This window comes from Sinomicrobium sp. (assembly GCA_029266035.1).
Classification (GTDB): Bacteria; Bacteroidota; Bacteroidia; order Flavobacteriales; family Flavobacteriaceae; genus Sinomicrobium.
Map to the genome: position 1 here is coordinate 1 of JAJUFH010000020.1, position 57,671 is coordinate 57,671.

The window sequence follows — 57,671 nt, forward strand, 5'->3', positions numbered from 1 at the left end:
CACAACGACCACATGGTTCACTAAAAAATATGAAACCAGAAGAATTTGAAACTTTTCTTTTGGGGCGCGCCCCAAAAGAAAGACCAACAGTAATCATTAATTATTAACCTGAAAAAAGGCAAGCTTATTCAGGCAAGGTCACACTACCAACTACGAACTAAGATCCACGAACTAACCAACTAAAACCAAAACCCGAGGTTGAAGAACCAGAGGCCTTTACCTCGCTCTGGCGACCAGGAGTATTTCAACTCTATGGGGCCTAAAAAAGTTTCGAGTCCATATCCCACGGCATAACCTGTATAGGCAGGTTTTTCAAACCAGTGTCCTCTAGAAAATATATCTTCCCCTACATTGGCCATATTGACGGTAAAATTCAAGTGGTTTTTCTTGATAAACTCAAGATCTAGGGTTGCTGCGGCCTTGATATAGCTATTCCCTCCGAAACTCATAAAATGATAACCGAGAAAGGGAGTGAAATTATTAATCAGACTATTTCCGTAACCCCCTAGAATAAAACTCAATCCGTCGGCGTAAGTCTCCCCAAAAACAGTTCCGGCACCCACTGTGGTATTTAAACTTAAATAACGCCCGATTAGCGGAGTTGCCCAACCGGCATTTGCCTTTCCAATAGAAAACTCACTGAAGTTGCCCTGGTAATCAGAAGAAGCAAAATAAAAGTGAAAATCGCCGTCAAAATACAGTCCTTTTTTAGGGAAATAGCGATTGTCGTAGGTATCCAACTTAGCAAAGCCATAAAGACTGAAATAATCGCTATTGTCGAAAGTAGTTTTTCTTCCGTTACTGGCATCTGAAACCGTCTTTGACTCCATCTTCAGGTGTTTGTACTCCAGTCCAGCCCCTACCGAAAACTCTTCTCTAAACACCGTTTGCAGATAGACCTGATTGGTCATATCGGAGAAATTAGCTCCGATCTGATTGATTCCTGCCCATTGTTCACTTTCCCCTTCAGGTAGGTTTTCTAGAGCCACATCGGCATCAAACCGATGATAGGTAGAACGTATCCCTACACTCCAGTACAAGCCTTTGTCGATAAAATAATCGAGATTATACCTAAAATTATCCCCCAGAACCACATCGAGAGACAACACATCATCGTCAAAAAGGAACTGTTTTTTGGTCAAGTTTACCAAGGCTCCACTTTTATAAAGCGCATCGTAGTGCAATCCGAAACGGAGCAACATTTTATTTTTACTCTCCTTCAAGGTCATATACATAGTGCGTTTCTCATCGTCTCCCTCTTTGAGAAACCTATATCGTATACTTTCAAAGTTTTTAGTAGCTGATAGATTGGCCAAGCCTTGGTCAAATTTCTCAAAAGACACCTTTCCGGAGGTGGTGAATCTCAGTTTCCCCTTGATATATGCTCTGGAATACCGGTCGTTCCCTTGAAGTACCAATCCGGCTATATCAATACTGTCTCTAACCGGAACGTGAAAGGGGGTATACTGTTTTTTCTGCATCCGAGCCAAAGCTTCCAGTTCTGCCATTTGCTCACGCCCTGCCTTCTCTCCATTGGCAATAATCACCTGCCCCTTGTCAAACGACACCACCGAAAATCCTTCGATATCGGGTTTGATATACACATCGGTTTCTTCTTTTTTAAACTTCATATCGTTTACCGTACGATAGTTATTAATCTGAAAAAGAATATCCATTGCAGAGTTCAACTGATCGCGATCTGCCAGAGGATCCTGGACATCCACACCTATTATTTTATCAGCCCCGAGTGCTTTCAATTCTTCGATAGGATAGTTGTTTACCACTCCTCCGTCTATGAGTACTTTCCCTTCTATATCGACCGGATTAAAGAGAGAGGGAAAAGCCCCGCTAGCTAAGATCGCCTCTGGGAGATACCCTTTATCGAGCTTTACAGCCTCGCCTGTTTCTACATTGGTGGCAATACAGAAAAACGGAATGGGAAGCTTGTCGAAATCCTCCACATCATTGACGTGATACAGCAGTTTTACTAAGAGGTTGTATATGTTTTGTCCTTTGGATAGGGCTCTAGGGAAAGACACCTTAAACTTATCAAAGGGGAGAGTCAGTGCATAGCGTTCATAATTTTTCTTCTCATAAAAGGTTCTTGCCGATCTCGGAAGGTTATCTTGAATCAGTTCGCTAAAATCGACCACTCTAAAAATAGAATCGAGCTGTTCTGCACTGTATCCCGAGGCATAGAGCGCACCTACAATCCCCCCCATACTGGTACCTCCTATATAATCGATTCGCACACCGGCTTCTTCGATGGCTTTCAGCACTCCTATATGTGCTAGCCCCTTGGCTCCTCCACCGCTGAGTACAAGACCTACCTTGATATCCTCCTCCGAATCCTGTTGAGCATAGGTCTGCATCACAAGTGTACAGCAACACCACAAAAACAGGTATATGTGTTTTTTCATCACAGCAGATATTAGGTAAACAGATGTGTTGAAATTACCAAATAACATTCGTTCGGGCAAGGAGTCTACAGAAAACTTTCACTTTATTTTTCATAAGGCCCATCAGCTACATTCGAGTGAAAATAACGGTAAACCTTTTGAGCTTTAGACAAGCCCACCACCTCGGCAATAGCCTCTACTCCAGCATCTTTTACTCTTCGCACCGATCGGAATACTTTTAGCAGCTCTTCTGCGGTCTTTTGCCCTATTCCCTCAATATTGGTCAGTTCGCTATCTATAGCAGCCTTGCTGCGTTTGTTTCGGTGAAAGGTGATTCCGAAGCGATGCGCTTCGTTCCTGAGATGCTGAATAATCTTAAGAGTTTCCGACTTTTTGTCGAGGTAGAGGGGGACGGAATCCCCGGGATAATAGATCTCTTCCAATCTCTTGGCAATCCCTACAATAGCGACCTTGCCCCTCAATCCGAGTACTTCTATACTCTTTAGCGCAGAAGATAACTGCCCCTTACCACCATCGATTACAATGAGTTGTGGCAGGGGTTCTCCTTCTGTTATCAACCTTTTATATCTTCGGAAAACCACTTCTTCCATAGAAGCAAAGTCGTCCGGACCTTCTACGGTCTTGATATTGAAGTGGCGATAGTCTTTCTTACTCGGTTTGCCATCTTTAAACACCACGCAGGCTGCCACGGGATTGGTTCCCTGTATATTCGAGTTGTCAAAACATTCTATATGTCTAGGTTCTACACTCAACCGCAGATCTTTTTTCATCTGCTCCATAATGCGTTTTACATGGCGGTCGGGATCGGTAATCTTCACCTGTTTGAAGCGTTCCTGTCTGTAGAATTTCGCATTGCGTTCCGAGAGTTCCAAAAGGCGCTTTTTATCTCCTAGTTTCGGGATAGTCACTTTTATCCCTTCCGGGACTTCTACCTCAAAGGGCAGGTATATCTCACGGGAAAGCGAATGAAACCGCTGTCGGAGTTCGGTGATAGCCAGTTCGAGTAATTGCGCATCCGATTCGTCCAGCTTTTTTTTCATCTCTACGGTATGAGCGCGGATAATAGATCCGTAAGACAGTTGTAAAAAATTGACGTAGGCATAACTGTCGTCCGACACCACAGTAAACACATCCACATTGCTAATTTTCGGATTAACTATGGTAGACCTCGCCTGATAATTTTCGAGTACCTCTATCCGTTCTTTCATCTTCTGAGCATCTTCAAACCGCATTTCTTCCGCATAAGCCTTCATCTGCTTTCTGAATTCCTGCAGCGAATCTTTGAAGTTTCCCTTGATAATCTCGCGAATAGCCTTCACCTGAGCGTTGTATTCCTCTTCCGACTGGTAGCCCTCACAGGGTCCCTTGCAGTTTCCTAGGTGATACTCCAGGCACACTTTGTATTTGCCAGCATCGACCTTGGATTTGGATAGGTCGTAATTACAGGTACGCAACGGGTATAGTCCTTTTATGAGGTCGAGCAGAGTGCGGATCGTCTTCATATTGGTATAGGGGCCGAAGTATTCCGAACCGTCGCGCACCACTCTACGTGTAGAGAATATACGTGGAAAACGCTCTTTTTTAATACAAATCCAAGGATAGGACTTGTCGTCCTTAAGCAATACATTATACCTAGGTTGGTATTTTTTGATGAGATTGTTTTCCAGCAATAAGGCGTCGGTCTCTGTAGGCACCACAATATGCTTTATATCGGCAATTTTTTTTACCAGCACCCTGGTCTTTCCGTAATCGTGGTGTTTATGAAAATAGGAAGACACCCTTTTCTTGAGATTTTTGGCCTTCCCCACATACAATATTTTCCCGTCTTTATCGTAAAACTGATACACCCCGGGATTGTCGGGAAGTGTTTGGAGCAATATGTCTATCGCGGTATCGGCCATAGGGCGAAATTACAGATTTTTTGGTTTACCACCCATCTTTTCCCGCTCTCTACCCGGAAACTAGCTGTGGTTTTGTGTGACCGTTAAAAAGTATGGCACGGTTTTTACAGTATATTTGTGTACACTCTGTGTTGTTGTTTTTCGTTATAAAAACTACAACACACATAAATACTTTGATTATGAAAAGTTTGAAATTTATTCTCCTGATGTTATTACTCGCCGCATTTGTCACCTCCTGCGGAGTGATACACAGAGGAAACGGCCACAGGATTCACACCAATGGCAAAGGAGAGATTCCCCCTGGACAGATGAAAAAAATGACCGGTGACAAAAGTGCAAAACACTATGCTCCGGGACAGCGTAAAAAACGCGGATATTAATATTAGATGAACAAAAGAGACCTGCGTAAAAAATACAGACAGCTTCGGGAACAACTGACTCCTGAAGCTGTAGACAACCTCAGTATCGATATTGCCAACAGAGCGCTATCGCTGGATATCTGGAATCGTACTTATTATCATATTTTTCTCCCCATTGAAAAACAGCGAGAAACAGACACCTCTTTTCTATTGAGCATACTTCAGGGAAAAGACAAGGAAATAGTGTTGTCAAGAAGTGACTTCAAGACTGGTCTTATGACGCATCATCTACTCACCGACAATACAGTGATTCGCGTCAACCAATGGGGTATCCCCGAACCTGAAAACGGACTGAGAGTACCTCCTTCAGAAATCGATGTGGTATTTGTTCCTCTATTGGCTTTTGACGAATCTGGAAACCGAGTGGGTTATGGCAAGGGGTTTTACGATCGCTTTCTCGCAGAATGCCGAACAGACACGCTTAAGATAGGGCTGTCTTTTTACGAAGCAGAACCGGCTATAGGCGATACAGACCCCAACGATATCGCTTTGGATTACTGTATTACCCCCGAAAAAGTCTATTCTTTTTCCTGAGCTTCCTCTGGTTTTGGGAAGGCCTTCTTGTGGAACACCAACAGTATTCCCACACCTACACTAATGGCGGAATCGGCCAGGTTGAACACCGGCTCGAAGAAACGAAAACTATTACCTCCCACACCGGGAATCCATTCCGGCCATGTGGTGTCTATCATCGGAAAATACAGCATATCGACTACTTTCCCGTGGAAAAGGCTTCCATAAGGCTCGTCGGCAAACACCGTAGCAACCTGGTGATAACTATGGTCGAAAATCACACCGTAAAAAACAGAGTCTATAATATTGCCAAAAGCTCCGGCAAAGATAAGTGCGATAGAAATAATCAGTATTTTGGAGCCGTTTTTCATCACGGCGTCTCGAAGCCAGTAGCCTATTCCACATATAGCCAACAACCTAAAAATGGTAAGTGCCATTTTTCCTGTTTCGTCTGAAATAAAGGGGATAATATCACTCAGTTTTGTACCCCAAGCCGCACCCTCATTTTCTATAAAGAGAATTTTAAACCAGCTAAAAACGGTTACAGACTCGCCCAATGTAAAGTGAGTCTTGATATAAATCTTGCTGATCTGATCTACAAGAACGACTAGAAATATAATAAATACGGCTTTTTTCAGTGACATATTTTCGCTTTCAAAATACAGTCGCCTGAGCGACCTGATGTCTTTTGGCTTTCCGCTTATTTCGGAAAGTTCCAAAAATACAAATATTATCTGTTTTCCAACACCTTAAAAGAAAACCTGTCACCACCGAAAACAGCGACAGGTTTTATATAGTTTCGTTCAGAAATAGAAACCATTCTCTAATGCGAAAACCATCAACTCTTCTGCATATTTTTGGCCTCAATACTCAATGTAGCGTGAGGAACCAGCTTAAGGCGTTCTTTATTGATGAGCTTTCCGGTAACGCGGCATATCCCATAAGTCTTGTTTTCAATACGCACCAAAGCATTCTTCAGGTCCCGAATAAACTTTTCCTGTCTGATAGCCAATTGAGTATTAGCTTCCTTACTCATAGTCTCCGATCCCTCTTCAAAAGCCTTGAATGTGGGAGAGGTATCGTCTGTACCGTTATTCCCGTCATTCATATACGCACTTCTTATAAGATCTAAGTCGTTCTGAGCCTTTTCAATCTTGGCCTCTATCAATTCTCTAAACTCTTCCAGTTCCTTGTCTGAATATCTTACTTTAACATCTGAATTCATAGCATTAATGTTTTTTAATGTACAATTTGGTATTCACATCGTCGAAAGAAACTTCGGTTCCACTTTCCAGATGATCTTCAAAATCGAGTTTTGCTGCCAGGGTTTCTGTCTTGATGTAATCTATATTACTCGTCACAGCTTGTTCTACAAAACCATCTCTTTGAAGTTGAACATCTATCTTGTCGGTCACGTCAAAGCCGGAATCTTTTCGGAAGTTCTGGATTCTGTTTACCAATTCTCTCGCCACACCTTCATTGCGCAATTCCTCAGTTATTGTAACGTCCAGTGCCACCGTTAGTCCGTTCGATGTCGCTACTAGCCATCCTTCTATATCTTGTGAAGATATCTCTACTTCATCGCTAACTAAAGTAACGCTTTTTCCGTTAATTTCCACTTCTATACTGCCGTTTTGCTCTATTTTTTTGATGTCTTCTTGAGAAAACTGCTGTACAGCATTGGAAACCAATTTCATATCCTTACCAAATCGAGGTCCCAGCTTTTTGAAGTTGGGTTTTATCTGTTTTACCAACACTCCGGAAGCATCGTCTAACAACTCTACCTCTTTTACGTTCACTTCTGATTTTATCAGGTCGGCCACCGCGACTATTTCTTCTTTAGACTGCACGTCCAATACCGGAATCATAATCTTCTGCAGGGGCTGTCTCACCCGTATATTTTCTCTTTTGCGAAGGGATAGCACCAACGACGATACAAGCTGTGCTTTCTCCATTTTACGCTCCAGAGATTTATTTATAACAGCCGAGTCAAATTCCGGAAAATCTGCCAGGTGCACACTTTCTGCATTTCCCTTACCTGTTACACTCACCAAATCGCGGTACAAACTATCCATATAGAACGGGGCAATGGGAGCACCCAGTCTGGCAATTACTTCCAGACAAGTGTATAACGTCTGATATGCCGAAATCTTGTCTTGTCCGTATTCTCCTTTCCAAAAACGCCTTCTGCTCAGTCTTACAAACCAGTTGCTCAGGTATTCTTGAGTAAAATCGGAAATAGCTCTGGCTGCTCTCGTGGGCTCGTAATCGGCGTAGAAATCGTCCACTTTCTTTATCAACGTATGGAGTTCAGATAGTATCCAACGGTCTATCTCCGGTCGTTCTTCCAGCGGTGTCTCTGGTTCAGCATAGGTAAAGCCGTCTATATTGGCATACAGGCTAAAAAAAGAATAGGTGTTGTAAAGCGTGCCGAAAAATTTTCTCCTCACCTCGGTAATTCCCTCACTGTCAAACTTCAGATTATCCCAAGGATTGGCATTGCTTATCATATACCAACGCGTAGCGTCGGGTCCGTGCTCCTTCAGAGTAGTAAAAGGATCTACGGCATTCCCAAGTCTTTTAGACATCTTTTGCCCGTTCTTGTCGAGCACCAGTCCGTTTGACACCACATTGCGATAGGCCACCGAATCGAATACCATAGTGCCGATGGCGTGGAGGGTGTAAAACCACCCCCTGGTTTGGTCGACTCCCTCGGCGATATAATCGGCAGGAAATGCGGCTCCGCTGTCTATCATATCGCGGTTTTCAAAGGGGTAATGCCATTGTGCATAAGGCATAGACCCACTGTCGAACCACACATCTATCAGGTCTGATTCGCGCTGCATAGGTTTGCCTGACGGAGAGACTAGCACAATGCGATCTACCACATTTTTGTGCAGATCTACCTTGTCGTAGTTCTCTTCACTCATATCTCCGGGAACAAAATCGGCAAAAATATCCTGTTCCATGACACCTGCCGCTACAGCTTTTGCCATTTCTGCCTTGAGCTCTTCTACAGAGCCTATGATTTTTTCTTCACGACCGTCTTCCGTACGCCATATAGGCAGTGGTATCCCCCAAAATCTGGAACGGGAAAGGTTCCAGTCGTTGGCATTCTGCAGCCAGTTTCCGAAACGCCCTTCACCGGTAGCTTTAGGCTTCCAATTGATGGTAGTATTCAAATCGAACATGCGGTCTTTAATCTCCGTTACCTTTATAAACCAAGAATCGAGCGGATAGTACAATACTGGCTTATCCGTTCTCCAACAATGCGGATAGCTGTGCACGTATTTCTCTACCTTAAAGGCCTTGTTCTCTTCTTTGAGTTTTATAGCAATCTCGACATCAACCGATCTCTTCGGTGCCTCGCTGTCGTTGTAGTATTCGTTTTTAACGTACTTCCCTCCTATTTCCGGTAGCTCTTCTCTAAAACGCCCTTGTAAATCTACCAGAGGAACAGGGGTATCGTTTTCATCGAGAACCAGCATGGGGGGGATCTCAGGAGAGGCTTCCCGAGCTACCTTGGCATCGTCGGCACCGAAGGTGGGCGCCGTATGCACTATACCGGTACCGTCTTCGGTAGTTACAAAATCTCCCTGAATCACTCTAAAAGCATTCTCGGGATGCTGATAAGGCTGGGCATACTGCAGCAGTTGTTCGTATTTAATTCCCACCAAATCAGAACCCTTGCTCTCAACGAGTATGCTATAAGGTATTTTTTTCTGTTCTGAGCTGTAGTTCTCAAAGTCTTCATCACTTTCCGCAGCGTAGTATTTACCGGAAAAGACACTGTTTACCAGGTTTTTGGCCAACACTACATTTACGGGTTCAAAAGTGTATTGATTAAAGGTTTTTACCAGCACATAATCTATTGCAGCTCCTACGGTAAGTGCCGTATTGGAAGGCAAAGTCCAAGGTGTAGTGGTCCATGCCAGCAGGTGGACATTACCATAGCCTTTCAGAAAATCGGGCAGGCTTTCCTCTCGCGCTTTGAATTGCGCTACCACTGTTGTATCGGTTACGTCTCTGTAACTGCCCGGCTGATTTATTTCGTGCGAACTAAGACCAGTTCCGGCCTTGGGAGAATAGGGCTGAATGGTATACCCTTTGTAGATGAGGCCTTTGTCGTAGATCTGTTTTAACAACCACCATACACTTTCCATGTACTTGGACTTATAGGTGATATACGGATGTTCCATATCTACCCAATACCCCATTTTTTTGGTGAGATCATTCCATATATCGGTATAGCGCATCACGGCCTCCTTACAGGCTTTGTTGTAGTCTTCTACCGATATTTTTTTACCGATATCTTCCTTGGTGATTCCGAGTTCTTTTTCCACTCCAAGCTCTACCGGAAGACCATGGGTATCCCATCCCGCTTTGCGTTTTACCTGGTAGCCTTTTTGGGTTTTATAACGACAAAAAATATCCTTGATTGCACGCGCCATAACGTGGTGTATACCAGGCAATCCGTTGGCAGAAGGCGGCCCTTCGTAGAACACAAAAGGTTTTTGTCCCTCACGTGAACTTATACTTTTTTCAAAAATATGATTTGCTTCCCAATATTCCAGGGTTTCTTCTGCCAAGCGGGGCAGTTCAAGTCCTTTGTACTCGGTAAATTTCATAGGTCAATCTCCTTGTCGCTTTTTAAGATTGCGAAATTAATCATTTTCAACGAATTGTAAAGGGCTACATATGGTAAATATTGGGGGTTTTCCCGTTTGTAGAAGCAAAAAACACTCTTATCTCCCAAACACTTCATAGAGCACTTCCAACGATTTAGGCTTGCGAAAGCCGGTAAGGTGTAATTCAAAATAGGTCACAATGGTATCCAACTGCTCTCTTCGCTGCTGCTTGCTCATCTTGATCTGGTCGAGTTCATCAAAATCTGCGTCTACCAGCTTGCGAAAACAGTCGAGCGTTTCTCCGTAAACTGAGGGACCGTATCCCGTATGAGAAGAAAAGCCTCCTTCCAACAAGTCAAAATAAGGTAAATGAGCCGCAGTAGTGTCGGGATAAAACCCGAGAAAGCGAGTGAGCCCCAGCAAAAAAAGCAAGTGAAAATTGGGGTTTCCTGTTGTACTGTCTAGCCACTGCAAACCTTCTTCGATATAGCGATACATTGGAGCGTTCTTTTCTTCCTCCTGAACACTCTGACTCAGCACCTCAGCTAAAAACAACACCATAGTATTTTTGATCACATCGGTATGCACAGTGGCATAAGGGGAATAAATACGTGCCTCACGAATGTATTCCAACGAGCCTTTACCTCTGTGAGCTGCTGTAATCTCCAGCTGTGTAAGCGGTAAAAAATGAGCTTTTTTAAGCTTGCCTTTGCGCGAAGACAATACTCCCCTAAGCAGGTACGATTGTAGCCCGTAATGTTCTGTAAAACACCTTGCTATCAAGCTGCTATCACCGTATTTTACAGTCGATAATACTAGGGCCTTGGTAGTGACAAGCATAAAGACGATTTTAAGGAGAATTTCGATACAAACCTAAGGATTTTAACCCATTCTAAGAGCCTACACCTTAAAATCGGGCATCTGTTGCTGCCACAGTTTGTAGTAATGCCCCTTGCTGTCGTACAACTGTCGGTGATTACCTTCCTCAATAACCTCACCCTTGTCTAGCACGACGATTTTATCGGCATTGACCACTGTACTCAAGCGATGTGCGATGACAACTATAGTCTTTTCTCGCTCTCGAAGTCCGGCTATCGTCTTTTGCACAAAACTTTCAGAGGTACTGTCTAGAGAAGAGGTAGCCTCGTCCAACACCAGTATTTCCGGCTCTTTGTACAAGGCTCTTGCGATAGCTATACGCTGTTTTTGTCCGCCCGAAAGTGCCGCTCCATTTTCTCCGAGATAGGTGGCAAAACCATTGGGCAGGTTTTCGATAAATGACAGTATCCCAATGCTTTTACAGATCTCCATAATCTTTTCCATATCCGGCTGAAATTCTCCTACGGCTATATTTTCGACCACATTACCTCCGAAAAGATCTATTTTTTGAGGCACTACCCCTACAATGTCTCTAAGGCTGGTATTTTCGATGTATTTCAAATCGTACTCGCCTATTGTAATCTTGCCTTTTTGTATGGGATATATGTTTTGCAACAGCGAAATAAGCGTAGATTTTCCCGAACCGCTCTCCCCTATTACTGCGGTAATTTTTCCTTTGGGAATATCGAGTGAAAAATCCTTGAATACCTCCACTCTTGTTCCATACCTAAAAAACACATTTTTAAAAACTATATCGCCCGTTTTTTCTGCGTTGAGTTTTATTTTATCATCCTGTTCTTCTCTTTCCAAATCCATAATCTCAAACAGACGATCGGCTGCAATCCAGGCATTCTGTATCTGCTTGTTGGCGTCTACAAGTTGAGCCACCGGTCCTGTAAAATACCCGATAATTGCATAAAAAGAAAGTAATTCTCCAGGAGTGATTTCTCTGTCTATAACAAAATACGATCCACTCCACAGCAAAATAATAGTGAAGAGTTGGGATACAAAGGAGGAAGAAGTAGTCGAAAAAACTGTATTGAGAGCCGATTTATAACCTACGTTTAGAAGGTTTATAAAGCGAGCTTCTGTTTTGATATTGGCAAAGGACTCCAATCCAAACCGCTTGATGGTACCTACAGCGTTGAGCGATTCCACCAGCTGGCTTTCCAAGTCTGCAGCACGCTCCATCACTTTTCTTTCCGCCTTTTTATTCAGTCTGTTGGTCATCCAATATATACCGATATACAAGGGAATAATAGCCAACATGATTAGAGCCAATTTCCAATAATAAAAAAACATCAACCCGAAAGAGAAAAGGAGGATAAGCACATTTACCGTGAGGCTAAGAGCAACCCCGTTGATAAAGGTTCGTATTTTTACAGCATCGTTTATTCTAGAGATGATTTCTCCTACTCTCATAGTATCGAAAAACTGCTGTGGCAATTTCAGTAAATGCTTGTAGTATCCGAGAATAAGGCGGGCGTCGATCTGCTGCCCGGTCTTGATGAGAAAAGTGTCTTTAAACACGCCTACCAATATTTGCAACAGCAATAGTATAAGCATAACCACACTGAGCAAATTGAGCAAGCGGGTATTTCCTCCGGTAAGCACGTAATCGGTAATCTTACCGAGGTAAATAGATGTCGAAAAACCGAGTAAAGTAACTACAAGTGCTCCAAAAAATGCCTGGAGCAATACGAATCTGTGGGGACGAAGCAGAAACCAAAACCTCCTCATCGAAGAGACTTTTTCATTGCCTTCGGAAAAACTGTCGTCGGGCATAAGCAACACCAATACCCCGGTCCATTCTTCCTTAAACTCCTCGTGGGTTTTCTTGTACATTTTTCCATCGCCCGGATCCATGATTAGGATGTGTTTTTTGGTCACCTCATAGATCACAACATAGTGATGAAGCACTTTTCTGACCACCACATGGGCAATAGCTGGTTTCGGTATTTTAAACAAGCTATCGATATCACCTCGCACTCCTTTGGCCTCAAAACCCAGTTTTTGAGCGGCTTCTACCAATCCGAGTACATTGGTTCCCTTCTTGTCGGTACTGGCGTATTGACGAATGCGAGCAATGGGAAGTTGAAGATTGTAATGCGCCGACACCGATGCCAAGCAGGCCGCTCCACAATCTGTAATATCGTGTTGTTTTATTATCGTATTTTTCTTTGCCATTTGTATTCCCTCAATTTAGGGCGCAAAGTAATGGTCTACACTGCAAAAAACTTGCAGTAAACGATACTATCACTCTGGTGTAGTTATTCCTTTACAAGGAGGTTTTTACAAAAATCCCCTCACTACAACAATAGAACAGTTCTTTTTATGACGATAAAGATTTAAAAGTCATTTGTTTATATGATTTAAGGTATTAAAAAAGCTGTTTCCCCGATAGAGAAACAGCTTTTATACACTTGATGGTTATGTTTCTTATTCTGCAGAAGCAGATATGGAAATACTATTCAACAAGTCGGAAACCAGTGAAACGGCTACAGTAACGGTACCGAGTACAAGCCCGAGTGCTCCCGCAAGAAAATCGCTAACACCTCCGATTCCGATTCCGATAGACAATCCGCCATTGGTGGTCTCCATTTCTGAAGCTTTCATTTCTTTAACTCCGTAGTTTTCCAGATTTTTCATAGTATAATTCATTAATTGGTTAATAAAAAACAGCTTGTTCACTTTTGCCTACAACACTGACAATGAGCAATAGCCAAAAAATCAGGATTGCGGCCGCTGCGACCGACATTCCTGCTTCCGTATTGCGCAATTTGTGGTAGTGCTTGGAATTGTACAAAAAAGGGCGTTGTTTCCAACACCCTTTTTTGTGCTATTTACAGGTCTCCGAGGAGTCCACCAAGTAGTCCGCCAACAAGGCCTACAACTACTCCAACGATTCCGGTTACGGTACCTACAATACCTGTTACCAAATCGAGTACCCCGTCCAGACCTCCGAGAAGTCCGCCATTGGTTTCGTTCATTTCTTTTGCATTCAATTCCTGAACACCATAGTTTTTCAGATTTTTCATGATAAATAAAATTAGGTTAAACAATATTCATTTTTGGTCAATCTGATCGCCGGAATTTTGTAATCTTCCGGGATAGGGGGTGGAAAGGTGTTTGGAAAGGTCTGCATCAACACGATATCCGTATTAAGCGAGCACTAATTTAGCAGTATTCACTGCACAAACCTTGCAGTTTGGTGTGTTTTTTGACAAAAAAAACCGGCCTCTTTATACAACAGGCCGGTTTTTGTACCAATATCGGCTTATAATCCTCCGAGAAGGCTTCCGAGAAGTCCGGTAACAACGTTTACTACGCTACCTACAACACCTACAACGGTGTTTACTACTCCGGTTACCAAGTCGAGAACTCCGTCCAAACCTCCGAGAAGTCCGCCGTTAGTTTCGTTCATTTCTTGTGCGTTCAATTCCTGAACTCCGTAGTTTTCTAGATTTTTCATGATTGTGATTTAATTAAGTTATACAAAAGTTTAGATTTTTAGAAAACAGTTATGCAAGCGGCTTAAACAGCGAACTCACAACGCTCAAAACACAGAAAACTTCTATTGTGTTTTGTTTTGCTAAGGTAACCGCGCTCACTGCACAAACCTTGCAGTCTCTAACTTTTGTCACTGTTAATCCGATTTTCACGCTTGAAATCCAAAATGGAAAACCACATTACCACCAGCTGAGGGGAATGTGGTAGTTCAGCAGTTTTTAAACAAGTTCAAACAAATTGAATTTTGGAGGGTCGCAAGGCAGAAAATAGCTTCCTCCAAAAATTTCGGTAAGCTCATTATCTCTGAGTACTCTTACCGAAACGGTGACCTTGAGATCAAAATCGTCTTCGTAAAAATAGGTTTTGTGAACTCGGCTATAGGAAACGGGAGCCTCTATATCCTTCAGTTGTTCTATCAACTGGTACACTTTTCGCTCACTGACTTGCATTAAGCGCGCAAGTTGTGTCGGCGATCCTGTAGCTTCTCTCGCTATCAATTGATGCAATTGTTGCAAGCGCTCGAGATTTTTTAAATTCTTCATTATCCAAAGGGGTTAAGACGTTAAAATACAAACGGGGTGTCGTTCAGTTGTTTGTCAAAGCCCTGGATGGATTTAGCCAATCATCCACTTTATCGTATAGCAGATCGAAAAGCGATCTTTCCGTAAGTTTAAAATTTGCGGTCAGGGTCATTCCTTTACCCAGATTTCCCCTGAAACCGTTTTTTAGTTGAAGGTATTGTTCATTAATGCTGCATCTGACCTTAAAGGCCGCTGTTTCTTCATCTATATTTTCTATATCGTTCCCTATACTTACAATCTGTCCGGTAGCAAAGCCCCACTGATTGTAATTGAAGGCATCTATCTGATAGGTGACAGTTTGCGATTCTCTCACCAATCCTATGTCGGAGGGTGCTATATAACACTCTATCAGCAAACCTGTATCCGGTGAAATCTCTCCGATATTTACCCCGGAGTTTATGTAGCCTCCTTCTTCTACTCCCGCCACGCGCAACAGCGTGCCCGACACAGGAGCGGTGAGCACATAATTCTTGTCGTTGGAAGCGTACTGATTGTAATCAGAACCCAACTCTTTAAGGGTATTTACAAGAGAGGTGTGCTCCGATTGCCACTGGTAACGCTGCTGTGTTTTATAGCCTTGAAGATCACTCTTCGCCATATCGTATTCCAGTTTCTTGGTCTCAAACTCGGCATTGGAAATCACCTTTCGGTCGTGTAACCTCTTGTGCCGTTCAAAATCCCTTCGGGTAGTTTCGAGTCGCGTTTCCAGCTCATTTATCTTTTGCCTGTACTCCATATAACTGGCCTTGTACTTTGCAGAGCTAAGTCTGGATACCGCGATATTCCCTCCTCCAGACAGCAGTGAAAGATCGTGTACAAAATTGCGATTGTCTCTGATTTGCTGACGGTACAACGACATTTTATCATCTATCTGCTCACTGTTGAGAACGAGCAAGGTGTCGCCCTTTTCCACTCGCTGGTTGTTCGCCATATTTTTGAAAGTGACCTTTCCCGAATTGATGAGAGTAAGCTGAGTTCGCTCTATTTCCGGTTTGATAATTCCTCTCGAAGTAGTGTACACATCCACATATATAAATGGAAGTGACAACAGAAATCCCAAAATACTCAACAGTATCAAGCCATAAATCAATTTGCTGCGGTTTTGCAGTCTAAAATGATGGGCTTCTACAGTGCTGTCGATTATTTCCTTTGGAAAGATCTGCATAAAATTAACTCTCTTTTGAGTGCATAAAAATAGATAATTTATAGATAAAACAACCTTTTTTTGCGATAAAATACACCAAAAACATCTCTTTTTGCGAATAATCACTTAAAACAATCACAAAAAAATCACTGTGTGGAGATATTTTATTGTATTTGTAACACAAGGCTTAAAAAGACAGTGGGCAATATATAGAAATTAAAAGAGGCTACCCAAAACAAGAGCAGCCTCTTTTGTATTGCATCGATCTCGCCTATACCACGCCTTGAGCGAGCATGGCATCGGCTATTTTTACAAAGCCGGCAATATTTGCTCCTTTGACGTAATCGATATATTGGTCGTCTATCTTGCCGTATTTTATACATGCATCGTGGATATTCAGCATAATATCTTTCAGTCTCTCATCCACTTCTTCACGAGACCAGCTCATTCTGAGCGAATTTTGAGACATCTCCAATCCGGATACGGCAACTCCTCCAGCATTTGAAGCCTTGCCGGGTGCGTATAATATACGTGCCTGATGAAAGCTGTCCATCGCCTCTGGAGTAGAGGGCATATTAGCGCCCTCTGCCACGCAGATACAACCGTTTTTTATCAGGGTTTCGGCATCCTTTCCGTTGAGCTCATTTTGTGTGGCACAGGGCAATGCTATGTCGCACTGTTCGCCCCATGGAGTTTTTTCCGCCACATAGCGAGCGTTGGGAAATTTGTCGACATACTCGCGTATCCTTCCTCTTTTTAGGTTTTTAAGTTCTAAAACAAAATCCAGTTTTTCCTTATCAATCCCATCGGCGTCAAAGATATAACCCGAAGAATCGGATAAGGTAAGTACTTTTGCTCCTAACTCCAACGCCTTTTCAGCTGCGTATTGTGCGACATTCCCGGAGCCCGATATCACAACCTTTTTTCCTTTAAATCCCTCTCCTCGGGTTTCAAGCATACTCTGTGCAAAGTAGACGGTGCCATAACCTGTGGCTTCCGGACGAATCAATGACCCTCCATAGGAGAGTCCTTTTCCGGTAAGCACCCCCGTAAATTCGTTTCTGAGTTTTTTGTATTGCCCAAACAGATAGCCTATCTCGCGAGCACCCACGCCTATATCTCCGGCAGGTACATCGGTATCTGCACCGATATGGCGGTACAACTCCGCCATAAAGGCGTGGCAAAACCGCATCACCTCATTGTCAGACTTCCCTTTCGGATCGAAATCAGATCCTCCCTTACCCCCTCCCATAGGAAGTGTGGTAAGGCTGTTTTTAAACACCTGTTCGAAAGCTAAAAACTTGAGAATACTGAGATTTACTGAAGGGTGAAATCTCAACCCGCCTTTGTACGGACCTATGGCAGAGTTCATCTCGACGCGATATCCGCGATTCACCTGTATCTCTCCGCGATCGTCCATCCAAGGCACGCGAAACATAATTACGCGTTCAGGCTCTGCCATTCTCAACAAAATATTCTTACCGTAATAAAGCTCCTGCTCCTTGATAAAAGGTATCAGCGCCTCGGCTACTTCTCTGACGGCTTGCATAAACTCTGGTTCGTGAGCATTTCGCTGCTCCACCAAACTCATAAAATCTTCAATTGTTTTCTTCATAAATGTGTGGTATAAAATAGTGTGAAATGGAATTTTCTTGAATATTGTAAACAAATATACGATTAATGTGTAATTTTATCTTCTCTGGAAGAAGCAGATACAGAATACCGATGCACTCTATCTGCGATCTAAGCATCCTACTTCAGCTATTGCATTTTTATAAAAATAACAGTTCTATTTCCCCGTTCACAATTAAAGAAGTATCTTTATCTTGCGGTTTTTCCGGTTGGAGTTATATAGGGAATGCGATGTGTAGACTCCTCCCTTTTGCTGCATTTTACCGGATTAGTTACATCAAAAAAACAAAAGGTCATGAAACCCAAAAATCTATCTGTATCGTTCAAGTTATTCCTCTTGCTCACTCTTTTACTAATCGCGGGATGTGACAATACGGAAACCCTTTCTTATAGCACACATAATATTACTACCGACACCGGAGATTGCGAACAAGATCGATGTGCTAAGGTCAAAATCAGCTTCCCGGTGGCCGCGTCTTCGACAGATGCCGCTCAAAAAATCAATACCGTCATAGAAGACAAAATAATAAGTACCTTTATCATAGACCCCGACAGCAAAAAGGAAAAGAGCATAGAAGACGCCGTAGACAATTTTAAAAGCGAATACTTGAAAGACCGCGAGATGCAACCCGATTTTGCCTTTGGTTATGAAGCAGAAATCAGGGGAGAAGTGCTTTACAAGGGGAAAAAACTACACAGTCTCGCCTTCTCTTCCTTTATGTATACCGGAGGTGCTCACGGCTACAGCAGCCTTACATACATCAATATAGACCCCGTGAGCGGTAAGACCTACTCCAACGACGAGCTGTTTACCGATAAGAATGGCTTTCTGAAAATTGCAGAGCAAAAGTTCAGAGAGCTGGAAAAAATCCCAGAAGACAGCAATATCAACAGTACGGGATTTTGGTTTGAAAACGACACCTACCACCTTCCAGAAAATATCGGTTTTACCAAAAACAATATCATACTTCACTACAACGCATACGACATCAGCTCTTATGCCGAAGGGGGCAAAACTGTCGAAATCCCAATCGGTGATATAGTGCAGTATTTGTCCGTCTTACCCTCGGCTTAAACGATATCCCACTCCTGAAAACCAGCTCAACACTATGAACAAGATATATCACCTCAACACCTGCGATACCTGCAGACGCATTATAAAGCAACTCCAACTCCCCTCTTCATTTGTACTACAGGACATAAAGTCTGAACCGATTACGGTAAAACAACTCGAGGAGATGAAATCGCTTTCCGGTTCTTACGAAAGTCTGTTTAGCAGAAGAGCCAAACTGTATAAAGAAAGGGGCCTCGCGACAGAAAATCTAAGCGAAGATGATTACAAAAGTCTTATCCTAGAACATTATACCTTTCTCAAAAGACCGGTGATTATCGCCGGTGACAAAATCTTTGTAGGAAACAGCAAAAAAACAGTAGAAGCCGCAGTGCAAGCGGTTTCTGAACTGTAACCCCTTCCCTACTTCACCGTGGGGGTTTGCGGTCTCAAACGCAATCTGATCTCTCTGAAAAGGTAGAAGCCTGTTACCAGAGTAGAAAGTACATCGGCAATCGGGAATGACATCCACAGTCCTTGTTCCCCGTAATATTTGGGCAATATGAGGATGAGAGGAATAAAGAAAAAGCCCTGCCGGGTAAGGGTGAGTAACAAAGCCGGAACAGCTTTGCCCACTGCCTGAAAATACGCAGCTCCTATGAGTTGTAACGCTATGATGGGCGTAGCTGCAAAAACCCATCTCATGGCCTTAGGGGCACGTTCTAGTATTTCAGCATCGGTGGTAAACACCTTTACGATAACATCGGGAAAACTCATGATAAAAGCAAAGACGATTAAAGCCAGTAAGGCGGCGTATTTCACTGCTATAAAAATACTCTCTATCACTCTGCGATACATCCTTGCCCCGTAATTAAAGCCAGCAATGGGCAAAAAACCTTGAGTAACCCCGAGTACAGGAAATAGAGCAAACATCAACATTCTACCGATAATGGCGTATACCGTAACCGAAATTTCCCCACCGAGGCGGAAGAGAATATTGTTTACAAATAGATAGGTTACACTAACCGCTGCCTGACGAGCCAGTGTGACAAAACCAAGCGCCGCGATCTCTCTGACAATACCGGCTTTAAGCACGAGGTGTTCAAGCCCAATTTTCAATTCAGATTTTCCTCGAAAATACCACAGCATATAGGCAAAACACAAAAAGTACGATGCTGTTGTCGCCCATGCCGCACCCTGCATACCATAACCCATCAGGTTGATAAACACATAGTCGAGAACAAGGTTGCCCACCGAAGGAATCATCATGGCTACCATGGCAAATTTTGGCTTGCCTTCGGCTCTGATAACATTGTTTCCCATCATACACAAGGCATGAAAGGGAACTCCGTACATCACAATGGTGTAGTACGTCTTTGCCAGATCGAATATGTCTCCCTTACCTCCAAAACTCGGCACCAGCACATCTACAAAGCTCAAACCCATCACAGCGAGAGTAAGCGTGATCATCAAGGTCAACACAAACTGATTTCCGAATGTTTGAAATGCCTTCCCTGGGTTTCCGGCTCCCAAGGCCCGTGAGATTACAGATGCCCCTCCTATACCTATACCCATTCCGAGAGCGGCGATAAAAAACGAAACCGGCAATACTACATTTATAGCAGCTATGGCAATAGGCCCTATCCAGTTACCAACAAAAATAGTGTCGATCAATACGTTGAGCGACATTACCAATATACCTATCGAAGCCGGTAATGCTTGTTTTACCAACAGTTTCCCCACGGGATCTTTCCCGAGGGTTTCTGACGAAATCCCAGCCATACTGTTAATTTTTTACAACTGGGGCATCTGCCCATTCGTCCATCCACCTCGCCAGTACCTTTACCCAATCTTCTCTGTCGTTGATACAGGGAATAACGTGAAACTCCTCGCCTCCTTTTTCTAGAAAATCTTCGCGAGCCTCCATTCCAATCTCTTCGAGGGTTTCCAGACAGTCGGATACAAATGCTGGTGTTACTACAGCCAGCTTCTTGACTCCCTTGGTCGCAAAACCGGCTACCGTATTATCGGTAAAGGGCTGTAACCAAGGATCCTTTCCCAGTCGGGATTGAAAAGAAGTAGAGTAGGTTCCTTCCTTGAGCCCGAGGTATTCCACTACCTGTCGCGTAGTTTCATAACACTGATGTCGGTAACAAAACTGATGCGCCTTAGAGGGTGTTTTACAGCACTGCCCGTCTATTTTACAATGCGATTTGGTAATGTCTGATTTTCGGATGTGCCGTTCCGGAACTCCGTGATAGGAAAACAACAGATGCTCCCACTCCTTTCCCTTCAAACTATCTTCTATCGATGTAGAAAGCACTCTGATATAGTCGGGATGATTGTAAAACGGAGGCACAGTGGTAAAGTTCATATCGGGAAAGTGTTGTTTTCGAAGCTTTTCGGCCAGCACTAGTATAGTTTCGGTAGTTGCCATCGCAAACTGAGGGTAAAGCGGGATAAGCAACACTTCCTTAACCCCTTTTTCATACAATTCTCTCAGACCTTGTTCGAGAGAGGGCTTGCCATACCTCATCGCCAGCGCTACGGGAACAGATACTATTTCCTGTGTTTTATCCTGTAATCTACGGGAGAGTACGATAAGCGGAGACCCCTCGTCCCACCAAATCTTCTTATACGCCTCTGCCGAGCTCTTGGGACGAGTTCTGAGTATCATCCCCTTTACAATAAAAGCCCGCAATAACCAGGGGACATCTATCACCCTTTTATCCATCAGAAACTCGTCGAGATATTTCTTTACGTCTGCTTCATCCGTACTGTCTGGCGAACCCAGATTGACCAATAACACACCCTTCATTATCTTACTCTTATTTTTTAAACAAAATTAGGCATTCTTTAAAGTTTGACCGGAAGTAATCTCCTTTTTTTACCGAGACAAAACAAGAGTGAATATTCCGGGTTTTTATCAGACTGAACCGCAATTTACGCTAGACTCCTATCGGAACAAACAGTATTTAATACCTTCGAGCAAGTGCTGCACAAAAGCTTCTTCTTCGTACGATTCTTCCGTATGTCCTCCTCCGGTGTAAAACGAGCGCCCACCGGCAAACTCCTGATACCAGGCTATGGGGTGAGAAGGTCCGTTAGTCCCTCCCTCGTAGGTAGACTCATCCAGGTTTAGCAACACCTTGATATTCGGACTGATTTGCTTAAAATTGTACCACTCATCAGTACGCATCCAGGTATCTCCTAGGTGGGAGCAGGTAGTGTGAGTTGGCATTTTTACCTGTATAGTGGCCTCTTGTACCCCAGAATGCCCCTCGAAATAAGCCCCTACCAACATACCGTACCAAGGCCAGTCAAACTCGGTATTCGCTGCGGCGTGAACACCTACAAAACCGCCCCCTTTCTCCATGAAGATCTCAAAGGCTTTCTGCTGCTCTTCATCTAGTATATCTCCAGTAGTATTGAGAAAAACCACAGCGTCGAAATGGGAGAGCGAATCTCTCGAAAAAACTACGGTGTCTTCCGTATGTGTCACATCAAAACGGTTTTCCCTTCCAAGCCTTTCTATCAAGCTCACCCCTGCTTCTATAGACTTGTGTCGGTAAGCGTCTGTTTTGGTAAAGACGAGTACACTTTGCTGCTCCTGTGTGTATCCTGCCGACACAATGAGGGCAAACAGCAATAAAACCAGGCTTGATTTCATCCTGTATATTGTGATTTAAAGGTTAGTTGTTTCCGGCACCAAAAGTCGGATTCCCAAATGTAGTAATAAGAGCTTGTTTAAACTAATTTCGACAGAAAAAACACTCAGGCGTTTAGAGACATCAGGTATTTTTTGGGGGTGGTCCCGTATTTCTTTTTAAAAGCCGAAATAAAGTGACTCGCTGCACTATACCCTATCTTAAATCCTACTTCGTTGACATTGTACTCCCCGCCTTCGAGCATCTTTCGGGCGTATTCCATTTTGTAATCGAACAAAAAACTGTACACAGAATCTCCGTAGATTTGTTTAAAACCCGTTTTCAGTTTTTTTAGGTTAAGACCTACCTCATTGGCCAGATTGTCGAGCGTAGGAGGTTCAGACATATTGGCGATTACTATGTCTTTGGCTCTCTTTATTTTTGCCACATTCTCCTCGTCTATGAGAAACGGACACTGATCGACATCGGCATTGTCTGGCCTGTTAAAATACAGTCCTAAAAGCTCGTAGACCTTGCCTTTTAGATACAGGCGCTTCACAGAATCGTGAAGGTTGTGGTGTACCATTTGATTGAGTATCACCATAACGGCTGGAGAAACATCGACATTGTCGTAGTATTTCTTGTCTCTGTTCTCTTCACTCAAAAAATGGATGTAACCCGCTTCATGTGAAAAGAGAGAATGAAATTTCCGTATGGATATCAATACAGAAAGCAGTTGTGCTTTAGGACCTATTTCAACGTCTATAGGTAAATCGCGTTGCGGATTGTACAGCAATAGTGACTGCTCTTCCCCCACCTGAAGGTGATAGCGACCCCCGTTAAAATTAAATTTCGAATCTCCCCTCAAACCAAAGTGGAACTGTATATAACTGCAGTCGATCTCTCTAGTCAAATGCTGATTGACACTTCCCTCATTTTGCATTCTCAACAGAGAAAATCCCTCTTCAAACTGCACTTCTTCCACAGCACTTACAGCGATATTTTTTCCTTCCATTACCATGCCCTTATCTGATGTTTTTATTTAGAATAATTCTAAATATTGTTTTTTGAAACCGTTGATATCACTACAAAAATACGGTTTTATACTCATTTGAACACTCAAAGCACCTAAAATATCCTAAAGCGTTATAAAAAGTCCTTACAGCGTTGTTTTTTTATACAAGGGTATTATACTTTTGTCACAATTTTAGATTTAGCCTAAATGGAAGATTACAACCTCAATCGAGGAAAATATTTTTATGCCGTAGGACTGAGCTACAGAAAAGCAGATGAAGAGATAAGGGGAAAGTTCAGCCTGAACGAAGTACAAAAAACAGCGCTATTGCGACAGGCCAAAGCAGAGGGAATTGATGAGATACTGGTTATTTCCACCTGTAATCGCACTGAAATATACGGATTTGCCCAACATCCTTTTCAGCTTATAAAACTGCTTTGCGATCACTCAAACGGCAATATAGACGAGTTTAAAGACGTCGCTTATGTTTACAAGAACAACGACGCCATAGGGCATATTTTTCGCGTAGGAACAGGGCTCGACAGTCAGATACTGGGAGATTTTGAAATCATCGCACAAATCAAAAAGGGCTTTGCACTATCCCGAAAACACCATACGGCAAATGCCTTTTTAGAGCGTCTGTGCAACTCTGTGATACAGGCTAGCAAACGAATCAAAAACGAAACCGAACTTTCCACAGGAGCTACTTCAGTTTCTTTTGCCTCTGTGCAATACATCCTGAACCACGTAGAGCGTATCTCCCAAAAGAACATATTGCTGTTCGGCACCGGTAAAATAGGGAGAAACACCTGCGAAAACCTGATAAAACACACCGGAAACGACCATATCACTCTTATCAATCGCACCAAGGGAAAGGCAGAGAAAATAGCTGGAAAATTCGATCTGACCGTAAAGGATTTTACCGATCTTCGCGAAGAGATTCTCAAATGTGATATTCTGATTGTAGCTACAGGTGCCCCGGACCCGACGGTTACCAAAGATCTCATTCCAAAAGACAAGGAAATTCTTATTCTCGACCTTTCCGTCCCCCGCAATACAGACAGCGAAATAGCCAAGCTACCCGGACTTACGCTCATTTCACTTGACCATCTTTCACAGATGACCGACGAAACCCTAGAGAGGCGAAAAACTTTCATCCCTCAAGCTGAATCCATTATCGAAGAGGTACAAGACGAATTTACCAAATGGTTGGGAACGCGTAAATTTGCCCCCACCATCAAGGCTCTGAAGAAAAAACTGAACACCCTTAAAGATGCTGAGGTAGATTTTCAACGCAAAAAGATCGAAGATTTTAACGATGAGCAGGCAGAAATTATAGGCAGTAGAATCATACAGAAAATCACTACTCATTTTGCCAGCCACCTCAAAGAAAACCACGAATCTGCCGACGAAAGCCTAGAACTAATAAAAAAGGTTTTTCAACTGGATGATATCACCCCTCTTGTCAAGGAACAGAAACCCGTCAAAACGGCGCCCTGATACAAGCGTGAAAGTATTTGGGAAGTAGACAGAAAACTTCCAAAAAGGCTTTTATCTGGAATACTCGGATATCGCCAAACATTTTCTAAACTACAACGAGACAGGCGTAAAAGCTATGAGCAAAACCGAAAGCATGAAGAAAACCCTTAAAATAGGAACTCGAGACAGCAAACTCGCCTTGTGGCAGGCCAACCGCGTAAAAGACGAGCTAGAATTACTGGAATACCAGGTTGAGATTGTTCCCGTAAAATCGCATGGAGACCTCGTTTTGGACAAACCTCTGTACGAAATGGGAATTACAGGGATTTTCACCAAGGCTTTGGATATCGCCATGATACAAGGCGATATCGATATTGCAGTACACAGTATGAAAGATGTGCCTACTGCCCTACCTCGTGGTATTGTTCAGGCAGCCGTACTAAAAAGAGCCGATTCTTCAGATCTACTCGTACACAAAGGCGATCTGGATTTTTTGGAAGGAGAAGGCTGTATTGCCACTGGTAGCCTTCGACGCAAGGCTCAATGGCTAAACCGCTACCCAAAACACACCGTAGAAAACCTGAGAGGTAATATAAACACCCGTATGAGAAAACTCCAGGACAGCACTTGGAACGGCGCTGTATTTGCCGCGGCCGGACTGGAACGCATCTCGCCCTTTGAAGGCACAAATATCGATCCGAAAAACTGCATCTCTCTCGATTGGATGGTTCCCGCCCCCGCCCAAGGAGCCATGCTCGCTGTCGCTATGGAACAAGACGACTACAGCAGACAGGCTTTGGATAAACTGAACGACAAGGATACCGAAATATGCACCTATGTTGAACGACAGTTTCTCCGCGTTCTCGAAGGAGGCTGCTCGGCACCTATAGGAGCAAAGGCAAATATAGAAAATGACGAAATCGCATTTAGCGGCATACTGCTCTCTCCCGACGGACAGAAAAAGCACAGTGTACAACAACGTGCTCCCCTAGAACAATACACCACTCTCGGAAAACAATACGCTGAGGAAATACTGAACCATGGAGGAAGAGAAACCTTGGAACACATCAAATTGTTTCAACAAAGACAGTCGGGAACAGCATCTTTCTGACACAAAACAGTACCGAGAATGTCGAAATAACACCTATCGTATTAAAAAAGCATTTGTTTTTTAGTATCTTACATTTTATTAAGACCTTTGCACTTCGTGAAGTTGGTGTTTTAACCCGGTCCTATTCCGGAAAAGTAGAATGTTTTTTGGATGAAAAATGCCTAAGAAAAATTTAAAGAGCTATAGAAATCCTCTCTCTAGGATTTATGGTTTTACCGATGTTATACTGATAGTATTCTTGGTTATCGATTTCGGATATAAGGCAGATTACCATCTTTTCAATAACAAATCGTTTACCTTGCTCGGGATAACCACGGCGCTGATTGTACTCAATTTTATCCGGCTTCGAATTTCCAGAAATTCTCCGTTAAACAATATGTACAAGGCCAATTTGGTCGTACTTATCTCTACTGTTGTTCTTACTTCTACTATATTTCTGATTGGCGACTACGACAGTATCCACAAGGCAAAAAACATCTCCTACATATTAGATAGCGGTCTTATCGTGTACTTCTTGCTCAGGCTAACCCACCTAATCAGAAAGTTGTACACCGTGTATCACAACCCTATCATACTCTTTATAGGCAGCTTTGCAGTAATAGCCCTCATAGGTTCTTTTCTTTTGATGCTCCCCAATGCCACTACTGGAGGTATAAGGTATTTAGATGCCCTCTTTACCGCTACCAGCGCTGTATGTGTAACGGGTTTGGTCGTTATGAACACAGCTACAGAATTCACCTCTCTCGGGCAAACTATAATACTGATTATCATACAACTAGGAGGTATTGGAATGCTGACCTTCACCTCGTTTTTTGCCTTTTTCTTCAAAGGAGGCACTTCTTTTCAGGAAGGGCTGAACATCAAGGATGTTATGGGAACCGAACATCTGAACGACGTGCTAAAGGTTGCCGTACAGGTCGTGATTTTCACCATCGTCCTCGAACTAGTCGGTGCCGTTCTTATTTTTTACTCTATCAGTGATGTAGACCATATAGACCACAAAGTATTCTTTTCGCTCTTCCACTCCGTAGCAGCCTTTTGCAATGCCGGATTCTCTACGCTTCCCGACGGATTAGGCACTATAGGAATTAACAACGCCTACTCCTTTCAGTGGATTATTATGTTCCTCATCATATTTGGGGGACTCGGATACAACATCATATTCAACGCCTTTAAATATCTCAAAAAACTGGTAATCAATCTGATTACCTTTGGCGAATTTCGCGAACCTGTACGAGTACTCACACTCAATACCAAAATTGTTTTGACCACCACTTTTATACTGCTGTTTGGAGGTACGGCAATAATATATCTGATGGAAAGTGGAAATATCCTCCAGGAACATCCTGGTTTTTGGGGCAAACTCACCACGGCGAGTTTTATGTCGGTAACCTCTAGGTCGGGCGGGTATAACACCTTCGATATGGCCAACCTCACGCTTCCTGGAATACTGTTTATCACTCTACTGATGTGGATAGGAGCCTCTCCTGCATCTACCGGTGGGGGAATAAAAACCAGTACTTTTGCTTTAGCCGTACTGAATATCATCGCAGTGGCCAGGGGCAAGGACAACATAGAGATCGGAACGCGGCAGATAAACAACCAGTCCGTAAAACGAGCCTTCGCTATTATATGTATTTCACTCTTTGCGATAGGTATTGGCATTCTATTGCTGTTGATATTCGAACCTCAGTTTACATTGATACAGATCGCCTTCGAAGTTTTTTCGGCATACAGCACCGTAGGACTGTCACTTGGCATCACCTCTGAGCTCAGTGATCTCGGAAAACTGACACTTATTTTTACAATGTTTTTTGGAAGGATAGGACTGCTCAACCTACTGATAGGTATGTTGCGCAGCATACAACACAATTTTCACCGCTATCCGGAGGAAAATATTTTAATTAACTGATTATGGACGGACGAAAGAGCTTTAAAAAAATCGACAAAGAAGACACTCGTCACAAACCAAAAGAATCATGAAAATTATCATCATCGGATTGGGAAGCTTCGGATCCTCGTTGGCATTAAACCTCACCGAAACAGGAAACGAAGTTATAGGCATAGATTCCAAAATGGAAAAGGTAGACCGTTTGAAGGATGCCATAACGCACACCATCTGTATGGATGCCACCAACGAGATGGCTTACGAGGCTGTTCCGCTCAAAAACACAGATCTCGTAGTTATTGCCATAGGTGAAAATGAGGGAGCTACCATTATTACTACAGCCATAATCAAAAAGCTTTCAAATACCAAAATCATCAGCCGATCGCTATCCCCAATTCACGACACTGTATTGCAGGCTATGGGCATAGAAACCATAGTGCGCCCGGAACAGGAATTCGCCGAGGCTCTCGCCAAAAAGATCAACCTGAAGAGTATGATAAACAACTTCGAGCTCGACCCTCATCACTCTATTTCTGAAGTAAAAGCATTACCGGAATACGAGGGCAAAACGCTTCAGGAAATCGATTTCAGAAATGAACACAATCTGAATATCATAACCATTATCCGAAAAGAGACAAAAACGACCTTCTTCGGATCCCGACAATCCCTTGGAAAAGTTCTCGGTGCGGTTAACAAAGACACCGTAGTACAAGCCAATGACATATTGGTAGTGTTTGGTGCCAATAAAGATATTACTAATTTCTGTTCCCTTGAATAATGGGGCTCAACACATACATATTATCTACAAAAAGGCTATCCTCCGATCAGCAGCTGCTTTTCGCTAGTGCAGGTCTGAGACTGGAAGAAGCCGATTTTATCGCTACAACGCCTTTGCCTGTCGATATCACAACGGTAAAAGAACAGCTTATTTTTACCAGTAGCAATGCTGTTCGCAGTGTTTTACAACACCCCGATAGCAATTCGCTAAAGAATCGCCCCTGCTTTTGCGTAGGATCAAAAACGGCCTCTCTGCTCGAACAAAACGGATTTAAAGTACAGGTTCAAAAAGATTATGCTGCCCAATTAGCCCCCGAAATCACAAATAATTACGCCGATAGAAGTTTCACTTTTTTCTGCGGAAATCTACGACGTGACACCCTGCCCGACGCCATGTCTGAAGCAAATATTTCATTCGATGAACTCACAGTCTACACCACCCGTCTCACCCCGGTCGTTATAGATACAAATGTACAAGGCATCCTTTTTTTCAGCCCTTCCGGCATTAAAAGTTACCTGAAAAACAACGTTGTAGGAGACAAAGTATGCTTCTGTATCGGCACTACTACAGCAAAAAAACTAGATGGTATTACAGAACGCATTGTTGTAGCCCAACAACCTACCACAGAGAGTGTTATTGCAAGTACCATCACATATTTTAACAAAAAAGACCGACGAGGAATCACCTCAAACGGCAACTAAAAATAATAAACATGATTAAAAACGACTTGTTTCTAAGAGCTCTTGACGGAGAAAGTGTTTCGCGCCCTCCAGTGTGGATGATGCGTCAGGCCGGCAGATATCTGCCCGAGTTTCGTGCACTTCGGGACAAATACGACTTTTTTACGCGTTGTCGCACCCCTGAGCTCGCAGCCGAAATTACCGTACAACCCATACGCATCGTAAAACCAGATGCCGCCATATTGTTTTCCGATATACTGGTCGTTCCCCAAGCAATGGGTATAGAAGTACAGATGAAAGAAAGTGTAGGTCCTTGGCTGCCCAATCCCATCCGCTCAGTCCAAGATGTGGAAAAGGTAGTCGTTCCCAATATCGAAGAAAGTCTAGGCTACGTGATGGATGCCATACGCCTTACTAAAGAGGAACTGAACGGAGAGGTGCCACTTATCGGATTTGCAGGCTCTCCATGGACTATCTTCTGCTATGCCGTAGAAGGAAAAGGATCTAAAAGTTTCGACACTGCCAAGGGTTTCTGTTTTTCCCAACCCAAAGCTGCACACCAACTGCTTCAGAAAATTACCGATACAACCATCGCCTATTTGAAAGAAAAGGTACGCACAGGGTGCGATGCTATACAGATCTTCGACAGCTGGGGCGGAATGCTTTCTCCGGAAGATTATCAGGAGTTTTCCTGGAAGTACATCAGTCAAATTGTCGAAGCTCTCGCCCCACATACCCGAGTGATTGTATTTGGCAAAGGCTGCTGGTTTGCACTTCGCGAAATGGCGTCGAGTAGTGCCAGTGCATTAGGAGTAGACTGGACCTGTTCTCCAGAAAATGCCCGATACCTCAGTGGAGGTGATATCACCCTACAGGGAAACTTTGACCCCTCCAGGTTATTGTCCCCTCCAGCTATCATTAAGAAAATGGTACACGAAATGATAGATCGATTCGGAAAAGACCGCTATATCGTCAATCTCGGACACGGTATTTTGCCAAACATTCCGGTAGATCATGCCAAGGCATTTATAGATGCCGTAAAAGAATACGAAAAGAAGATGTAATGTCGGTATGGCGCCTCATAAGGTCTTTGAACTGGAAACAAATTGCAAGCCTTGTCCAGATTTTTATAAAACAGCCCCTTATGTTGCTCCCTTCGATAAAGGCTACGGCAAAATGTATGTCCATCTGCCAGCAGCTCTACCCGGGAAAACACCAAGGTGATGGTCCGGAGAACGCTTTCAGACACTCGCTGTGGAACATACTCCTCGCCAATGAAGCCCTAAAGTGGAACAGAAACGACAAAGACAAGGCCTTGCAATGGGCTCTGACCCTCACCACTTGGCACGAAGATTTTGCGCCAAACACCCCATTGCGAAGGGCTATGGATATGCACAACAACAAGGTGGGTAGAACATTATTTGCAACTTGGCAGGATAAAATACCTGAGCTCAAAAGGTCTGAAATCGTCGATCGACTGAAGGCCCTCATCCCGGAAAGCAGGCCTATTCAAACTGCAGAAGATGTTGAAAAAGGAGAAAATTACTTGGTTCACATAGAACCATCTAACGATAAACAGCAGATATGAAAGAGAAATTCTATCACTATATTCAAGAGCTTCAAGACAGTATTACTGCGCAATTAGAAGCCGAAGACGGCAAGGCTGTATTCCGGGAGGACCTCTGGAAACGTCCGGGCGGTGGTGGTGGACGTTCCCGTGTTATTGAGAACGGAAAGGTGTTTGAAAAAGGAGGTGTGAATATTTCTAAAGTTTTCGGCAAACTTCCCCAAACCATGCAAAAGCACTTCGGAGTACAAGATGCCGATTTTTTTGCATGCGGATTAAGTTTAGTTTTACATCCTGAAAATCCCTTTGTCCCCACCGTACACGCCAACTGGAGGTATTTTGAAATGTACGACGCACAGGGCAATGTGGCCGACCGGTGGTTTGGAGGTGGACTCGACCTCACACCCTATTATTTGTTTGAAGAAGATGCAGTTCACTTTCACCAGGTGTGTAAAGCGGCTTGTGATCAATTTCATCCCGATTTTTACACCAACTTTAAAGAAAAATGCGACCGCTACTTTTACAATGCGCACCGCGATGAATCGCGGGGAGTAGGCGGACTCTTTTTCGACTACTGCAGACCAACAGACGATATGCCGCTCGATCGATGGTATGATTTTGTGACGGCAGTAGGAAACGATTTTACAAAGGCTTATCTTCCCATAGTACAGCGCCGAAAAGGCATGGATTACACCGAAAGTCAACGAAACTGGCAGGAAATACGACGAGGCAGATATGTAGAATTCAACCTCGTTCACGACAAGGGAACCCTGTTTGGGCTCAAAACTAACGGGCGTATAGAGAGTATACTGATGAGCCTGCCTCCTCGAGTGCAATGGGTGTACGACTATCATCCGGCCAGTGGCAGCGAAGAAGAAAAATTGCTCCAAGTATTAAAAGAACCCGTATCCTGGGTCAAATGATTTACTATTATCAAAAAAAACAACTATGTATCCATTGAAAAGAAACCGAAGACTGAGACAAAACAGCGCTATTCGAAACCTTGTAAGGGAAACAACGCTTTCCCCCGACGATTTTTTGGTACCGCTCTTTGTCACTGAGGGCAGTGGTAAAAAAGAAGAAATCGCTTCCATGCCCGGCTATTACCGTTACAGCCTCGACCTGTTGGAAAAAGAAGTCAAAGCGCTTTGGGCCTTGGGCTTGAAGTCGGTTTTGCTTTTTGTCAAGGTTCCAGACAATCTCAAAGACAACAAAGGCACAGAAGCTATAAACCCCGACGGACTTATGCAACGCGCTGTAAAAACCGTAAAAAACGCTGTCCCGGAAATGCTGGTTATGACCGATGTGGCTATGGATCCCTACTCCTCTTACGGGCACGATGGTATAGTAGAAAACGGCAAGATACTCAACGATGCCTCTGTAGACGTATTGGTAGAGATGAGTCTCTCTCACGCCCAGGCTGGCGCCGACTTCGTAGCTCCCAGCGATATGATGGACGGTCGTATTCTGGCCATCCGCGAGGCTTTTGAAGACGACAACTTTACCGATACCGGCATCATGAGCTATAGCGCCAAATACGCCTCGGCATTCTACGGTCCATTCCGCGAGGCCTTAGACTCCGCTCCTGTAGACCTTAAAGGAGTGCCAAAAGACAAAAAGAGCTACCAAATGGACTACGGAAACCGCATAGAAGCGCTGCGCGAAACCGAAATAGACATAGACGAAGGAGCTGATATCGTAATGGTAAAACCCGGACTGTGCTACCTCGATATCGTTCGCGATATCAAAAACGAATTCGATATTCCTCTTGCAGTTTATCAAGTAAGTGGAGAATACGCCATGATCAAAGCCGCTGCGGAAAAAGGCTGGCTGGACCACGACGCGGTCGTACTGGAACAACTCACAGCTATCAAACGCGCAGGTGCCGATATCATCGCTTCCTATTTTGCCGCAGATGCGGTAAAGCTACTGAATAGATAATCTGTGTTTTATCCGATAGACAATGAGAAAATTAAACAGACTAAGCCGGATTGACTTCAGCTTCAGAAAGTTTTGAGTTCTGAATGCTTTTTTTTAAAATTCTCGTATTTAACCGTATTTTTGTATTGTGGAAAAGCAGCGCTTTAAAATATGGGTTTCCCTTTTCTTTGCATTTGTGTGGACGGTGTCCTTTCTCGGTTCTTCACATCACGGTGTAAAGACATTCGGTATTGCTCATCACTCATCCGACGACACCACGCGCCTGAGTATGGCACAGGCTACTGTTTTTCCCGGTATTATGTGGGAAGAAGAGTCTTCTCAGAGTTTTTTTTCCGGAAAAATAAAAATTCTCGCATACGGCCTGCCTGTACTCCTTACTGTCTATATCAATGTACCTGAGCTTCTCACAAGTCGTGAGTTACAAGAATCCTCAAAAAAAACAACTGATTTAAAACTTCTTATAGAACAGCTGATTTTTCCCTTTCACTTCTTTTACTAAGCAAATTTCTATATCCTTTACTATCATTTTAACAACAATCCTTATCTGCAATCACATAAGGACTGTATACCCGTTGGCAACATCGGGTTAACACAATTTATTCTCAATTGGGAGTTCTACACACAAAGATGAAGAACTACTCATAAAACACAATAACAACTTACAACAATGGATATTGTATCTCTTGAAATGGGACTGCTCTTCCTTGCAGTCTTTATGGCTCCTGTAGCGTATTTTCTCTACAAGCAGCGCTCTAAAAAGAAAGAAACAGACAAATTTGTAAATACTATCTGCAGCGAAAACGGTGTAAAAAAAGAACAAACCGACACCATAGGAAATTATGTTTTTATCACCGACAAATCGAATAAAAAACTGCTGGTTTATCACCAAAAAAACAATGATTTCAAGATTGCACAACTCGGGGAATACTCTGGATGTTACGTCTCTAAATCCTGGGACAAAGAGGGTTCTAAACGAGATATTCTAGGCACTATTACACTGATATTTAAGACTATTGCTCAGAGCGATAAACCCTTTCGTATACCCTTATTTGACGAGACCTATGAAAACCCACTGGAAGCAGAAGTCATTCTGTACGAAGCCGAAAAACTGTCTCGTCGGATAAACACTGAAATATTCGTGTAAGTCCGGAAGGCTTATTTTGCACAAGTTGAGGTCGTCTTTTTGGGCGACCTCTCTTGTTTTGAATTGAAATAACAGTCTTTTTTAATTACCTTAGCTTCTCTATCAACACCCATCGATAACAACAAATACCGACGAATTGTGAAAACTGCAATTGTAAAAACACCGCTAGGTACCACTCAAATATCCGGAGACCACAACGGAGTTTCAAAAGTGAGTATACTTAAAGAAAACCAGATCCCGACAAGCTCTGTCGATATCCCTGAAGAGTTGTTGCCTTGCACACGGCAATTAAAGGAGTATTTTGAAGGTCAAAGAAAGGACTTCCAACTCAAACTCAACCCTCAGGGCACCAACTTTCAGAAGAGGGTGTGGGATGAGTTGCTCAACATTCCCTATGGCAAAACTATCTCCTACCTCGATCTGGCCAAAAAACTTGGCGATACCAAAAGCATCAGAGCAGCTGCTTCTGCCAACGGCAAGAATCCCCTGTGGATAGTCGTTCCCTGTCATCGCGTGATTGGCAGTGATGGAAGTCTGGTAGGTTATGCCGGCGGACTCTGGCGCAAAAAATGGCTTTTGGAGCACGAATCTCCTTTTCGGCAGGAATCGCTATTCTGACACTTCTTTCTGGAAACTGCAATATTGCATATCTTTATCGTTCGCAAACGATCGCAATATGCCTACTGGAATACCATTAGACTACATTCTGTTTCTCGATATAGAAACCGTCCCAGAAACCCGGGATTTTTCGCAATTATCTCCTGAAAAGCAAGAATTGTGGGCAAAAAAAACGGAATACCAACGCAGGGAAGAAATCACCCCAGAAGATTTCTACGAGCGGGCCGGCATCTGGGCAGAATTTGGAAAAATAGTCTGTATTTCTGTGGGTTATTTTGTGTTTCGCGGCAGTGGAAGACAATTTCGAACCACCTCTTTTTTCGGAGAAGAAAAGCAACTACTCATCGATTTCAAAAACCTGCTCGAAAATCATTTCAGTCAGCCTCGTCATTTGCTCTGTGCCCATAATGGCAAGGAATTTGACTTTCCCTATATTGCCAGACGCATGCTTATTCTCGGTATTTCCATACCCAAAAAGCTCAACCTCTTCGGCAAAAAACCTTGGGAAGTGCCTCACCTAGACACTATGGAATTGTGGAAATTTGGCGATTACAAACACTATACCTCTCTAAAATTGCTCACCAATATCCTGAATATCCCCTCGCCAAAAGACGATATAGACGGCAGCCAGGTAAGACAGGTGTATTACGAAGAGCAGAACATCGACAGAATCGTCGTCTATTGTGAAAAAGACGTAGTAGCCACAGCCCAGGTATTATTGCGATTTCGGACTGAGGATCTACTTATGGACGAAGAAGTGCTACACGTTTAGTTCCAACTGTATATACACCGGAAAATGATCGCTGTATCCTCCCAGATACCTCCGTCCTGCATAAGTGCGAAAAGGATTGCCTTTAAAGCGTCCGGACCATTCCGTGAGAAAGCGATCGTTGACAATATCTGCCTCCACATAACTGTGTTTTCCAGGCTCCGCTACCATAAAGTCTCTAGAAAACAATATCTGGTCGAAAAGATCCCACTTAAAATTGTAATTCGCACTCCCTTTATCCTGTGATAGCAATAGCTCCATCGGATTGAAAAGATCTGGGGAAAGCAGGTGCTCTTTAATACTCTTAGAAAAAGGATTGTCGTTAAAATCTCCCATAATAATAAAGCGGGCTGCGGTTTCCTTTTCTCTTACTCCATCCATTATACGATGCACCTCAGCGGCAGCGGCCACCCGTTTGTAGGCCGTGTCTTCTGCTCCCTGTCTTCGGGAAGGCCAATGATTGACTATTACATGGATGCGCTCATTGTTGAGCAGGCCTGTAACGTGAAGAATATCGCGGGTATAATCGCGCATACCATCTGTATTGTCTACTATCAATGGAACTGCTTCACTATCTATAACCTCAAAGTATTTGCGGCGATAAATAAGAGCGGTGTCTATACCTCTCTCATCCGGAGATTCAAAATGCACTATATCGTATCCCTTGCCAGACAGGTGTTTGGTCTGTATCAATTCTTGGAGTACGCTGCGATTTTCCACTTCGGCCAATCCCATGATTACTGGCAAACGTCGACTTGTTTTTTTTCCAGTATGCGCTATGGTTCTTCCGAGTTTGTACAGCTTATTCCGATAGCGTTTCTCATTCCAGTGCAATGCTCCCTTAGGAGTGAAATCGTCGTCTAAGGTATCCGGATCATTTTGGGTATCAAAAAGATTTTCGAGATTGTAAAACCCAATCGTAAATCGTCGGGTAGGCGGTTTTCTCTTAAAAAACATAGATGTAATTCGTCAAACTTTAGTCAGTTAAAAGTAGTAATTATCACCCTGTCGAAAAAATACTATAGCCACAAATAAATTTTAAACAGATAATCCGGTCTACAAACGACACAGAATTATGTACCTTTGTCCCCAGTCAAGCCTCACAAATACATTCCGTTACTCCAAAAAATTATCCACCTACGGTTGGAGAAGACATCGGAATAATAGTGTTACTGATTATTTTTGAATATATGCTGGAAAAAAAGACCCTGGATTATGAAAAAGTAGTGCTTATCGGTATCGTAAACCGCGAGCAGGATGAAGAAAAGTCGGACGAATACCTCGATGAACTCGAGTTCCTCAGCTATACTGCAGGGGGTGAAGTAGTAAAGCGCTTTACACAAAAAATAGATACTCCCAATCCGAAAACTTTTATCGGGAGCGGAAAGATGGAAGAGGTGTCTCGCTTTGTTCAGGAAGAAGAAGTCGGTACGGTGATTTTTGACGACGAACTCAGTCCGGCTCAACAGAAGAATATCGAAAAGATATTGAAGTGCAAAATACTGGACCGCACCAGCCTTATCCTCGACATCTTTGCCCAAAGAGCACAGACCTCCTACGCCCGAACACAGGTAGAACTAGCTCAATACGAATACCTACTGCCCCGACTGGCCGGGTTGTGGACCCACCTCGAACGTCAGCGTGGGGGTATAGGAATGCGCGGTCCGGGAGAGACCGAGATAGAGACCGACAGGCGTATTGTAAGAGACCGCATAGCACTGCTCAAGAAAAAACTGGAAACCATAGACCGCCAAATGGCCACTCAACGCGGTAACCGCGGAGCTCTTGTACGCGTTGCTCTCGTCGGGTATACCAATGTGGGTAAATCGACTCTGATGAACGTAATTAGCAAAAGCGATGTGTTTGCCGAGAACAAGCTTTTTGCTACACTCGACACCACGGTGCGCAAGGTGGTAATCGGCAATCTGCCCTTTTTATTGAGCGATACCGTAGGGTTTATCAGAAAGCTACCCACTCAATTGGTAGAGTCGTTTAAAAGTACATTAGACGAGGTAAGAGAGGCCGATTTGCTGCTGCATATTGTAGATATTTCTCATCCTAATTTCGAAGAGCACATCGCTTCGGTAAACAAAATCCTCGCAGAAATAAACAGTGCCGACAAGCCTGCCATCATGGTTTTTAACAAAATAGATCAGTACGAAGCAGAGCGTATTGACGACGATGATCTCATCACCGAAAAGACCGGAAAACACTTTAGCTTGGAGGAGTGGAAGCTCACCTGGATGAATCGCGCAAACGGACAGGCGCTGTTTATCTCAGCCATCAACAAGGAGAATATGGACGAATTCCGAAAAAAGGTGTATGAGGAAGTCAGAAATATACATATTACCCGCTTTCCGTACAACAATTTTCTGTATCCAGAACACATTGAAGAATAGCAGTAACCGGCGACAGAAGGAAAATCACCATTGCAACCCTCTCACATCTTGGCCGATGAGTAAAGACTCTTCTCTTCAAGGTGTAATTTGGTGAGCTATAGCTATACTCACTAACAGACAAAAAAAACCGGATTCAAAAAGAAATCCGGTTTTTTATCAAAAAGTCTTAAGCTCAATTACAATTCCAATGCTTTCCTGATATTGCCATCCATCAGCAATTCTTCGGGGTTTTCTAGAGCTTCCTTAATAGCTACCAAGAAACCTACTGACTCTCTTCCGTCTATGATTCTGTGATCGTAAGACAGCGCCAAGTACATCATTGGGTGTATTTCTACTTTTCCGTCTACGGCAATCGGGCGTTCTATGATATTGTGCATTCCGAGAATACCAGACTGTGGCGGATTGATGATTGGTGTTGACAACATACTTCCAAACACCCCACCATTTGATATTGTAAAGGTTCCACCTGTCATTTCATCTACGGTAATCTGTCCGTCACGTGCGCGGATAGCCAAACGCTTAATCTCGGCCTCTATTCCTCTAAAACTCAAATTTTCTGCATTTCTAACCACCGGTACCATAAGTCCCTTCGGACCAGATACGGCTACGGAGATATCGCAGAAGTCGTAAGTGATCTTGTAGTCACCGTCTATCATAGAGTTGACATCCGGATACAGTTGCAATGCTCGAACTACGGCTTTGGTAAAGAAACTCATAAAACCAAGTCCTACGCCGTGTTTTGCTTTGAATTCATCCTTAAACTGATTTCTAAGTTTAAAGATAGGTGTCATATTGGCCTCGTTAAAGGTAGTGAGCATTGCGGTTTCATTCTTGGCAGACACCAAACGCTCAGCTACTTTTCTACGCAGCATAGAGAGTTTTTTACGCTCTTGTCCTCTGCTTCCCGGACCGGGAGTTCCCATAGAAGGCACTGCTTTTACCGCATCCTCTTTGGTTACGCGTCCGTCCTTTCCTGTTCCTTGCACCTCATTGGCTGCAATTCCCTTTTCATCCAGTATTTTTCTGGCGGCAGGAGAAGCCGTTCCCGAAGCATAGGTTTCTTTCTTTTCAACTTCTGCTACCTTTTCTTTGGGAGCTTCTGTTTTTTCCTCAGCTTTAGGTTCTTCTTTTTTATCTGCCGATCCTCCATCAGGTTTGGAGGCTCCCGTATCGATAAGGCATACTACCTGGCCTACGGCTACTGCATCGCCTTCTTCTGCTTTTAGCGTAATGGTTCCACTGGCTTCAGCAGGGAGTTCTAAGGTGGCTTTGTCGGAGTCCACTTCCGCAATGGCCTGGTCTTTTTCTACATAATCTCCATCTGCCACCAGCCATTCGGCTATTTCTACTTCTGTAATAGATTCCCCCGGTGAAGGAACTTTCATTTCTAAAATCATTGTGCTACAATTTTATTGGTCGTATTCTTTTTGGTTATGATTTTCGGAACATCTCAATGGCCGTGTCCGTAACTGTTCTTGGCCCTGTAATCTCTGATATTGTTATCCTTCTCCTTATCAAAAACATATTCTATAATTTCCTTATGGCGTTTCTGTGATCTCACAGCACTACCAGCGGCAGGGGAAGAATAGAATCTTCTGGAACAAACTCTGAAATTTCTCGCTTCTTCAAAGTGCATCAGCAAATGACTCCAGGCTCCCATATTACGGGGTTCTTCCTGTGCCCAGACCACGTCGTCGGCCTTGCTGTACTTTTTGAGTACCGCATTGATCTCATCTGCTGGTAGCGGGAAAAGTTGCTCCAACCTTACCAAAGCTACATCTTTTTCTCTTCCCTTTTCTTCTCTCGCCTGAAGAAGATCGTAATAGAACTTTCCGGTACAGAACACCAGAGTTTTGACTTCTTCCGGTTTTACATCCTTATCGTCTATCAGCGGTTGAAAGCTTCCTTCTACCAATTCGCTGACACTGGAAACAGCCTTGGGATGTCTCAAAAGGCTCTTAGGTGTAAATACGATCAAGGGTTTTCTGAAATTCACCTTCATCTGTCTCCTGAGCAGGTGGAAGAAGTTTGCCGGGGTGGTACAATCGGCCACATACATATTGTCTTTAGCACACAACTGTAAGTAGCGCTCCATACGTGCAGAAGAGTGCTCCGCTCCCTGACCTTCGTATCCGTGGGGCAACAGCATTACAATACCGTTTTGTACTTTCCACTTGTCTTCGGCAGCAGAAATGTACTGATCTATCATAATCTGTGCACCGTTGCTAAAATCTCCAAATTGTGCTTCCCAAATCGTCAGGGTATTCGGACTCGCCATAGAATACCCGTAATCAAATCCAAGCACACCGTATTCTGACAGCAGGGAATTATACACGTAAAAATGTCCTTGTTTGTCGTTCATATTATTGAGCAACACCACTTCTTCTTCACTGTCTTCTACTTTCAGTACAGCGTGGCGGTGCGAAAAGGTTCCGCGCTCCACATCCTGTCCGCTCATCCTTACGTCAAAACCTTCATCAAGCAATGCCCCATATGCCAAAAGTTCTCCCATGGCCCAATCGAGCTTGTCGGTTTCGAAGAACATCTTGTTTCTCTCCTTGATAAGTCGTTCAATCTTTCTGAGAAACTTCTTCTCTTCCGGAAGTTTGGTGATGGTCTCGGCAATTTTGGTAAGCTTTTCCTTCGGATAGCTCGTATCGACCGCTTTTAACATTTGGTCTTCTCGAACCAGATCAAATCCTTTCCATTCGTCTTGCATGAAGGGAGTAACCTTGGTGGCTACTTCTTTTCGCGAATCTTCCAATTCCTCTTCGAGTATCGCCTTGTAATCAGATTCCAACTTACTCACATATGCCTGATCTATCACTCCTTCTCCTATTAGCTTCTCTGCATAAATATCTCTGGCATTACTGTGTTTGGCTATGGCCTTATACAGTTTGGGCTGCGTAAATTTAGGCTCATCACCTTCATTGTGCCCGTATTTCCGGTATCCCAAGAGATCTATAAACACATCCCTTTTAAAGGTCATCCTGAAATCGAGTGCAAAAAGAGCAGCGTGTACTACCGCTTCTGCATCGTCGGCATTGACATGGAGTACCGGAGAAAGTGTCACTTTTCCTACATCGGTACAATATATAGAAGAACGTGCGTCTAAGTAGTTGGTGGTAAACCCTATCTGGTTATTGACCACCATATGTATAGTCCCACCAGTGGTATAGCCCTCCAACTTGGCCATCTGTACAACTTCATACGCAATGCCCTGCCCTGCGATAGCGGCATCTCCGTGCACTACTATAGGCAGTACTTGCGAAAAGTCGTCATTGTAGTAGTTGTCTTGTTTTGCCCGGGTAATTCCCTCCACTACTGCACCTACAGTTTCGAGGTGAGAAGGATTGGGAGCAATATTCATTTTTATTTCCTTCCCGGAGCGATTCTTTCGCTCGGAAGTCCACCCAAGGTGATATTTCACATCTCCGTCGAAAGCGGGAATTTCGTAGTCTTTACCGTCAAATTCGTTAAAGATATCCTTAGCCGATTTACCGAAGATATTCGTCAGCACATTCAGTCGCCCGCGGTGTGCCATTCCCATTACAAATTGTTTCACCCCGAGTTCAGCCGCCTTATCTACTATAGCGTCCAAAGCAGGAATGAGCGATTCCCCTCCTTCTAGAGAAAACCTTTTCTGTCCCACGTACTTGGTGTGCAAAAAGCTCTCAAAAGATATCGCTTCGTTGAGTTTTTTGAGGATGTGCTTCTTTTCATCCGCAGAGAACGACGGGTGATTGCTGTTGATATTGAGTCGTTGTTGTATCCATTCCACCTCTTCCGGTTGCCGGATATACATATACTCTATCCCTATAGAGTCGCAGTAGATACTGGTGAGATGTTCTATTATCTCTCTAAGGGTTTTGTTCCCAATACCAATTATATTTCCCGCCTTAAAGGTGGTATCGAGATCGGAATCTGACAATCCGAAATTCTCCTTGTCTAAAGTAGGGTGGTATTTACGACGCTCACGCACGGGGTTTGTCTTTGTAAACAAATGCCCTCGAGTTCTGTAGGCATCGATGAGTTTTACCACCTGAAATTCCTTAACTACTCCTTCCGGCACTTCTGCAGCACCGGAATCTTTGGCTGTGGCAACAGCCATTTGACTTCCGTTTTGGGAGCTTACCTCTCCATTGCCTTCTGAATGCTCCGCTCCGAAATCAAACCCTTGAAAAAAAGCCCTCCAACTGGGCTCTACACTATCTGGGTTCTGCAAATACTGATCGTACAGTTCAGCAAAAAATGCCGTATGCGCAGCATTCAAAAACGAATACTTATCCATATTATTTTTTTCTTGTCTCCTTGAGAACTCCTCTGAGCTATCTCAAGACAAATTTTTGTCAAAAGTACAATATTTCAAATACATGATGTTAAAGTTTTACCATATTTATATTTGGTATTTACAAGATTTTAACACCTATTAAAAAAAGGGGGTTGCACTAACGCTATATTGCGTTTTTGTTATATTTCTCAGATGTTCCTTATTTTCTTTTCCCACTTCCAGGCCGAAGCAACTGCTTCGTCGAGTGTAGACTGAGCTTCCCATCCCAATTCGTTATTGGCCTTGGTGGTGTCGGCATAGGCTGCAGTAACATCTCCGGGTCTGCGATCTACAATGCGATAATCGAGCTTCTGTCCCGACACCCGTTCAAAACTGCCAATCACTTCGAGTACGGAACTTCCCGTTCCGGTACCTACATTAAACACCTCATAATTGGAGGTGTTCTTATCGTTGAGCAAGCGTTTCAATGCCACCACATGCGCCTTTGCCAGGTCGACCACGTGAATATAATCTCGTATTCCTGTTCCATCGGCGGTAGGGTAATCGCCACCAAACACCGAGAGCCGTTCGCGCAATCCGGCTGCTGTTTGTGTGATAAACGGCACCAAATTTTGAGGTACTCCGAGGGGTAACTCTCCTATTTCTGCCGTTGGATGGGCTCCAATCGGATTAAAATAACGCAGAGAAATGGCTTTGAACTCGGGATATACCGAGCAGGTATCTGCAATAATCTCTTCTCCTATCTGTTTTGTGTTTCCGTATGGCGATTCTGCCTTCTTTACCGGAGCACTTTCGGTGATAGGCAATTCATCGGCCTGCCCGTATACTGTACAGGAAGAACTAAAAATAAAACAAGACTCTTCCTTCTTGCTCAACTCTTGCAAAAGATAAATCAGGGTGTTGATATTGTTCTCGTAATACAACAGTGGTTTTTCTACGCTTTCACCCACTGCCTTAGAAGCTGCGAAATGGATAACCCCAACAATATCGTCATGTCTCGCAAAGAAATCTTCTACCTTTTCTTTCTCTCTGAGATCCATTTTTTCGAAAAGTGGAGTTTTTCCGGTAATCCTGGTAATTCCGTCGAGTACTTCTTCTGTGGCGTTGGATAGATTGTCGATAATAACTACCTCAAACCCTTCGTTCTGCAATTCCACTACGGTATGCGAACCTATAAATCCCAATCCTCCGGTAACTAATATCTTTTTTTGATCTGTCATATATCTTCCTCCAGTTTGTTTTTCTATTGATGTGATATTAAGATTTCCCGTTTACATATGCCTTTACTGTATCGGCAATATAGGCTATTTGCTCGTCGTCCAGTTCGGTGTGCATGGGCAAGGAGATCACCTCTTTTACCAGATTATTGGTCACCTCAAAGTCTTCTTCTCGGTAACGCTCGTCCAAATAGGCTTTCTGTCGGTGAAGCGGTATGGGGTAATACACTCCACAGGGAATTCCGTTTTCGTTCAGGTATTTCACCAGTCCGTCCCTGTCAACTCCTTTGATTTTTAAGGTGTACTGGTGATATACATGGGTATCTTCTCCTCCTGTTTGTACGGGTGTTTCTATGTGTTGTTCTCCCTCAAAAGCTCGATTGTACTTTTGTGCAGCTTCCTTTCTCCTTTTATTATAAGTATCCAGCAGAGGTAGCTTTGCCCTCAACACTGCAGCCTGAATAGAATCCAATCGCGAGTTTACCCCCACAACATCGTGGTGATAACGCACATACATCCCGTGGTTTACTATACCCCTGATGGTATGTGCAAGTTCGTCATTGTCGGTAAATATCGCTCCTCCATCTCCGTAACATCCGAGGTTTTTAGAAGGAAAGAACGAGGTGGAAGCCACATCTCCTATGGCTCCGGTTTTCAGCTTTCGACCATCTTTAAAGGTGTGCACTGCTCCTATCCCTTGCGCGTTGTCTTCTATGACGTACAGCTTGTGTTCTCTCGCTATATCCATTATGGCATCCATATCGGCACATTGTCCGAAAAGATGAACCGGTACTATGGCTTTGGTTTTGGGCGTTATTGCCTTTCGGATAGCCTCCGGATCTATATTAAAGGTGTCCGGATCTACATCGACCAATACCGGAGTGAGTCCCAACAATGCAATCACCTCTACTGTGGCGGCAAAGGTAAAATCGGCTGTAATCACTTCGTCACCGGGCTTTAATCCCAAACCCATCATGGCGATTTGCAAGGCATCTGTCCCGTTGGCACAGGGTATCACGTGTTTTACCCCGAGATATTCCTCCAGTTCCTTTTGAAATGACTGTACCTGCGGACCGTTGACAAATGCCGTACTGTCTATGACTTCTGCGATAGAACGGTCTACAGTATCTTTGATAAATTCGTATTGACCCTTGAGGTCTACCATCTGTATTTTCTTCACTGATGCTGATATTTAGATTGTGTATTTTCCGGTTTTGCCCCGTCTTGCCGAGGCGCTTTTCTCTCGCCAGAAAAACCCAACAATAATACAAAAACTTGAAACGCCAACCAATGAAACAGGCCGATTTTATTGTCTGATTTGCGAAGCGCAAAGGGAAGAGATGGGGAGATGAGGAGACTAAAATCACTACGAACTACCAGCTAAAAAACTAATCAACTAATACGTTTTCCCGCTTCAATAATTTATTCGATACAAATTTGTATTGAATAAATTATGATAAAACATCCAATTTAAAATTGTCAATCGTACAACATCAATTCGTAAATGGGGGGGACGCAAAATTTTGCGTCCCTACAGTACGCATATAAATGGTGATTGCTCCTAATGGCTACAAAAACCAAAACCCGCGATTTCTACTATTACTGGAATGACATAAAAAAGGCGTCCCAAAGGGACAACTCCTTTCAACCCGGAAAAATCGCTCCTCATCTCCCTTTCTCCATGTCTGCTCGTCTGTTTTTGACAAAAGAAATGTATTTTAGCAATCAGATATGCGCTGCATTTCGCGTTGTAAATTGCCTTTTATCATGTTGTCATACACATATAACGTACTCACTGTCCTCACAGGGCTTATTCTCAAGGTTATCGCTCCTTTCCATCACAAAATCGGACTTTTTGTACGCGGGCGCAAAACGGTTTTCAGTACGCTAAAGCAACATATTGCCAAAGGAGATCGGGTGATTTGGTTTCACACTGCATCTTTGGGCGAATTTGAACAAGGGCTACCGGTTATAGAGAAGATTAAAGCTAGCTATCCTCACCACAAAATTTTGATTACTTTCTTTTCACCTTCGGGCTACGAGGTCAGAAAAGACAGTCGCGCGGGACATATTATTACTTATCTCCCACTCGACACCAGGAAAAACGTGAGTACCTTTCTATCTCTCGCACATCCGGAACTAGCTGTATTCGTAAAATACGAGTTTTGGCCTAACTATCTGAAAGGGCTTGGCAAAAGAGACATACCCACTGTACTCATCTCAGGAATATTCCGGAAGAACCAGTTGTTTTTCAAGTCTTATGGCGCCTTTATGCGGCAATCGCTGCACGCATTCAAGCATTTCTTTGTACAGGATAAAGACTCTGCCCAGCTGCTAAACAGCATAGGTATAAACCGAGTTACGGTAAGCGGAGACACAAGGATGGATCGGGTGGAGAAAATTCTTCAACGCGACAACACCCTTAATTTTATGGAAAACTTTAAAGGTGAACACCTCTGTTTTGTCGCCGGCAGCACATGGCCTGAAGATGAAGACCTGCTGATCACACTTATAAACAAGGCTCCGGAAACTGTAAAATTTGTAATCGCACCTCACAATATCAAGGCTGTCCACAATACCGCACTGCAAAAGAGTATTTCAAAAAAAACCGTACTTTACTCTTCTATGACACTCGGAGAGCTCGACGAGGCTCAGATTCTCATTGTAGACACCATAGGTCTACTCACCAAGATATATCACTATGCAGATATAGCATATGTGGGTGGTGCCGTGGGAAGCACAGGCTTACACAATATTCTGGAGCCCGCCGTTTTCGGTATTCCCGTTGTAATCGGTTCTAATTTTGACAAGTTTAAAGAAGCCCGAGATCTGGTAAAACTCGGAGGGGTGTATACAATTTCGGACATAGGACAACTCAAGGCGATATTTTTACAACTTATTGAAAACAAAGAAGTAAGACTTAAAAAAGGAGAGATAAACCGCAATTATATCAAAAAAAATGCTGGTGCTGTGATCCGAATACTGGAGTACCTTCGTATATATATTAAAGTATAAAGTTTAAGGAAGACGGCAAAAGTTGTTTTTGCCTCTTCTCGATTTACTAATGATTTAAAAACTCAGATTATGAAAAAAGTATCATTAAGTTTGGTTTTGTTGGCTCTTTTTGCCATTTCTCTTACCTCTTGCCGAGACACTAAAAAGAAATCCGAAGATGCTGGAGACAAAATAGAAAGCAGCATTGATCAGGCTGGAGAAAAAGCCGAAGATGCTATGGAAGACACCAAAGAAGCTACTGAAGAAGCTTGGGGTGAAACCAAAGAAGCTGTTGAAAACACCGCCGAAGACGTAAAAGAAGCCGGTGAAGAAGCTGCTGAAAAAGTTAAAGAAAAGGCTAAAGAAGTAGAAGAAAAGGCTAAAGAAACTGTAGACCAACAATAGTCGATAGTATTTAGTTTTAAAATGCACGAAACCCTGTCAGAACCGACGGGGTTTTGTTTTGCAAAAGTATTACATTATTCTGAGGTTTATCACCTCCTGTGCGGTGAGGTGTCTCCAGTGCCCACGAGGGAGATCTTTTTTGGTAAGCCCTGCAAAAATGACGCGATCGAGCTTTACTACCTTATAGCCTAGGTGTTCAAAAATACGGCGTACAATGCGGTTCCTACCACTGTGAATCTGTATCCCCACTTCCTTTTTCGGGGCATTGTCTATATAACTCACCTCGTCTACGGTAATCAGGCCATCTTCCAATACCAACCCTTTTCTTATCTCTAGCAAATCTTCGTGCTTGAGATTTCTATCGAGCTCAACGTGGTATATTTTGCGAACCCCGTGTTTTGGATGAGTGAGTTTTTTGGCCAGCTCACCGTCGTTGGTAAACAACAATAATCCGGTAGTATTGCGATCTAGGCGCCCCACAGGAAGAAGCCTGTTACGCGAGGCAGTAGCCACCAGGTCCATCACCGTACGCCTGCCTTTTTCGTCTCTTGTAGTGGTAATAAATCCTTTGGGCTTATTGAGCAGTACATATTCCTTTTTCTCAGGACGTATGAGCTTTCCGTCAAAACGAACCTCATCGGTGAATTTTACCTTATAGCCCAATTCGGTTACCGGTGTTCCATTTACCGTAATATTTCCGGCAGCGATATAAATATCAGCATCCCTACGCGAACACACCCCTGAATTGGCAATATATCGGTTAAGACGCATCTCTCCCGCTTCCTTCAACAACGGCTTTTTACTTATAGGAGCGTTACCCCGAGTATAGCTCACATTGCGTTTTCCTCCCTGTCTACCCGATATTTTCCCTTTCCGATTCTTGTCTGTCCTGCTCATAGCTGTATTTTTGGCAAAGATAGGTGATTTTAATTGAGATTTGAGATATTAGAAGGATTAGGTAAACTATGGGCTGCGGTTTATCAGTCTGTTTATCACAAGCCCTATATCTATCAGCAGTATACTAAAAACCCCGGCCACAATAATCAACTTCAGGATATTGTGCAGTATCAGGTAATCTTTTTTTGACGATGCCCTCCACATCAGGAAAAGAAAAAGTAGTTGTAAAACAAAACAGCCGTAAAAAAATAAATCCATATGTCCGATCTCGAAGGAAGTGATCAACAGATAGGTGGGACCCCAGGTCAAAAATGCCAAGAGTGTTATAATATATTTGGAAATTTTCTCTCCGTATACTACAGGTACAGTGTGGTATGCTTGTGCCATATCTCCCCGGATATTTTCTAGATCTTTGACCATATCTCTGATAAGTATGATGAGGAAGAGAAAGACAGCGTGTACAAAAATCACTGTCGCAAAATTCCCATAGTACACAAACACGGCAAAAAACGGCGTTATCGCCAATACAGAAGACACTATATTTCCCAATAGTGGAATGCGCTTTAACTTGTGGGAGTAGAACCACAGTCCGAATATATAAACCGAAAAGAAAACCACCGCTCTAAACGACACATAGCTAGCAAAGACTACCGAAGCAAAGTTGAGGATAAAGTAGGCCGTGAGTTTGGTGCGCTGACTGATCAATCGGTCGAGCATGCTTTTTCGGGGGCGGTTGATCAGATCTTTTTCTGAGTCGTAAAAATTGTTGATAATATAGCCCGAAGCAATAGCCAAGGCAGAAGCAGCCACTATAGCAAACAGATTGCCATCGGTCAACACTTTTATCACCGGCTTTTCCGGAGCCAGTATATATACGGAAGTGAGGTATTGTGCCAGCACAATGATCAGTATATTATACCCGCGAACAACGGAAAATATACTCAATAGCTTTAGCAACAGCAACCTATTCTTCCTCAACAGTCGCATACATGATATTTTCGGTCTGATAAAATTACCGGTACAGTACGTCCGAACACAGCCATCAATCCGGAACTATGCGGTCGATTAAAAGTTGTAGACCACCTCCAGGTTGTAGCCTTTAAGCGCTTTTTTGGCCTTTTCTATATCCTGTGTAAAACCGAGGATATATCCCCCTCCTCCGGAACCACAGAGTTTCAGGTAATAGTCATTGCTTTCTATACCGTGTTTCCAAAGTTTGTGAAACTGTGCCGGTATCATGGGTTTAAAGTTGTCGAGCACTACGTGAGACAATTGTTTGATATTTCCGAAAAGCGACTTGACATCTCCCTTTAAAAAATCTTCCACGCAGGCATCGGTGTGTTTTATAAACTGCTCTTTCAGCATCTTCCTGAATCCTTCCTGCTTCATATTTTCCATGAAGATCTGTATCATAGGAGCCGTTTCACCTACCATCCCACTATCGAGTAGAAAGACAGCGCCTTTTCCATCGGCTTTCTGCGACGGAATACCCGCTGGTTCTATATTGTCTTTAGAATTGATCAGTATCGGAATGCTCAAGTAACTGTTGAGAGGATCCAATCCGGAAGACTTCCCGTGAAAAAAAGACTCCATTGCACCGAAAATCTCTTTCAGTTTTAACAATTTGTCTCGCGTCAGATTTTCGAGAACAGTAATCTTGTCGTCAGCATATTTGTCGTAAATGGCCGCTACGAGCGCTCCACTGCTGCCCACGCCGTATCCCTGTGGAATACTACTGTCAAAATACATACCTTCTTCCACATCCGCCTTCAACCTGGCAATGTCGAATGTCACCAAGCCGGAACGGTCGTTCTGTAAGTTCTCGAGATAGCTTGCAAAACGTTTCAGACTCAAATTTGACGCTTGGTTTTCTTCAGAGAGTTCCCTCCCTTTCTTCAGCGCCCCGTTGTAAAAGTTATACGGAATAGACAATCCCTTAGAATCTCTGATAATCCCGTATTCTCCGAAGAGCAGTATTTTCGAATAAAATAATGGTCCTTTCATCCTCCAATTAAAAATTGATAATGAAAAATGAAAAATTATTGTTTTGAGGTTTTTACTATGCTCACCAATAATCTTATCATTTCCTCAACTTTGGGTTTAAACCCTATAAATGTTTTCCTATTTATATACTCTGTCGTGTACAACAGTTCTAACCAGTAACTTGTTTCGTTAGCTTCCTTTAAGCCAATGCTCATTTTATTTATAAAGTCCGGTTTTGACTGAGCAAATTCAGCTTCTCTCACATTAGCCCCTATCGATGTCCCTGATTTAAGTAACTGTTTAGACATCACATATTCCTTTTCTTTAGTCACCAAGTATTTATAAAGATACACAATATCTACTGCAAAATCAAAACTCTTCTTTTTTATTACATTTTCCTTCACAACAGATAACAATCTTCTTCCCCTTTCATTATCCCCTCCATAACTAATTATTCCCAGTCATTATTCATTATTCATTCTTCATTTTTAATTATTCATTCTTCATTAACTCCCTCCCTCCATTTTTCATTCTTAATTTTTAATTATTCATTAAAAACCGCTCCTTCTCCTACGCGGTCGCAAATATACTGTTCGTTTTCGCAATACACAACAAGCTCACTATTAATAAATTCCGCCACTCTTTTCTCCTCTTCTTCCGGGTATAGCAAATGCACATTTGCGCCTGCATCAAGTGTAAAACAGACTGAACTGCCGCTCTCTTTTCTAAATTTCCATATTTTCTTTATCACCTGCAAGGTAGCGGGTTGCATCAGCATATAGTACGGATTCCCAGTCATCATCATGGCGTGAAGCGAAAGCGCCTCGCTCTCCACTATGCGTGTAAACTCATCGGTATTCCCTTCTCGGAGTACGGGTATAAGTTTCGATATATTTGACGAGGCCTGTGCAAAGCGCTGTTCTGCAAAGGGATGTCCGTTCATCAATCCGTGACCCGAAGAGCTACTCACCTGTTTTTCCCCACGATCTACCAGCAATACTGTATCTCTATATTTTTTAAACACAGGGTGAACTTCACCTGGATAGGTCAGTCCGTACAGATCACTGCTCCCCACAATCTCCTCGTGTGCTCCCCAAACAATTAGTCCGCCCTCAACACTCCTACAGGCACTTCCCGATCCTAGTCGGGCGAGGAAGGAAGCTTTTCGGTAGAAAAACGCTTCAGACATACTTCCAGACAGCTCCCGTTCCAAACTCATAAAACACAGGGCCAATGCACTTATACCACTTGCGGAGGAAGCAATACCACTACTGTGAGGAAAAGAATTGGAAGTGTGTATACTGAACTGATAATCGCGTAAAAAAGGCAGGTATACCACAACCTTTTCCATAAAACTGAGGATTTTCGGACGGAAAGCATCGTTGCGCTCTCCCTCAAAAAAAACCTCTATTTCGAAGGTTTCGGAAAATTTCTCCTGTTTTTTAAAACGAAGCGTAGTAGTTGTAGCACAATGGTCGAGTGTAAAACTCACCGACGGATTGGCCGGCAATTGATTTCCGTGCTTTCCCCAGTACTTAACCAGGGCAATATTGCTGGGAGCCTTCCAGGTAAAAGCCCCAGAAGTCGTGTCGTTCACATAACTCCCGGGCATAAAGTCCGATTCGGTCATAAGTGCAATCCGTTTTGCGCAAAGATAGTGTTTTTCGGGATTTTGGATAGCCGGCATAAATAGAACGAATATTCTCCTCTACACATATCAGATACCGTTAAGTTCATGTTAAACCTACTATATTTTTGGCGTTCCCTATAGATTATTGTAGCTTCGACCTCATTGTATATATCAAAAATCTTACATTATGAAGTTGACAGGAAAACTAAAAGCGCTGTTGGTTTGCTTTCTCGCTACAGGAGCTATGGCCCTAGCACAAACAGCCCCTCAGCCACAACAGCCACAACAGCCACAACAGCAAAAAGTAGAAGTTTCAGACGATGAGCTGGGCAAGATTGCCAACGCTTTCGAAGGGATAGTAGACATCAACAACAAGGCTCAGCAGGAAATGGTAAAAGTGGTTGAGGAAAGTGGTTTTGAAATAGATCGCTTCAACGAATTGTTCGAAGCATCACAAGATCGAGCAAAAGAAGCGGATGCCAGTGAAGAAGAAAAAGAAAAGTTCGGAGTGGCTATGAACAAGATGCAGGAAATGCAATCCGGTTTTCAAAAGGAAATGGAAGAAATCATCAAAAAAGAGGGTATTACGCTCGACCGCTATCAGCAAGTCGCTATGGCTCTTCAAACCGACACTGCCCTACAACAACGCCTACAGTCGATATTGGAAAAGAAACAACAGTAGTAATTCTGTAGCGCAGAAAAAAATGTATTGAGGTGAATTACTTAACATACCCATGTCTGGGTGTGCTTGTGAGGAGATTACCCTCTTTCTCAACCAACTCCTCCCTTCAGACAAAGGGAGGAGTTTTTCTTCTGCACCTACAAATAGAACGATATTTTGATACAATGAAACCTAAATAGCCCTTCCTACAGAGCTAAAACTCTTCTGCAATGGCTCGAGCCGCCATATACCCTCCAGTCCATGCATTCTGAAAATTAAAGCCTCCGGTAACCGCATCGATATTCAGCACTTCACCTGCGAGAAACAAGCCTGGCTGTACTTTGCTTTCAAAGCGTTTAAAATCGATCTCTTTCAAGTCCACTCCTCCTGCGGTTACAAACTCGTCTTTAAAAGTACTCTTTCCGCTTACCTTAAAGACTCCTTTGGTCAGTTGGAGCGCAATATTGCGAAGAGTCACATTGCTGGTTTCGGCCCATTTGGTTCCTTCAACAGCCCCTGCGGCTACTACTAGTCGTTCCCACAACCTTCGCGGCAAATCGAATGACGATACCTTCCTCACTTCCTTTCTGCCGTATTGCTGTTTCCAGTCTGCGAGCCTCTCCTGTACTTCCTCAAAAGACAGCTGTGGCAGCCAGTTGACCTCTATTTCAAAGCTGTACTCACAGCGGTGAAAGTACCGAGCCCCCCAAGCAGAGCACTTCAATACCGCAGGACCGCTTATCCCCCAATGGGTAATGAGCAAAGGCCCCTCAAAAACCATGTTTTTGTCCATTGCCCTACAACTGAGGCTCACCGATGCCGAAAGTCCCATGAGTCCGGAAATGCGATTATCGTCTATATGAAAAGTAAAAAGAGAAGGTGCCGGCGGCACAATGCGATGACCAAGACGCTCCAGTATTCGCCATACTGCGGGACTGCTTCCTGTGGCTATCAAAAGTTTCTTGCAGGAAAAACTCCTCTCTTTCGTCTCTATCGAGAAGCCGTCGTCTACCTTTACAATATCCCGAATAGCACAGCCGGTCAATACCTTTACCCCATATCTCGACACTTCGTTCTCAAGGCAATCTACCACAGTTTGAGAGCTGTCGGTTGTCGGAAACATCCGACCGTCTTCTTCTATTTTCAGGGGCACTCCCTTCTCTTCAAAAAAGGCTACTGTATCTCCGCTGCAAAATGAGTGAAAAGGTCCTAAGAGTTCTTTAGCTCCTCTCGGATAATAAGCCGTCAGTTCTCGAGGTGTAAATTCGGCATGGGTTACATTGCATCTGCCTCCACCAGAAATACGGACTTTTGAAAGCACTTCTGTACTGCGTTCCAGTATGGCGATGCGCTTTCCTTCTAACCTAGCTCCCAAATGAGCCGCAGCAAAGAAGCCAGCGGCACCCCCACCGGCAATAATAACATCCCAGGCTTTCAATGGATTTTTAGTTTTTTAATTCTTAGTTTTTTAGTTCTTAGAGTCGTCCTGAGCTTGTCGAAGGATCTCCTTCCTTTACAACCAACTCCTCCCTTTAGACAAAGGGAGGTGGCATACCGCAGGTATGACGGAGGGTTTGAAAACCCAAAGCATCCCGATATCCCAAACCCTTAGTGCTACTCCAGAAATTCGGGCTATCAAAACCCTCCCCATCGCTGCGCTTGGGTACCTCCCTTCGTCTGAAGGGAGGAGCATTTGTTCTGCTCCTGCAAACATAGGATGACACCGAAAAATATCATTCAGAATGCGATTCTGAAAACTCTTCCCCCTACTTTCAAGCATCAATTGAGCTTATATGCGATGTCCTGCCGTTTTAGTTCGTCTAGCAATTCGTTGGAAATGCGGACTTTCTTCTTTCGACTAGGCATGTGGAGTTTTAGTTTTTCGTCCACTTTATACACGGTAAAACTAAGGGGGTGATCTCCTTTATGGTCGTTGACCAGGTCGCTTAACACCCTGATTTTGTCGTCCTCAATATCGTTCAGATTCAGTTGTATGGTCAGTTTTTTGGCGTATTTTTCCATCACATCGTGCAGCAACTGTATATTGTTGAACTGCAGCCTTGGTTCGCCTCGTTGTCCTGTTTCTTTGTTTATCCAGCCCTCACGTATAAACACCTTCATATGGACAAACGAATCGATCAGCAATAAATGTCGGTATTTGAGATACTCTTCTCCAAAGATTCTAAACTCGTATGAGTCGTTGTAATCTTCAACCACAAAAGTTCCCCAGCCTTTACCGTTTTTAGAGGTGCGATGCTGTACATCGGCAATAACTCCTCCAATAGAGAGTTCTTTGTTGGTATAGCTGGCGATATTATGTAGTAGTCCAACACTCCCATTACAGAAATACTTCATTTCCGCTCTGAAATCGTCGAGGGGATGTCCTGAAATATAAATTCCGACTACTTCTTTCTCTCTTTTTAGTTTTCCCATAGTACCCCATTCTTCACAGGGCGGCACTATCGGCTCGGGAATCTGCACTTCGCTGGCTTCTCCAAAAAGGCTTACCTGTGCCGAATTCTTGCTCTCTTGAAACTTAGAGGCATAGCGCATCACCTTTTCCAAGAAGGTCACCCCGTCTCCTTCATCGTGAAAATACTGTGCGCGATGGGTTTCGGTAAAGGAATCGAAACCTCCTGCCAGAGCCAGGTTTTCAAAGGCTTTTTTATTGGCAGCCCTGAGGTCTATTCGCTTTGCCAAATCGAACACCGAACGGTATGGTCCCGATTCGCGGTTTTCTACAATAGTCTCTACCGCACTGCGCCCCACTCCTTTTACAGCACCCATTCCAAATCGGATGGCGTTGTCTTTGTTTACCGTAAACTTGTAAAAGGATTCGTTCACATCAGGTCCCAGTACTTCCAGTCCCATTCGCTTGCACTCTTCTAGGAAAAACGACACCGATTTGATATCGTTCATATTGTTGGAGAGTACCGCCGCCATATATTCTGCCGGATAATTGGCCTTGAGATAGGCCGTTTGATATCCGATCCAAGCATAGCAGGTAGAGTGGCTTTTATTGAAGGCATAACTGGCAAAAGCCTCCCAGTCCTTCCACACCTTTTCCAGGATAGCTCTGTCGTGGCCGTTGTTTTCTCCCCCGTCCAGAAATTTTGGTTTCAGCTGTTCCAGCAGGGCAAAAATCTTTTTCCCCATAGCTTTCCGCAACACATCGGCCTCACCTTTGGTAAAGCCTGCCAGCTTTTGCGAAAGCAACATCACCTGCTCTTGGTAAACGGTAATGCCATAGGTTTCCTTCAGGTATTCTTCCATAGCCGGAAGGTCGTATGTAATCTCTTCCTTGCCGTGTTTTCTGTTGATAAAACTAGGAATGTATTCCAGCGGTCCCGGACGATAGAGCGCGTTCATAGCGATAAGGTCGGCAAAAACCGTGGGCTTCAGCTCTTTCATATACTTCTGCATCCCCACGGATTCGTATTGGAATATTCCTACCGTTTCTCCCCGTTGGAACAGTTCGTAAGTCTTCTGATCGTCTAACGGAAATTCGTCGGGATTTAGATCTATACCGTGTTTGTACTTTACCAGTTTAACAGTATCCTTGATAAGGGTAAGTGTTTTGAGCCCGAGGAAGTCCATTTTGAGCAGTCCGGCACTCTCCACCACCGAGTTGTCGAATTGGGTGACGTACAAGTCGGAATCTTTGGCGATAGATACCGGAACAAAGTTGGTGATATCGTCGGGAGTGATTATAACCCCACAGGCGTGAATCCCCGTATTCCGCACCGAGCCCTCCAGTATTCGAGCCTGATTGATGGTTTGGGCTTCTAAGTCTTCCCCTTCGGCGAGATTTTTCAACTCGTTCACCTTCAGTAGTTCTTCCGACCTCAAACTGGATTTGAGTTGATTGTCGTCGAAAGAAAATATCTTTCCCAATTTCATATTGGGAATCAGCTTGGCAATCCGGTCGGCATCACTCAACGGCAGGTCGAGTACCCTCGCTGTATCGCGAATAGACGACTTGGCCGCCATGGTACCATAGGTGATAATCTGAGCCACCTGATTGGCGCCATATTTATCGATTACATAGTCCATTACCCTACTGCGCCCCTCATCGTCAAAATCGATATCGATATCGGGCATGGACACCCGATCGGGATTGAGAAAGCGCTCAAACAGCAAATCGTAGGCTATAGGATCGAGATTGGTAATTCCGAGACAGTAGGCCACCGCAGAGCCGGCCGCAGAACCCCTACCGGGACCTACAGAAACTCCCATCTCACGAGCTGCCGCTATAAAATCCTGAACAATGAGAAAGTAACCCGGATATCCGGTGCGCTCAATAACGCTGAGTTCAAAATCCAGTCGCTCCCTGATCTCTTCGGTAATTTCCGGATAACGCCTTTTCGCTCCTTCGTAGGTAAGATGCCTCAGATAGGCATTCTCCCCTCTTTTTCCTCCATCATTTTTATCTTCTCGGTGTTGAAACTCTTCCGGAATATCAAATTTGGGAAGCAATACATCGCGGGCTAGCTCAAAGGGTTCAATCTTGTCTACTACTTCCCCTATATTGGCTATGGCCTCCGGCAGATCGGCAAAGAGCGCTTTCATGGCTTTGGCCGATTTAAAGTAGTATTCCTGATTGGGCAGCCCGTAGCGGTACCCTCTTCCCCTTCCTATGGGGGTAGCCTGTTTTTCTCCGTCTTTTACACAGAGTAAAATATCGTGGGCGTTAGCATCTTCTTTAGTGATATAAAAGGTGTTATTTGTAGCCACCATTTTTACCTGGTGCTTCCTGGCAAACTGTACCAATACATTATTCACCCGGTCTTCATCTTCCTGTCCGTGCCTCATCAGCTCTATGTACAGGTCGTCTCCAAATTGCTCTTTCCACCACAACAGTGCTTCCTCTGCTTGGTTTTCACCTAGGTTCAATATTTTTCCGGGCACCTCCCCGTAAAGGTTACCGGTGAGTACTATAATATCTTCCTTATATTTTTGGACGACCTCTCTATCTATTCTCGGCACGTAGTAAAAGCCTTCGGTATAGGCTATAGACGACATTTTGGCGAGATTGTGATATCCGTTCTTGTTCTTCGCCAACATGACAATATGGTAGCCGTTGTCTTTTCTACTTTTGTCGAGGTGGTTTTCGCATACGTAAAACTCACAGCCCACTATAGGCTTAATCTCTACCTCTGTTGGCTCTTCCCCCTTTTCCTCGGCCTCCTTATTTCTGGCTCTAGCTGCCTTGTTGTAATTGCCTACCTCCTTTACAAAATGGAAGGCTCCCATCATATTGCCGTGATCTGTAATCGCCACGGCAGGCATTTTTTCACGAGCGGCTGCCGCTACCAAATCGGGCAAGCTGGAGGTAGCCTGAAGTACCGAAAACTGGGTGTGATTGTGCAGGTGCACAAAGTCCATCTCCTCCAGTTCGGCCTTGTTTTCTTCAAGTTCCTGTTTGGAGATATCCCCTCCCTGTGCTTTGCGTATCCTTTCCCTTATGGCCTCCGAAGCCGCCTTGAGGTTGATGTGCTCCAGTCCGATAAGCTCAATCTCCTTAGGATTGTGCTCCTTAAACCGCTCAAAATAACCCGGGAGTACATCGAGTTCTTCTTCGGTAAAGCCTTCTTCGATCCTGATCAGCTCAAAAAAACAGCGCGTAGTCGCTTCCACATCGGCCGTAGCGTTATGCGCTTCGGCAAAAGCCACTCCAAACAACTTTTCGTGTAGCTCGGTAAGTGTGGGCAGTTTGAATTTTCCTCCCCTTCCACCGGGGATTTGACAGAAAGCTGCGGTCACTTCCGTACAGGTGTCAAGCACAGGCATAGACGACAGTGGTGATTCTATACCTTCACGGTAAAACTCACATCCCATAATATTGATGTCGAAGCCCACATTCTGTCCTACAATAAACT

The 57,671-nt window shown here is 43.7% G+C and carries 51 protein-coding genes (1 of these 51 running past the window's edge); 21 read left to right on the forward strand and 30 right to left on the reverse strand.

Annotated elements, in window-relative coordinates; all coding sequences use genetic code 11:
* Positions 1-179: 179 nt before the first annotated feature.
* Both ACYZZR_RS09785 and uvrC read right to left on the reverse strand, forming a co-directional pair.
* Positions 180-2,420, reverse strand: coding sequence for a patatin-like phospholipase family protein (locus tag ACYZZR_RS09785; RefSeq protein ID WP_461533823.1), 2,241 nt, complete (start codon positions 2,418-2,420; stop codon positions 180-182).
* A gap of 83 nt (positions 2,421-2,503) precedes the next feature.
* On the reverse strand, positions 2,504-4,321 hold the full coding sequence (uvrC, locus tag ACYZZR_RS09790; protein ID WP_461533824.1) for an excinuclease ABC subunit UvrC: 1,818 nt from the start codon (positions 4,319-4,321) through the stop codon (positions 2,504-2,506).
* Between the two features lie 179 nt (positions 4,322-4,500).
* Here uvrC and ACYZZR_RS09795 point away from each other — a divergent pair, with 179 nt between their 5' ends.
* Positions 4,501-4,701 carry a hypothetical protein gene (locus tag ACYZZR_RS09795; protein ID WP_461533825.1) on the forward strand — a complete coding sequence of 67 codons (201 nt, stop codon included), beginning with the start codon at positions 4,501-4,503 and terminating at the stop codon, positions 4,699-4,701.
* Between the two features lie 6 nt (positions 4,702-4,707).
* Positions 4,708-5,274, forward strand: coding sequence for a 5-formyltetrahydrofolate cyclo-ligase (locus ACYZZR_RS09800; protein WP_461533826.1), 567 nt, complete (start codon positions 4,708-4,710; stop codon positions 5,272-5,274).
* Here ACYZZR_RS09800 and ACYZZR_RS09805 read toward each other — a convergent pair.
* The 11 genes from ACYZZR_RS09805 to gdhA all read right to left on the reverse strand — a co-directional run bounded on the left by ACYZZR_RS09805 (position 5,259) and on the right by gdhA (position 17,610).
* Positions 5,259-5,897 carry a lipoprotein signal peptidase gene (locus ACYZZR_RS09805; RefSeq protein WP_461533873.1) on the reverse strand — a complete coding sequence of 213 codons (639 nt, stop codon included), beginning with the start codon at positions 5,895-5,897 and terminating at the stop codon, positions 5,259-5,261. The two genes, ACYZZR_RS09800 and ACYZZR_RS09805, sit on opposite strands and share 16 nt — an antisense overlap.
* A gap of 194 nt (positions 5,898-6,091) precedes the next feature.
* Positions 6,092-6,478 carry a TraR/DksA family transcriptional regulator gene (locus ACYZZR_RS09810; protein WP_461533827.1) on the reverse strand — a complete coding sequence of 129 codons (387 nt, stop codon included), beginning with the start codon at positions 6,476-6,478 and terminating at the stop codon, positions 6,092-6,094.
* 4 nt (positions 6,479-6,482) lie between these two features.
* The gene (gene ileS, locus ACYZZR_RS09815) at positions 6,483-9,881 is read right to left on the reverse strand and encodes an isoleucine--tRNA ligase (RefSeq protein ID WP_461533828.1); all 3,399 of its coding nucleotides are present in this window, start codon (positions 9,879-9,881) and stop codon (positions 6,483-6,485) included.
* A gap of 117 nt (positions 9,882-9,998) precedes the next feature.
* Positions 9,999-10,721 carry a DNA repair protein RecO gene (gene recO / locus ACYZZR_RS09820; protein WP_461533829.1) on the reverse strand — a complete coding sequence of 241 codons (723 nt, stop codon included), beginning with the start codon at positions 10,719-10,721 and terminating at the stop codon, positions 9,999-10,001.
* 60 nt (positions 10,722-10,781) lie between these two features.
* The gene (locus ACYZZR_RS09825; protein WP_461533830.1) at positions 10,782-12,947 is read right to left on the reverse strand and encodes a peptidase domain-containing ABC transporter; all 2,166 of its coding nucleotides are present in this window, start codon (positions 12,945-12,947) and stop codon (positions 10,782-10,784) included.
* A 252-nt stretch (positions 12,948-13,199) separates the two neighbouring features.
* A complete protein-coding gene (locus ACYZZR_RS09830) occupies positions 13,200-13,409 on the reverse strand; it encodes a hypothetical protein (protein WP_461533831.1) in 210 nt (69 codons plus the stop codon).
* 194 nt (positions 13,410-13,603) lie between these two features.
* Positions 13,604-13,798 carry a hypothetical protein gene (locus ACYZZR_RS09835; RefSeq protein WP_461533832.1) on the reverse strand — a complete coding sequence of 65 codons (195 nt, stop codon included), beginning with the start codon at positions 13,796-13,798 and terminating at the stop codon, positions 13,604-13,606.
* A 239-nt stretch (positions 13,799-14,037) separates the two neighbouring features.
* The gene (locus tag ACYZZR_RS09840) at positions 14,038-14,232 is read right to left on the reverse strand and encodes a hypothetical protein (RefSeq protein WP_461533833.1); all 195 of its coding nucleotides are present in this window, start codon (positions 14,230-14,232) and stop codon (positions 14,038-14,040) included.
* Between the two features lie 256 nt (positions 14,233-14,488).
* Positions 14,489-14,812, reverse strand: coding sequence for an HTH domain-containing protein (locus ACYZZR_RS09845; RefSeq protein WP_461533834.1), 324 nt, complete (start codon positions 14,810-14,812; stop codon positions 14,489-14,491).
* A gap of 43 nt (positions 14,813-14,855) precedes the next feature.
* On the reverse strand, positions 14,856-16,016 hold the full coding sequence (locus ACYZZR_RS09850; protein WP_461533835.1) for an HlyD family secretion protein: 1,161 nt from the start codon (positions 16,014-16,016) through the stop codon (positions 14,856-14,858).
* 250 nt (positions 16,017-16,266) lie between these two features.
* Positions 16,267-17,610, reverse strand: coding sequence for an NADP-specific glutamate dehydrogenase (gene gdhA / locus ACYZZR_RS09855; protein WP_461533836.1), 1,344 nt, complete (start codon positions 17,608-17,610; stop codon positions 16,267-16,269).
* A gap of 312 nt (positions 17,611-17,922) precedes the next feature.
* Between gdhA and ACYZZR_RS09860 the strand changes: the two genes are divergently transcribed.
* Positions 17,923-18,702 (forward strand): DUF3298 and DUF4163 domain-containing protein, encoded by a 780-nt coding sequence (locus ACYZZR_RS09860; protein ID WP_461533837.1) that lies wholly within the window; start codon positions 17,923-17,925, stop codon positions 18,700-18,702.
* A gap of 34 nt (positions 18,703-18,736) precedes the next feature.
* Positions 18,737-19,093, forward strand: a complete 357-nt coding sequence (locus tag ACYZZR_RS09865; RefSeq protein WP_461533838.1) for an arsenate reductase family protein — start codon at positions 18,737-18,739, stop codon at positions 19,091-19,093.
* An 8-nt stretch (positions 19,094-19,101) separates the two neighbouring features.
* Here ACYZZR_RS09865 and ACYZZR_RS09870 read toward each other — a convergent pair whose 3' ends face one another.
* The 4 genes from ACYZZR_RS09870 to ACYZZR_RS09885 form a co-directional block, all read right to left on the reverse strand.
* A complete protein-coding gene (locus ACYZZR_RS09870) occupies positions 19,102-20,460 on the reverse strand; it encodes an MATE family efflux transporter (RefSeq protein WP_461533839.1) in 1,359 nt (452 codons plus the stop codon).
* Positions 20,461-20,464: 4 nt separating this feature from the next.
* Positions 20,465-21,496, reverse strand: coding sequence for a ferrochelatase (gene hemH, locus ACYZZR_RS09875; protein WP_461533840.1), 1,032 nt, complete (start codon positions 21,494-21,496; stop codon positions 20,465-20,467).
* A 138-nt stretch (positions 21,497-21,634) separates the two neighbouring features.
* Positions 21,635-22,348 carry a ThuA domain-containing protein gene (locus ACYZZR_RS09880; RefSeq protein ID WP_461533841.1) on the reverse strand — a complete coding sequence of 238 codons (714 nt, stop codon included), beginning with the start codon at positions 22,346-22,348 and terminating at the stop codon, positions 21,635-21,637.
* 104 nt (positions 22,349-22,452) lie between these two features.
* Positions 22,453-23,346: a helix-turn-helix transcriptional regulator gene (locus ACYZZR_RS09885; protein WP_461533842.1), complete on the reverse strand. Its 894-nt coding sequence runs from the start codon at positions 23,344-23,346 to the stop codon at positions 22,453-22,455.
* 201 nt (positions 23,347-23,547) lie between these two features.
* Here ACYZZR_RS09885 and hemA point away from each other — a divergent pair, with 201 nt between their 5' ends.
* From hemA to ACYZZR_RS09950, 13 genes are all read left to right on the forward strand, one after another.
* On the forward strand, positions 23,548-24,840 hold the full coding sequence (gene hemA / locus ACYZZR_RS09890; protein ID WP_461533843.1) for a glutamyl-tRNA reductase: 1,293 nt from the start codon (positions 23,548-23,550) through the stop codon (positions 24,838-24,840).
* A 133-nt stretch (positions 24,841-24,973) separates the two neighbouring features.
* Positions 24,974-25,930: a hydroxymethylbilane synthase gene (hemC, locus tag ACYZZR_RS09895; RefSeq protein WP_461533844.1), complete on the forward strand. Its 957-nt coding sequence runs from the start codon at positions 24,974-24,976 to the stop codon at positions 25,928-25,930.
* A gap of 157 nt (positions 25,931-26,087) precedes the next feature.
* Positions 26,088-27,842 carry a TrkH family potassium uptake protein gene (locus ACYZZR_RS09900; protein ID WP_461533845.1) on the forward strand — a complete coding sequence of 585 codons (1,755 nt, stop codon included), beginning with the start codon at positions 26,088-26,090 and terminating at the stop codon, positions 27,840-27,842.
* 67 nt (positions 27,843-27,909) lie between these two features.
* Positions 27,910-28,596 (forward strand): potassium channel family protein, encoded by a 687-nt coding sequence (locus tag ACYZZR_RS09905; protein ID WP_461533846.1) that lies wholly within the window; start codon positions 27,910-27,912, stop codon positions 28,594-28,596.
* A complete protein-coding gene (locus ACYZZR_RS09910) occupies positions 28,596-29,297 on the forward strand; it encodes a uroporphyrinogen-III synthase (RefSeq protein ID WP_461533847.1) in 702 nt (233 codons plus the stop codon). Before ACYZZR_RS09905 ends, ACYZZR_RS09910 begins: the two co-directional genes overlap by 1 nt.
* Before the next feature lie 11 nt (positions 29,298-29,308).
* Positions 29,309-30,340 carry a uroporphyrinogen decarboxylase gene (gene hemE / locus ACYZZR_RS09915; protein ID WP_461533848.1) on the forward strand — a complete coding sequence of 344 codons (1,032 nt, stop codon included), beginning with the start codon at positions 29,309-29,311 and terminating at the stop codon, positions 30,338-30,340.
* Complete coding sequence (locus ACYZZR_RS09920; RefSeq protein ID WP_461533849.1) at positions 30,340-30,864, forward strand: DUF6973 domain-containing protein; 525 nt, start codon at positions 30,340-30,342, stop codon at positions 30,862-30,864. The genes hemE and ACYZZR_RS09920 overlap by 1 nt, the downstream gene beginning before the upstream one ends.
* On the forward strand, positions 30,861-31,766 hold the full coding sequence (hemF, locus tag ACYZZR_RS09925) for an oxygen-dependent coproporphyrinogen oxidase (RefSeq protein WP_461533850.1): 906 nt from the start codon (positions 30,861-30,863) through the stop codon (positions 31,764-31,766). The genes ACYZZR_RS09920 and hemF overlap by 4 nt, the downstream gene beginning before the upstream one ends.
* 25 nt (positions 31,767-31,791) lie before the next feature.
* A complete protein-coding gene (gene hemB, locus ACYZZR_RS09930; protein WP_461533851.1) occupies positions 31,792-32,784 on the forward strand; it encodes a porphobilinogen synthase in 993 nt (330 codons plus the stop codon).
* Between the two features lie 127 nt (positions 32,785-32,911).
* Entirely contained in the window at positions 32,912-33,283 is a 372-nt protein-coding gene (locus ACYZZR_RS09935) for a hypothetical protein (RefSeq protein ID WP_461533852.1), read from the forward strand.
* Positions 33,284-33,451: 168 nt separating this feature from the next.
* Positions 33,452-33,928, forward strand: coding sequence for a hypothetical protein (locus ACYZZR_RS09940; protein WP_461533853.1), 477 nt, complete (start codon positions 33,452-33,454; stop codon positions 33,926-33,928).
* Positions 33,929-34,066: 138 nt separating this feature from the next.
* Positions 34,067-34,546: a methylated-DNA--[protein]-cysteine S-methyltransferase gene (locus ACYZZR_RS09945; protein WP_461533854.1), complete on the forward strand. Its 480-nt coding sequence runs from the start codon at positions 34,067-34,069 to the stop codon at positions 34,544-34,546.
* Between the two features lie 58 nt (positions 34,547-34,604).
* Complete coding sequence (locus ACYZZR_RS09950; protein WP_461533855.1) at positions 34,605-35,318, forward strand: 3'-5' exonuclease; 714 nt, start codon at positions 34,605-34,607, stop codon at positions 35,316-35,318.
* Here the strand turns inward: ACYZZR_RS09950 and ACYZZR_RS09955 are convergent.
* Positions 35,307-36,272, reverse strand: coding sequence for an endonuclease/exonuclease/phosphatase family protein (locus ACYZZR_RS09955; protein WP_461533856.1), 966 nt, complete (start codon positions 36,270-36,272; stop codon positions 35,307-35,309). The genes ACYZZR_RS09950 and ACYZZR_RS09955 overlap by 12 nt on opposite strands.
* A 233-nt stretch (positions 36,273-36,505) precedes the next feature.
* On the opposite strand from ACYZZR_RS09955, the gene hflX reads away from it, so the two are divergent.
* On the forward strand, positions 36,506-37,714 hold the full coding sequence (hflX, locus tag ACYZZR_RS09960; RefSeq protein ID WP_461533857.1) for a GTPase HflX: 1,209 nt from the start codon (positions 36,506-36,508) through the stop codon (positions 37,712-37,714).
* 176 nt (positions 37,715-37,890) lie between these two features.
* Here hflX and odhB read toward each other — a convergent pair whose 3' ends face one another.
* From odhB to ACYZZR_RS09980, 4 genes are all read right to left on the reverse strand, one after another.
* Positions 37,891-39,111 carry a 2-oxoglutarate dehydrogenase complex dihydrolipoyllysine-residue succinyltransferase gene (gene odhB, locus ACYZZR_RS09965; protein WP_461533858.1) on the reverse strand — a complete coding sequence of 407 codons (1,221 nt, stop codon included), beginning with the start codon at positions 39,109-39,111 and terminating at the stop codon, positions 37,891-37,893.
* Between the two features lie 53 nt (positions 39,112-39,164).
* Positions 39,165-42,005, reverse strand: a complete 2,841-nt coding sequence (locus ACYZZR_RS09970) for a 2-oxoglutarate dehydrogenase E1 component (protein ID WP_461533859.1) — start codon at positions 42,003-42,005, stop codon at positions 39,165-39,167.
* 188 nt (positions 42,006-42,193) lie between these two features.
* Positions 42,194-43,225: a UDP-glucose 4-epimerase GalE gene (gene galE / locus ACYZZR_RS09975; protein ID WP_461533860.1), complete on the reverse strand. Its 1,032-nt coding sequence runs from the start codon at positions 43,223-43,225 to the stop codon at positions 42,194-42,196.
* A 37-nt stretch (positions 43,226-43,262) separates the two neighbouring features.
* A complete protein-coding gene (locus tag ACYZZR_RS09980) occupies positions 43,263-44,402 on the reverse strand; it encodes a DegT/DnrJ/EryC1/StrS family aminotransferase (protein ID WP_461533861.1) in 1,140 nt (379 codons plus the stop codon).
* 587 nt (positions 44,403-44,989) lie between these two features.
* Here ACYZZR_RS09980 and ACYZZR_RS09985 point away from each other — a divergent pair.
* Both ACYZZR_RS09985 and ACYZZR_RS09990 read left to right on the forward strand, forming a co-directional pair.
* Positions 44,990-46,237 (forward strand): 3-deoxy-D-manno-octulosonic acid transferase, encoded by a 1,248-nt coding sequence (locus ACYZZR_RS09985; RefSeq protein ID WP_461533862.1) that lies wholly within the window; start codon positions 44,990-44,992, stop codon positions 46,235-46,237.
* A 69-nt stretch (positions 46,238-46,306) separates the two neighbouring features.
* Complete coding sequence (locus ACYZZR_RS09990; RefSeq protein WP_461533863.1) at positions 46,307-46,621, forward strand: hypothetical protein; 315 nt, start codon at positions 46,307-46,309, stop codon at positions 46,619-46,621.
* Positions 46,622-46,690: 69 nt separating this feature from the next.
* Here the strand turns inward: ACYZZR_RS09990 and ACYZZR_RS09995 are convergent, their stop codons facing one another.
* The 5 genes from ACYZZR_RS09995 to ACYZZR_RS10015 form a co-directional block, all read right to left on the reverse strand.
* Positions 46,691-47,518, reverse strand: coding sequence for a pseudouridine synthase (locus tag ACYZZR_RS09995; protein WP_461533864.1), 828 nt, complete (start codon positions 47,516-47,518; stop codon positions 46,691-46,693).
* A gap of 66 nt (positions 47,519-47,584) precedes the next feature.
* Complete coding sequence (locus ACYZZR_RS10000; protein WP_461533865.1) at positions 47,585-48,505, reverse strand: geranylgeranylglycerol-phosphate geranylgeranyltransferase; 921 nt, start codon at positions 48,503-48,505, stop codon at positions 47,585-47,587.
* Between the two features lie 78 nt (positions 48,506-48,583).
* Entirely contained in the window at positions 48,584-49,522 is a 939-nt protein-coding gene (locus ACYZZR_RS10005) for a mevalonate kinase family protein (RefSeq protein ID WP_461533866.1), read from the reverse strand.
* A gap of 35 nt (positions 49,523-49,557) precedes the next feature.
* Positions 49,558-49,905, reverse strand: coding sequence for a four helix bundle protein (locus ACYZZR_RS10010; RefSeq protein WP_461533867.1), 348 nt, complete (start codon positions 49,903-49,905; stop codon positions 49,558-49,560).
* A gap of 140 nt (positions 49,906-50,045) precedes the next feature.
* On the reverse strand, positions 50,046-51,131 hold the full coding sequence (locus tag ACYZZR_RS10015) for a diphosphomevalonate decarboxylase (RefSeq protein WP_461533868.1): 1,086 nt from the start codon (positions 51,129-51,131) through the stop codon (positions 50,046-50,048).
* A gap of 187 nt (positions 51,132-51,318) precedes the next feature.
* On the opposite strand from ACYZZR_RS10015, the gene ACYZZR_RS10020 reads away from it, so the two are divergent.
* Positions 51,319-51,813 carry a DUF4168 domain-containing protein gene (locus ACYZZR_RS10020; protein WP_461533869.1) on the forward strand — a complete coding sequence of 165 codons (495 nt, stop codon included), beginning with the start codon at positions 51,319-51,321 and terminating at the stop codon, positions 51,811-51,813.
* 193 nt (positions 51,814-52,006) lie between these two features.
* On the opposite strand, the gene ACYZZR_RS10025 is transcribed toward ACYZZR_RS10020, so the two are convergent.
* From ACYZZR_RS10025 to dnaE, 3 genes are all read right to left on the reverse strand, one after another.
* Positions 52,007-53,230: a BaiN/RdsA family NAD(P)/FAD-dependent oxidoreductase gene (locus tag ACYZZR_RS10025; RefSeq protein WP_461533870.1), complete on the reverse strand. Its 1,224-nt coding sequence runs from the start codon at positions 53,228-53,230 to the stop codon at positions 52,007-52,009.
* A 75-nt stretch (positions 53,231-53,305) separates the two neighbouring features.
* The gene (locus ACYZZR_RS10030) at positions 53,306-53,572 is read right to left on the reverse strand and encodes a hypothetical protein (protein ID WP_461533871.1); all 267 of its coding nucleotides are present in this window, start codon (positions 53,570-53,572) and stop codon (positions 53,306-53,308) included.
* Positions 53,572-57,671 carry the 3' portion of a DNA polymerase III subunit alpha gene (dnaE, locus tag ACYZZR_RS10035; protein ID WP_461533872.1) on the reverse strand. 283 nt of this gene lie beyond the right edge of the window, so only the last 4,100 of its 4,383 coding nucleotides appear in the window; the start codon falls outside the window, past its right edge; its stop codon occupies positions 53,572-53,574. Before dnaE ends, ACYZZR_RS10030 begins: the two co-directional genes overlap by 1 nt.

Coding starts and splice junctions, on each gene's coding strand:
- ACYZZR_RS09985 (WP_461533862.1), top strand. CDS start 44,990: ATGTTGTCATACACATATAACGTACTCACTGTCCTCACAGGGCTTATT.
- hemA (WP_461533843.1), top strand. CDS start 23,548: ATGGAAGATTACAACCTCAATCGAGGAAAATATTTTTATGCCGTAGGA.
- ACYZZR_RS09795 (WP_461533825.1), top strand. CDS start 4,501: ATGAAAAGTTTGAAATTTATTCTCCTGATGTTATTACTCGCCGCATTT.
- ACYZZR_RS09920 (WP_461533849.1), top strand. CDS start 30,340: ATGTCGGTATGGCGCCTCATAAGGTCTTTGAACTGGAAACAAATTGCA.
- ACYZZR_RS09845 (WP_461533834.1), bottom strand. CDS start 14,812: ATGAAGAATTTAAAAAATCTCGAGCGCTTGCAACAATTGCATCAATTG.
- hemF (WP_461533850.1), top strand. CDS start 30,861: ATGAAAGAGAAATTCTATCACTATATTCAAGAGCTTCAAGACAGTATT.
- ACYZZR_RS09970 (WP_461533859.1), bottom strand. CDS start 42,005: ATGGATAAGTATTCGTTTTTGAATGCTGCGCATACGGCATTTTTTGCT.
- uvrC (WP_461533824.1), bottom strand. CDS start 4,321: ATGGCCGATACCGCGATAGACATATTGCTCCAAACACTTCCCGACAAT.
- ACYZZR_RS09955 (WP_461533856.1), bottom strand. CDS start 36,272: ATGTTTTTTAAGAGAAAACCGCCTACCCGACGATTTACGATTGGGTTT.
- ACYZZR_RS10000 (WP_461533865.1), bottom strand. CDS start 48,505: ATGCGACTGTTGAGGAAGAATAGGTTGCTGTTGCTAAAGCTATTGAGT.
- hemH (WP_461533840.1), bottom strand. CDS start 21,496: ATGAAGGGTGTGTTATTGGTCAATCTGGGTTCGCCAGACAGTACGGAT.
- ACYZZR_RS09995 (WP_461533864.1), bottom strand. CDS start 47,518: ATGAGCAGGACAGACAAGAATCGGAAAGGGAAAATATCGGGTAGACAG.
- ACYZZR_RS09850 (WP_461533835.1), bottom strand. CDS start 16,016: ATGCAGATCTTTCCAAAGGAAATAATCGACAGCACTGTAGAAGCCCAT.
- ACYZZR_RS09905 (WP_461533846.1), top strand. CDS start 27,910: ATGAAAATTATCATCATCGGATTGGGAAGCTTCGGATCCTCGTTGGCA.
- ACYZZR_RS09785 (WP_461533823.1), bottom strand. CDS start 2,420: ATGAAAAAACACATATACCTGTTTTTGTGGTGTTGCTGTACACTTGTG.
- hflX (WP_461533857.1), top strand. CDS start 36,506: ATGCTGGAAAAAAAGACCCTGGATTATGAAAAAGTAGTGCTTATCGGT.
- ACYZZR_RS09840 (WP_461533833.1), bottom strand. CDS start 14,232: ATGAAAAATCTAGAAAACTACGGAGTTCAGGAATTGAACGCACAAGAA.
- ACYZZR_RS09835 (WP_461533832.1), bottom strand. CDS start 13,798: ATGAAAAATCTGAAAAACTATGGTGTTCAGGAATTGAATGCAAAAGAA.
- ACYZZR_RS09825 (WP_461533830.1), bottom strand. CDS start 12,947: ATGGCAAAGAAAAATACGATAATAAAACAACACGATATTACAGATTGT.
- recO (WP_461533829.1), bottom strand. CDS start 10,721: ATGCTTGTCACTACCAAGGCCCTAGTATTATCGACTGTAAAATACGGT.
- hemB (WP_461533851.1), top strand. CDS start 31,792: ATGTATCCATTGAAAAGAAACCGAAGACTGAGACAAAACAGCGCTATT.
- ACYZZR_RS09910 (WP_461533847.1), top strand. CDS start 28,596: ATGGGGCTCAACACATACATATTATCTACAAAAAGGCTATCCTCCGAT.
- gdhA (WP_461533836.1), bottom strand. CDS start 17,610: ATGAAGAAAACAATTGAAGATTTTATGAGTTTGGTGGAGCAGCGAAAT.
- ACYZZR_RS09940 (WP_461533853.1), top strand. CDS start 33,452: ATGGATATTGTATCTCTTGAAATGGGACTGCTCTTCCTTGCAGTCTTT.
- ACYZZR_RS09900 (WP_461533845.1), top strand. CDS start 26,088: ATGCCTAAGAAAAATTTAAAGAGCTATAGAAATCCTCTCTCTAGGATT.
- ACYZZR_RS09990 (WP_461533863.1), top strand. CDS start 46,307: ATGAAAAAAGTATCATTAAGTTTGGTTTTGTTGGCTCTTTTTGCCATT.
- ACYZZR_RS09805 (WP_461533873.1), bottom strand. CDS start 5,897: ATGTCACTGAAAAAAGCCGTATTTATTATATTTCTAGTCGTTCTTGTA.
- ACYZZR_RS09830 (WP_461533831.1), bottom strand. CDS start 13,409: ATGAAAAATCTGGAAAACTACGGAGTTAAAGAAATGAAAGCTTCAGAA.
- ACYZZR_RS10020 (WP_461533869.1), top strand. CDS start 51,319: ATGAAGTTGACAGGAAAACTAAAAGCGCTGTTGGTTTGCTTTCTCGCT.
- ACYZZR_RS10030 (WP_461533871.1), bottom strand. CDS start 53,572: ATGCTTGAAAGTAGGGGGAAGAGTTTTCAGAATCGCATTCTGAATGAT.
- ileS (WP_461533828.1), bottom strand. CDS start 9,881: ATGAAATTTACCGAGTACAAAGGACTTGAACTGCCCCGCTTGGCAGAA.
- ACYZZR_RS09865 (WP_461533838.1), top strand. CDS start 18,737: ATGAACAAGATATATCACCTCAACACCTGCGATACCTGCAGACGCATT.
- ACYZZR_RS09950 (WP_461533855.1), top strand. CDS start 34,605: ATGCCTACTGGAATACCATTAGACTACATTCTGTTTCTCGATATAGAA.
- ACYZZR_RS09860 (WP_461533837.1), top strand. CDS start 17,923: ATGAAACCCAAAAATCTATCTGTATCGTTCAAGTTATTCCTCTTGCTC.
- galE (WP_461533860.1), bottom strand. CDS start 43,225: ATGACAGATCAAAAAAAGATATTAGTTACCGGAGGATTGGGATTTATA.
- hemE (WP_461533848.1), top strand. CDS start 29,309: ATGATTAAAAACGACTTGTTTCTAAGAGCTCTTGACGGAGAAAGTGTT.
- ACYZZR_RS10005 (WP_461533866.1), bottom strand. CDS start 49,522: ATGAAAGGACCATTATTTTATTCGAAAATACTGCTCTTCGGAGAATAC.
- ACYZZR_RS10015 (WP_461533868.1), bottom strand. CDS start 51,131: ATGACCGAATCGGACTTTATGCCCGGGAGTTATGTGAACGACACGACT.
- hemC (WP_461533844.1), top strand. CDS start 24,974: ATGAAGAAAACCCTTAAAATAGGAACTCGAGACAGCAAACTCGCCTTG.
- ACYZZR_RS09885 (WP_461533842.1), bottom strand. CDS start 23,346: ATGGTAATGGAAGGAAAAAATATCGCTGTAAGTGCTGTGGAAGAAGTG.
- ACYZZR_RS09880 (WP_461533841.1), bottom strand. CDS start 22,348: ATGAAATCAAGCCTGGTTTTATTGCTGTTTGCCCTCATTGTGTCGGCA.
- ACYZZR_RS09810 (WP_461533827.1), bottom strand. CDS start 6,478: ATGAATTCAGATGTTAAAGTAAGATATTCAGACAAGGAACTGGAAGAG.
- odhB (WP_461533858.1), bottom strand. CDS start 39,111: ATGATTTTAGAAATGAAAGTTCCTTCACCGGGGGAATCTATTACAGAA.
- ACYZZR_RS09800 (WP_461533826.1), top strand. CDS start 4,708: ATGAACAAAAGAGACCTGCGTAAAAAATACAGACAGCTTCGGGAACAA.
- ACYZZR_RS09870 (WP_461533839.1), bottom strand. CDS start 20,460: ATGGCTGGGATTTCGTCAGAAACCCTCGGGAAAGATCCCGTGGGGAAA.